This window comes from Pontibacter sp. GD7 (assembly GCF_058216375.1).
On record NZ_JBYZMP010000005.1, the window covers coordinates 1 to 57,671 of the forward strand.

Below are 57,671 nucleotides of genomic sequence, written 5' to 3' on the forward strand. Positions count from 1 at the left end.
CTCTCCACCCTTGCAGCTTGCTAATCGGCTTCGCCAACTTGCCAATAAGGGACTTGCACCCTCTGGATAATCTGAGTATATTTCTAGAGAAATATGACTCGCGCCATGCTGGGCGCACACAAGGTTTATACCCTATGCTTCGGCTGATTGCCGTGCACAAGGTATACACGAGCACGTTGGCCGTGATTGGGATTATTTTCAAATTTTAAAGTGGCGTGTCTTTCAGGCTTTTAGGGGCTGGGCGGCATCAAAGGCCACTAAAGCCGGGCAACGATCAGCAAAAGAGCCAGAGGCATGAATGGCGTTTTTGCCCCTAAGCCTTTCCTAGCCGAAGCCTGCAGGTAACCAGCTTTTGATCGAGTGCACAGAGATTATACTTTGAGTGCGAGATGTTGCCGGTGGAAATTAAAGTATGATGCTTTTATCAACCTTCCACTAATAAGTGCTGCTGCAACTTAAAGTGCAAAACAGAGTTTAAATCTTTGTAGCTCAAAGCAGCAAAGATTATGAAAGCACTTATACTTTTAGGCACACTCAAAAAAGACAGGCTCTCTAACACAGAGGTATTATCGGAGTTTTTAAATTCCTTTTTGGTAAAGCAGGGGGTAGAGTGCCAGACAATCAAACTAGTAGAGCATAACATACTTCCGGGAACATACAGTGACATGGGTGAAGGCGATGCGTGGCCTGAAATACTCGAGCAACTCTTAACCGCCGATATACTTATATTCTCAACCCCAATCTGGTGGAACAACCAATCGTCGGAGATACAAAGGGTAATTGAGCGCCTGGATGAGCTGCACGATGAGATACTGGAAGGGAAGGAGTCGAGGCTGAACGGCAAGGTGGGTGGCATAGTGATAACCGGCGACTCGGATGGCGCACAGCATATAATTGCCAACATCAGTAATTTCTTTAATGCACTAGGAGTACTGATGCCTCCTTTTGCCACGTTATCGGTGCTGATAGCGGAGCATGAGAAAGGAAACGAAAATACCCGCGAAGAGCTTTTAGCAAAGTATAAAAAAGACTATACCAAAACGGCAGAGAAGATGGTAAAGCAACTTGTAAAGTATGTGAGCAACCACAGGTAAGCGCCAATAAGTAGTTAGTGCGGCAATTTTTAAAACTTTTCTGTAAAATTAAGCGTCTGATAGAGCTATACTTAGCTAGTAAGTATAAAAATCTTGCTACTATAGTTTGACAAACATACAACTGTGTGTATATTTGCACACTCAAACACACGGTAACGTGGCCGAGTGGCTAGGCTCAGCTCTGCAAAAGCTGCTACAGCGGTTCGAATCCGCTCGTTACCTCAAAGCCCCCGCATCCAATGCGGGGGCTTTTTCTTTTCCGTCCTTCTGCAAAAAAGTATAGGCGCAATGCCAGCCTTTGCACCAAAAAATTGTTTCCTGCCTAATCTTTTGAGCGGTTTTGCCGTAATCATCTGTACAAAAAAACTATTAGCACCTACATTCAAAATCAAATTTCTAAGAATCAGCATCCTACTAAGATTTATGAGATTTACTGCTCTTGTGCCAGGGAGATTGGACAAGTTGAAGTGGTTAACGCTGTAGGTGGCAAACCGCTGCCAGGCAAAATTCAAACCGCACATGAAGAGAACAAAGTAGTGCTTACGCAGATTTACTGACACATGAAAATTACTGATTTGCGCGTAATGCGCGGACCAAACTACTGGTCGGTTAAGCATCCCAAGATCATCGTCCTGAAACTGACCCTGGAAGACCTTAGCCAAACATTAACGAATCAAATTCCTCATTTCTATCAGCGCCTTACCAAAATGTTTCCGGGCATGGTGAGTCACCGTGCCAGTGAGGGAATAGAGGGCGGCTTTTTTAAAACTGTAGAAGAGGGGACCACTTTTGGGCACGTGGTGCAGCATATAGCCCTCGAACTGCAGACCCTTGCCGGAATGGACTCCGGTTACGGTCGCTGTTACCCTGGCAAGGAGCCGGGCCAGCAAGTGGTTGTATTCTCTTACCAGGAGGAACGCGCAGGAGAGTACGCAGCCTACGCTGCCGTCCGGATTACAAATGCCCTCGTAAAAGGCGAAAAGTATAAACTGGCAGATGATGTTATTCGCTTGCATGATATTCGTGAGGATGAATACTTTGGGCCCAGTACCTATTCCATCGTTTCGGAAGCAGTTAGCCGCGGTATCCCTTACATCAGGCTAAACCGCCATTCTTTGATACAGCTGGGCTATGGGGTTAACCAAAAACGCATACAGGCAACCATGACGGGGCAGACAGCCTGTTTTGCCGTTGAGATTGCCGGCGACAAAGACGCCACTAAATCCATACTTGAAGATGCCGGCATACCTGTGCCCAGAGGCACCACCGTCCAAACACTTGATGAACTTAAAAGCGCCATCAACTGGCTGGGCTATCCGCTTGTTATTAAACCACTGGACGGTAACCATGGCAAAGGAGCCACGATCAATATTGCCAACATAAAAGATGCGCACCGCGGTTTTACAGAGGCACAAGCTTTCTCCGAAAGTGTAATCGTGGAACAGTATATCGATGGTTTCGATTTCAGGCTTCTGGTCATAAACGGCAAGTTTGTGGCGGCAGCCAAACGCACACCGGCTATGGTTACCGGCGATGGCACCTCTACTATAAAGCAACTGATAGAGCGGGAGAACAAAGACCCGAGAAGGGGCATTGGCCACGAAAAAGTGCTTACCAAGATCAAAGTGGACAAGCACACAAAAAATATCCTGAAAGCCAAGAACCTGACCCTTCAGTCTGTGCTGGCAGCCGGGGAGGAGCTATACCTGAAAACAACGGCCAACATCAGCACCGGTGGCACAGCCACAGACGTAACCGATCTTGTGGACTCTTACAATATACTGATGGCGGAGCGTATCGCCGGCTTGATCGGGCTGGACATTTGCGGCATTGATGTGATGACCACAGACATTGCCATACCTTTGAACGAGGCGCGTGGTGCTGTGCTGGAGGTTAATGCCGCCCCGGGCTTTAGGATGCACATCTCGCCAACTTACGGCCTGCCACGCAACGTAGCAGAGCCTGTAGTGGATATGTTGTTCCCGAGGGGTACGCCGGGCCGCATACCGATAATTGCGGTAACGGGAACCAATGGCAAAACCACCACTACCCGCTTAATTGCGCACATGGTAAAAGGCAAAGGCTACCAGGTAGGGTATACCACCACCGATGGCATTTATATACAGGACAAACTGCTGGAGAAAGGCGACACCACCGGCTCTTACAGCGCTGAGTTCGTGCTAAAAGACCCAACCGTTAATTTTGCCGTATTGGAGTGTGCCCGTGGCGGTTTGTTGCGTTCCGGTCTGGGTTTTAACCAATGCGACATCGGCATCGTTACCAATGTCAGCTCCGATCACCTGGGCCTCGGCGACATAGACACACTGGAGGAGCTTGCCAAACTGAAGTCGGTGATCCCGAAAAGTGTAAGCAAAGACGGTTATGCCATACTTAACGCCGATGATGACCTGGTGTATGGTATGGCAGAAGAGGTGGAGTGCAAGGTGGCCTTCTTTAGTATGGATGAAAGTAACCCACGCATTCTGAAGCATATTGCCAAAGGAGGTCTGGCGGCTGTGTTTGAAAACGGCTACATTTCTATTTTTAAGAACAGTTACAAAATACGCATTGACCGTGTGGCAGACGTGCCGCTTACCTTCGGGGGGAAGGCCAAATTCAACATTGAGAATATTTTAGCTGCAACATTAGCAGGATATATTTCACATTTCGATGTTCAGGATATTAAAACCTCACTTCGTACGTTCATACCATCACCGAGCAAGACACCAGGCCGCATGAACCTGTTTAAGTTTCCGCAGTTTGAGGTGCTCGTGGATTATGCCCACAACGCAGGTGGCTTAAAGGCCATAGGCGAGTTTGTGAATGCCCTGGATGTAACAAAGAAGGTAGGCGTTGTAGCCGGCGTTGGAGATCGACGCACAGAGGATTTTTACGAGATCGGGCGCGTGGCAGGGCAGGTGTTTGATGAGATAATTGTAAGGCTGGATGCTGACCTACGTGGCAAGACTGCAGAAGAAATATCCGGACCGATCATACAAGGCATTGAGGATGTGGCCCCTGAAAAAACCATCCGGTTGATACCGGAAGAGATGCGGGCCATTGCTTATGCCCTGGAGCACGGAGAACCAGGTTCTTTTATTGCCATTTTTACAGAAGACGTGCACGAATCGGTTAAGATGGTGGAAAGTTTTAAAGTAATACAAGACCGAAAGATTCTTGTTGATTAATTCTAGCGCAAGCGTTAGAGCTGTTTTTTACATGTGAACGATGGACTAAAGCCTCACCCATAGGAGTGGGGCTTTTTTTATGGAAATGGCCATAAGTTGCAGGATTATTATTCTGAAAATGGCTTTGACTACTCCTTCCATGAGGCAGGGCTGTTATGTTCTATAATTTGTTAGTTTATGGCGTGAGCGTCCTCGTCCCGAATCAAGTCTGGGATCTTTGACTCTTGTTTTACCATGGCTGGCCCTCCGGCCCGGTTGGATTGCAAATCCAACGATATATTAAGTCACGGATCACAGATCCGCGCCAGCAAAAAATGAGTAAAACGGCCCTGCTCTCAAGGGGACAATTTTCACTAGAACTTAACAGCCCTGCTCCTTGGAAGGTCTTCCGATTAGAATATAAGTATACGATGTTCCATCTACCACGAGTTGAAAACTCGCGGCAGGAATAATGGTGAATAATTTGTGTCCTAATCGTAGCCTGGACAGGCACAAAAAAAGCCCCTGCCATTGGCAGGGGCCTTCCCTAACTAAGGTTTAAAGCTGTTACTTCAATACAAAGTTAGTTTTACCTATCAGGAAGCCATCAGCATAGAGCTCAATCGTATGCTGGCCCTTTTTATATTCAGCGTTCTTGTCGTACAGGAAGCTTAACTGCTGCTGTGTGTTATCGAAAACGAAGTCACGCTTGGCAGTATAGAACTTGTCTTCACCATCGAATTCGAACGTGCCGCCACCCGTCGAAAGGTTGTAAAGAGCAGCACCGTCAGGCTCGATTAAACGCATGTAAACGGTTTTAGGTTCTTTGGGTGCCACGTCGTTTTTAGCAAGCTTAAACGTAACACGGATCTTGTCTACGCGCTTGGCACGGTACTCGGCATCATCGTCTTCTTTTTCTTTGCCTCGCTGGTTAATAATGTTTACAGCAATGTTCTGCGCATCCAGCCTCGAGGCTACCTTTACCTTTTCAGAAAGGTCCCTGTTGGTGGTCTTCATGGTGGTAAGGCTGTCAGACAGGCGGTTTTGCGTTACTTTAAGCCCTGTGTTCTCAGTGTAAAGCACAGCATTGTCTTCTTTCAGTTTTGCGATTTCGGCATCCTTTTCTTTCAGCTGCTTTTCAAAAGCATTGGCTCTGTCGCGGAAACGGCGCTGGTCGGCCAGGCTGTAGCTGCTTTTACGGAAACCGCGCAGTTCGTTAAGGTCTGCATTAATGGCTGAGATCCGGGCTTCCAGGGAGTCATTCTCAAGGCCCATTGCCTGTAGTTCCTGGCTCTGGCGCTCAAAGTCGGCTTTCAGGGCCTCGTATACTTTGATCTGGTTCTCCAGCTCGCTGTTCTTTACCCGGATGATCTCTTCCTGCTCTTCGGTCTTCTCTTTTTTCTGGTAATTCATGTAAATGAGAATACCGTTTATACTTAGCAGGACAACGAGAAGGCCCCCGATTAACAGTTTGCGGTTGCTTCTATTTTCAGGAGTGTTAGCTGACATATATAAGGGTTTAGTTTAAATTGATTTCTTTAGAAAAAACAGTATTTTAACCAATACTACAGTAGATAACAGTCAAATATAAAACTTTTGTGTAATAAACAGATGAGTATGCGTCAAGAATTTGATGCCGGTTACTGGCAACAACGCTATGCAGCGCACAATACCGGATGGGACACCGGAAGCATAACGCCGCCCTTGCAAAAATATTTTGATCAACTGACTAACAAAGCTTTACGCATACTAATTCCGGGGTGCGGTAATGCCTACGAGGCAGAATATTTATACAGAAAAGGCTTCGAAAATGTTTTTTTAGTAGATGTGGCTCCTGCACCGCTTCAGAACTTTACCAAGCGGGTTCCCGATTTCCCGAAAGACCACCTGCTTCACCAGGATTTTTTTGAGCTGGAAGGAACGTATGACCTGATCGTGGAGCAAACCTTTTTCTGTGCCTTAGACCCTGCACTACGCCCTGCCTACGCTCAAAAAATGGCCTCTTTACTGGCTCCGGGGGGTAAGCTCATGGGTTTGCTGTTCGATACAACCTTTACAAAACCTGGCCCGCCCTTTGGCGGTACCCGCGAAGAGTATAAATCATACTTTGCCCCATACTTTAATTTCCTGCATTTCGAAACCGCCTACAACTCCATCCCGCCAAGGCAGGGGAGTGAACTGTTTATTAAGCTGGTTAAGAGTTAAGAGTTAAGAGTTAAGAGTTTAAAGTTAGACTAATCAGTCTGTGTGTTTTCTATACATCGTGAGTTTATCTGTAGAGCCTTTGTAGAGTTTATTAAGTCACTGGCTATTGTACTTGCTGCGTGATTTCACCAGCAAGTACAATAGCCAGTGACTTAAATTGTTGGTGAAAAACACCAACAATGGCGGTTTTATACTTTTTACCTTCTTACATTTCTACCTCCCAAATTCTTTAACTCCCAAACTCCTTACCTCTCTAACTCTAATTGGTTATCTTTGCAGGGCCAGATGGCATTAACCAAGTATAAGATCATGTTTGAGATACCAAAATTAAAACATACCAATAGCGGCAATTTCTTTTTGATGGCCGGGCCTTGTGCCATAGAAGGCGAGGAGATGGCTTTACAGATTGCCGAACATCTTGTGTCCTTAACTGATAGGCTGCAGATTCCTTTGATCTTTAAAGGCTCATACCGAAAAGCCAACCGTTCCAGGGTAGACTCTTTTACCGGCATCGGCGATGAGAAGGCGCTGCGCATCCTGCAGAAAGTAGGACAGGAGTTCGACATCCCGACAGTAACCGATATCCACGAGAGTGACGAGGCGGCCATAGCTGCCGAATATGTGGATGTGCTGCAGATCCCGGCCTTCCTTTGCCGCCAGACCGACTTGTTGATCGCGGCAGCTAAAACAGGCAAGGTAGTGAACGTTAAAAAAGGTCAGTTTTTGTCGGGTGAGGCCATGCGTTTTGCCGTAGATAAGATTAGACAGTCTGGTAACGAGAAGGTTATACTTACTGACAGAGGCAACAGCTTTGGCTACTCTGACCTGGTAGTGGATTTCAGGAACTTGCCGGAAATGCAGGCCAATAAGGTGCCGGTGGTAATGGACGTAACACACTCATTGCAGCAGCCTAACCAAAGCTCTGGCGTAACGGGTGGCAAACCCGCTTTGATCGAGACAATTGCCAAAGCTGCTATTGCCGTGGGTGCCGACGGATTGTTCATTGAGACACACCCAGAACCAAGTATAGCCAAATCGGATGGCGCCAACATGCTGCCACTTGGCCAGCTGGAAGACCTGCTGACGAAGCTGATCAGGATTAGGGAAGCCATCCGTTAGTAGAGCCAAAGTATAGTTTAGATTATGAACAGCGATTACCAAACCGATTGGGATGTATACTTCTGCTACCTGGACGATGCCCCGGCCTTTATTAGTGTAGATCTTGGTTTTCATGACTTTGCGCCTTTGCCTGATAAGCCCAACCTGATTGAGATCGTGGTAGGTTTACAGAGCACCAACGAAGACGGTTTTCCGGACAACGGGGAATGGACAAAGCTGGAAGAAATAGAAGACATGCTGGTGAACAGCTTTGAGGAAAAGTTGGAGGCTGTTTTTGTTGGCAAAACCCTAAATAACGGCCGCCGTGGTTTATACTTTTACAGCGGCGAGACCTTATTGGTAGAGCAAATGGCCGAGGAACTGAAAGCACAGTTTCCGGACTATGCCATTGCGCATCAGATTACCGAAGACCCCGACTGGGAAGTATACTTTGAGTACCTGTACCCGGACGAGGAAAGCCTGTTGCGTATCCAGAACAATAAAATACTGAAGTTATTGGAAGAGCAGGGCGACCAGGCCTTTGTGCCCCGAAGGATCACTTATACCTTATACTTCAGGGATTTGAAGGACAGGGAGGCTGCGAAACAGGAAATTGCAGGTCCTGATTTTGAGGTGGAGGCAGAAGACAGCTCCGACGCCCGTGAACTGCCACACAGGCTGGTATTGGCCAAACAAAGCAAAGCCGACGAAGAGACCATTTACCTGACAACCGAAATGCTGATGCAGCTAGCCATTAAGCACGACGGGGAGTTCGACGGCTGGGAAACCCAGATCGTGCAGGAAAACGATTAAAAGTATAACGTAAAGTTTTCTTTGGGTTGCTTTGTCCTGAAAAACACTAGCCCTACGTAGAACAGATCAACAGTTTGGAGCACCTTCGGGTGCTTCTTTATTTCCTGCCAGGCTCGTTTCATCTCCGCAGACCAGTACAGGTCATCTACCACAAAAACACTGTACTCATGGTGCTTTTCGAGGCACTGCTCAAAATACCGCATGGTGGGTTCGTAACGGTGGTTCCCGTCAAAAAACACAAAGTCCAGTTGTGCGGCATTTCTTACTTGCTCTGCTAGTGTATTATCCAGGTTGCCAAGTATAAGTTTTGTGTTATCTATGCCTAGCTGCTTAAAGTTCTGTTGTGCCTGCTGTGCAATGCCGGGGCATCCCTCAAAAGTATAAACAGTTGCGTTTTTGCGTGCAAGGGCCATGTAGCTGGTGGTTATGCCCAGCGAGGTGCCCAGATCAAATATGGTATCAGGCTGAAAATGGTTGACAAGCCTGAACAGCAACTGGCCATACTTGGCAGGTTTTGCCGAGGACTTGGCTATCTCGTTAATGCGTCGCTTCTTCTTTTTCCCGGCTTTGGGGCCTGCTCCGAAATCAGTGACCTCCAGCAGTGTGTCGTTGTGTAGTAAATCATGGCGCAGGTCCTCTACCTGCTCATAAGCAGCAAAATGCCCGTCATGAAGTATGACTTGGTTATACAGATCAAAAATAAAAGGAGAGTGTACGCCGTGTAGTTTAAAGGCTTTGGCTCTGTAGATCGGGTAATTGGCGGCGAGGTGGAAGGGGAGCACTTTTTTGTTAAATGGTTAGATTGCTTAATGGTTTAATTGTTGGATGGTTGATTGTTATAATTTGTTGGTCAAATTTTAAGTTAGTTAATTTAATTGGTATGCTTTTGCACATCCTAAAACCATTGATTCTGATCTCAATTTTAAAGTACAGCGAGAAACTACTAGTTAACAGTTTAACCATTCAACAATTAAACCTTTCAACAATTTAATTCAACTTATACGGCACAATTAGGTTGAATTCGGGTATGGTGACGTCAAACTTCTTGCCATCAACCAGGCGTTCCATCAGGTAGGTGCCACGCATTTTTCCCATACCGGTTTTCAGGTTGCATCCCGATACATACTCATGCGACTCGCCAGGCTCCAACACAGGTTGCTGCCCAACCACACCTTCTCCTTCTACTTCGCGCACCACACCCGTAGCATCATGAATGTACCAATGGCGCCTGAGCAGTTTAACGGTAAACTCAGAATTATTTTCTATACTTATCTTGTAGGCAAATACATAATGCTGCTGCACAGGACTGGAATAGTCGGGAAGGTAATTGGTGGTAACGGTAACTTTTACACCTTCTGTTGTTTTTGTATCCATGTTACAGAGTTTTTTGTATACTTAGAAACCTTAAAGGGAGGCAAAGGTTGCTAATTTAGATTATAACCAAACCCACTACCCAAACACTCATGAATGTAAAGATAGAACAAAGCTGGCAAAATGTGTTGCAAGATGAATTTGAAAAACCGTATTTCAAAAGCCTTGTCTCTTTTGTTAAAGACGAATACAATTCTCAAAAAGTTTACCCACCCGGAAACCAGATCTTCAAGGCCTTTGAGATGTGCCCCTTTGATCAGGTGAAAGTGGTGATACTTGGTCAGGATCCCTACCATGGTCCAAATCAGGCCAACGGCCTCGCTTTTTCTGTCAGCGATGGTGTACGCACCCCTCCATCGCTCTTAAATATATTTAAGGAAATCAAAAGCGACCTGGGAAAAGACCTGCCCACATCGGGCAATCTGGAGCGTTGGGCCGCGCAGGGGGTGTTGCTGTTAAACGCCACACTTACGGTTAGGGCAGCTAATGCCGGCTCGCATCAGCGGAAAGGCTGGGAGGAGTTTACTGATGCCGTGGTGCAGAAAGTAAACGACCAGAAAGAGCATGTGGTGTTTATGCTATGGGGAGCCTACGCACAGAAAAAAGGAGCCTTTATTGATGAACGCAAGCACCTGGTACTGAAATCAGCGCATCCATCGCCGTTTGCCGCCGACAGGGGCTTTTTTGGCAACCGGCATTTCAGTAAGGCAAACGATTACCTGGTAGCACACGGCAAAGAAGCCATAGACTGGTAGTATAAGCAGGTATAAAGCAAAGATTCCTCTGCTATTTAAGTATGGCAGAGGAATCCTTTTAATAAGTATAAGTATTGGTAGTTTTGGTTACCACTTAGCTGTCTGGAACTGTGCCGGGTCGTACCATCTTTTATCCATTGCCTTCGGGTAACGCATGTTGTAGTACTCCTCTCGCATAGTTGTAATGCCATTGGTCTTGAAGATAATCTCAGTGGCCACCCATTTGCCTTCCAGTTTTTGGTAATTGCCTATCTCCACATCTCTTGGGGTACCTTTAGGGTTTGTGAGCACACGCACTATATAGAGTCTTTCCTTGTCCACCCAGAACTGCGGCGTGGTGTTGTCGTTAGTATTGGTGGTTCCAACCACATAGGCATCGCGGCCATGCCACTTAGCCACTGTTACTTTCGTCAGGTCAAAGCCAAGCTTGTTCAGCTTGTCGGTGCTGGTTTCTGGTTTCAGGAAGTATACATCAAAGCACAGCAGTAGGAGCGGGTGTATATTCTGCTGTTTCGACTGTAATTGGTGGTCTTTAAAAGTATAGAGTGAATCCTCCCGGAAGATAACACCATTGCCGCTTTCAAACCCATTAAAGCGGATGGCCAGGTTGCCCGGCTGGCTGTAAACTTCCTGCCAGATCTCTTCTTTGGTAACTTTTTCTCCTTCGTAGTAAATGGCGCGCTGGTCAAAAGCAAAGTTAGGGTACCATTTTCCTTTCCAGCGTTTGTGCATGGCACTTACAAGGTCGGCGCCATTGGAAATGTTTTTGTTTTTAGAAGCCGGGGTAAATCCCCAAAAACTGATGCAAGCCAGGCCCACGCACATAGCAGCGGCCCAGCCACGAATTGTTTTTCTCATAGTGATCGTGTTTAAACCTGCAAGATAGTAAAAGAACATAGCCTGAAACGGTACTTTCTTGCTAAGCCTGTATCATTTCCATAACTTGAACACTAAACCGCATAACTATGATAAAGATTTACCATAACCCAAGGTGCAGTAAAAGCCGCCAAACACTGGAGAAACTGCAGGAGGCAGGGCAGCAGCCTGAGGTAATAGAGTACCTTAAAACGCCACCCACTGCCAGCGAACTGCGTGAACTGCTGCAAAAACTTAACCTGAAGCCCGTGCAACTGCTCAGGAAAGGGGAGCAACTTTACAAAGACAAGTATAAAAATCAGCAACTGTCGGATGAGGAGCTGATTGCCGTGATGGCCGAAAACCCCGTGCTGATCGAAAGGCCGATCGTGGTGAAAGATAACAAGGCAGTGCTGGGCCGTCCGCCGGAAAATGTGCTGGAACTGCTTTAGCTATACCTGAGCCTGTTTAGGGCTTATTAAAATTTACATTGCCTGCCCTTGCTCCGTGTTCTCACCAGCAAGTATAATAGCCAATGCTTTTAAATTGTTGGTGAAAAACACCTAACAATGGCGGTAAAACAGTAAAGGCCGGCATACGAAGTATACCGGCCTTTACTGTTAGTAGTATCCTACAATTAGTAAGTACCCTGGTAGGAGCCCTGGTATCTGTATTTGTGGTCTTTGCTCTTTCGGAACACCTTTAAAACAAGGCTGTTGGGCTGCTTGGAAATAGAGTCGCCTACCTGCAGCATTTCGTTTTTCGTATCCAGGTTAAAAGAGGAGGCCCAGAAGTATGAGTTGTTATACTTGTACTGGTTCCCGCCTCTGTAGTAATGGTCAACGTCTGTGATCACAGTGTTGATCTTGTTCTCCAGCAACCTTTTATTATACAAATAGTTCTCCACATACTGACCGGCAACAAAAAATGCGATCAGCATAACAATCAGGGCCATCATCGATCTGGAAAGCCTTTTCATCTTCACTTCAAACGTTTGATCTTGTTGTACACAAACGAGACTACCTGTATGTATAAAATTGTTCAAATTTATTGGAATAGTTCTAAAAATACAGCAATCCTAAGCATTTAGCCCTGTCTGCTATATTTCCTAGCTAATATAGCAGGATGAATGCATGTTCAGCAAGTGTTAGTTCAAATTTTTATGTGATTTTTTTAAGTGTTAAAACATTGGTTATAACTATATTAAGTTTTGCAGCAAATGCTTCAACGGCAAAGTTTGCTGCAAAAGTAGCGTTTGTGTAATAATTACGTTGCAGAATAATGCAATCCAGGATATTGCACTGTTGAAGAAAGAATGTTTAGTTGCGTGGCTCCAGGTGTTCAGATTTGTCTGGTAGCTTTTCCTGTTGCCACGGAAATTTACCTTCCAGCTCTACCTGCAGCGAAAGGCTTAGGAAAGTTCTGATAAGTACGATGAGGCCAAGTATGATTACTTTCTCCATGGTTGGTTCGGTTACCACCGTTGCAATGATGTCAGCGGCTACCAAAATCTCCAGACCCAAAAGTATAGCCTTGCCCAGGTCCTGGCGTAGTTGCTTATAAGATTTTGTTTTGGAGTTCCAGATAGGCAGGAAAAAGCGTAGAAATGCCGCAAACGCACCAAGCGAGATGATGATAACCCCAATGGCCTCTATGATCTGGGCCGTAAACTCGATGTAGTGACGTAAGTGCTCCATGTATGGCTAAGCTTATCCACAGAAACGGTTAAAACACATACTGGTTTTAAATACTATACCTTCAAGCAGACTTCTCTAAGGTTTACTGCACTTAAAAATTATCTCCCTCTGCCCGTCGCCGAGCCGGTTTCGCTCTGCTACTGGCACATGCTGGCGGTAATCGATTTTTTCCACCACAAAACCTTGTCTGGCAAGTCTGTCGCCAAAGTCCTGGCCATGCAGCCTGCACAGGTCAGCCTCCCCGTAATGTTTCAGCCGTTCCTCAGCCGTCAGTAGGCCGGGTTTCTCTAAAGTATGAGGCAGCGTGGGATGGAGCAGGGTAAGTATAAGGGCAGTGCCCTGCGGAGTAAGTACACGCTTTAATTCCTGAATTGCCTTTGCCTCGTCGGGCACATGGCCAAGCACATGCGAGCAGATGATCAGGTTGAAATAATTATCCGGGTAGGGGATGTCTGTAATGTCAACGGTATAATGCGCCAGGGCTGGGTTAATGTCAGCATCAATGTAAGTGATATCCAGTTGACTGAGTTTGTGATAAAGACAGGGCTCCGGTGCAAAGTGCAATACCTTCAGGTGCTTCTGGAACACCTGTGTCTCGTTTTGCAAGTATAAATCCAGCAGGCGGGTCCTTTCTAAAGAGCCGCAGTAGGGGCAGGCAGCGTTCAGTCGTTTTACATTGCCTTTTGGCAAAAACTTCCGGAAGCTTTTGCCACAGCAGTTGCAATGAAACCGGTTACCGAAATAGAACGGTGACACCACCTTGCGCAGGTGCTGCCGGATCTCAACCCTTGTTTTTTCGGTAAGTATGCGCTTGTATAAGCTTTTGATCATATGCGGGCAATGTGGTTTTTCTGAAGTGGAGCCTTTAACAAGTAATATAGGTACTCTGATTTGATAAGCTGTGCAATTGGTTTTGTGCTGCCCTCGACGGGCATACGGTGCAGATGAAAGGGACTCACATCATCTTTTAAGCCGGATATGCCAAACGACAGCTTACATGCCGCTTCGGAATGCAGCCACTGTATAAACTTCATACTTACACCGTCATCACTGAACGGAAAAGAGAAGTACCTTTCCCGGATGCCCAGCTTTTCCTCTAAGTATGCAAAACTCTGGTGTACCTGCTTTTTCTGTTCTTCCGGCGGTATTGTTTTAAACAAGGGGTGATCTATACTATGGGAGCCAAACGTAATGCCCCGATGCTGCAGATCTTTTATATGAGCAGTGGTCAGGTATGGTTGCTCCTGTTTCAGGTAATCTTCAAAATCGAGGTCCAGGATGTTGCCGATCTGTTCGATCAGGGGTTGATCGTGGTAGCCTAAAGCAAGCAACTGACGTTGTAGCTGTGCATTTGGCAGGTTAGGGTTACCAAAACAAGTAGCTATATTTTCCAGTGTTGCTCTGTCCTGTGTGGCTTTTAACCTTTCGAGTATAAGGCTGACTTTATAGCGGAAAAAGAGTCCTGTATTATCCACGAAACCGGAGTTAAGAAAAACCGTGGCAGGTATACCTTTTTGCTCTAAAATTGGGGCTACCAAAGTATAAATTTCCTTGAGCCCATCATCAAATGTCAGGTGAAACACCGGTTTCGCGGACGATCTTTGGCCTGAAACGATCTGGTACAACTCTTCTGCGGATACAGGCTGGTAATGCCTGCAGAAAAACTCCAGGTCCTGGGTAAAAAGCCTAGTATTGCGCAGGGTGTACAGATTTGCAATGTGCGGCAGCCTTTTGTCGCTTACCGTGTGGTAAAAAGGCAACAACACTGCACGGTTCGTTATGCTGATAAGACTGCGCATAGGAGCCCACCAGTGAAATTGGCCAAGAAAACTACGGATGTGCTGCTGCATAAGTCTTTTCCTGCAAAGTATACCTGAGCTACAGATTAGCTGCCATAACAGATGTTGGTTCGACTTTAAAAGTACAAATTTCTTTTTTCATGCTGGTACAGGCAGGCTAAAAACAACAAAGCCAGACGCTGCATAGGTCTGGCTCTGTTACTTATGATAAAGTATAAACTTAGTCGATGATGTCGAAAAGGCGGTTCCAGCGTATCTTGCTCAGGAAGCTGCCATTCGGGTCTGTAGACATCCAGATCATCACGGCCTTACCCACAATGTGATCTGCAGGCACAAAGCCCCAGTAACGCGAGTCAAGGGAGTTATGGCGGTTATCACCCATCATAAAGTAGTAATCCTGCTTAAAAGTATACTGGCTTACTTCTTTTCCATCGATGTAGAGTTTACCGTCGCGTACTTCGGCGTTGTCGTTGTGCTCATACTTTAGAATGGCACGCTCGTAAAGTGGCAGCGTTTTCTCGTTTATAGCCACTGTGGCACCCTCTTTAGGAATATACAGCGGACCAAAGTTGTCCTTGTTCCAGTCATACTTGCTTGGCACGTGCGGGAATACCTCCGGGTCGGCTTTGCCGGGGATGTCTTTCAGCAACATGGTTTCCTTCACGAAATCCAGCGACTCCAGCGCTTTTGCTTTTTCAGGGGATGTATCGATCACGTAGCCTCCCTGCCAGCGTGTAACATCTGTAATATCACGGTCCAGGAAGAACTTCTCGTTCAGGATGTTGTCCGTTGAAAGGAAGTATTTATACTGCATCTGCCCTGGGTTTTCGACTGCCTTGCCATTAATGTACACCTGCATGTCGCGGATGGCGATGGTGTCGCCGGCAATACCGATGGCGCGTTTAATGTAGTTGGTGCGCAGGTCGGCAGGGTGCATGTCCTCTGGCGGGTAATTGAATACTACCACATCGCCACGCTCAACATCAGAAAAACCCGGCAAGCGGTATGAGTTCAGCTGTATGGCATCGGAGTATGAAGGGATGTTGGTGCCCCAGATAGTCTGGTGCGTCAGCGGAACCTGCAGCGGCGTCATGGGTGTGCGCGGACCGTAGTGCAGCTTGCTCACAAACAGAAAGTCGCCTACCAACAGGGATTTCTCCATGGAAGGGGTAGGGATGGTATAGGCCTCAAACGTTGCCCAACGGATAAGGCTGGCCGCGATAACGGCAAAAAGTATGGCATCACCCCACTCGCGGGCAAAGCTTTTCTTCTTTTTAGGTTCTTTGGCTACAGGTTTTTTCTCCCAGAATTTTACGTTCATCAGTAAGTTCTATGGTTACAGGTTAAGCATGTCTTTCATGCCGTAAACGCCCTGGCGGCCAGCAAGCCACTCAGCGGCCATAACGGCACCTTCGGCAAAGCCAGCGCGGCTATGGGCAATGTGCCCCAGCTCGATCTGGTCAACCTCAGAGCTATAGGTAACAATGTGTGTGCCCACTACATCCGGCTCACGCTCCGAAGCAATGTTTAATTTACCTTTTTCCTCCGGATTATCAGCAACCCAGCCGCTTAAATCTTTAAAGCTGGCAAGTATACCCTCAGCTGCCGTAATACCGGTGCCGCTTGGCTTGTCAACTTTCTGCAGGTGGTGTATCTCCCGGATGGCCACTTCATACTCTTTGTACTCCTGCATTTTGCTGGCAATGTACTCATTGAAGTGGAAGAACAGGTTTACACCTACGCTATAGTTTGATGCATAAAAGAAAGCGCCTTTGTTCTGCTCGCAAAGCTGCTTTGCCTCGTCAAATTTCTCGAGCCAGCCTGTAGAACCCGAAACTACCGGAATACCGTTGCTAAGGCAGTAGGAGATATTGCCAAAGGCAGCCTCCGGGTGTGTAAACTCGATGGCTGCATCAGTGTTGCTACTGTTGTAGTTTTTTAGCTCCTCAGCGTTGTGGTGGTCTATTTTGCCAACAATCTCATGGCCTTTGGCCAGGGCCATCTGCTCAATGGTTTTGCCCATTTTGCCATAGCCGATCAAAAGTATTTTCATCGTTTGTTAGAATATAAAACAAGCGTTAAGCCAGGAGCCATACTGTACGAATTCCCTCGCACTGGTAAAAGGTCCGGCTGAACGCGCAGCGAAAGGTCTTCGCTTATATCAAAGTCTTTAAGATGTGCGTGTACGTAAGCTTCTGCAATGTTTAACCCATAAGCCACCACAGACAGCATAATGGTCAGGTCGCGGTTACGGCGGTAGAAGTCACGGCTAAAGCGCAGGTTCTCTGTTCCGCGCGGGTTGTTCAGGCCATAAATCCTGTCGTCCACGTATTTATCGGTTTCTTTGCGGCTTCTCTGGTTCAGGGCCTGCCTGAAATCCTGGTACTTCTCGTTATTGACTATCAAGAAATAGCCGAGCACAGCTCCTGTGGCGTAAATGATCGGTACTTTCCAGTATGCCTTGTTGTAAACCTGACCTGCACCGGGTATCACGGCTGAAAACAATGCTGCCCGTGCCGGCCTGTCCCAGGTATCCAGAAAAAAAGTTTTCTGAACAGCTGAGTCCGGAAGCGGAACCTGTATTTGCGTGGTGTCCGGGCCTGCCGTAACACGCTGCGCCGACGCAGGTGCAGGGGCAAAGTATAAAAGTATACCTAACAGAATTGCCGCAAGACCAAGGTTTTGCTTCATCGAGCTTAGTAGTTTAGGATCTCTAAAATACGGTTCAGCTCATCAACAGAAACAAAAGGGATCTTGATCTCACCTTTGCCATCGTTGTTTGCCTTTACCTGAATTTTAGTGCCGAACTGTGATGTCAGTTTAGACTCTACCGTTTTCAGTTCATCCTCATACTTGTTAAACTGAAGCTTTTGCTGCGCATCCGGTTTCTTCTTGGCATTCTGCAGGTTACGCACCAGTTCCTCTACCTTGCGCACCGATAGCTCCTTGGTCACAACCTCTTTAAACACATCCAACTGCTGCTCAATAGTGTCGATGTTGATCAGGGCGCGGGCATGGCCCATGCTGATCACGTTGTCACGCAAAGCGATCTGGATATCAGGTGGCAATTTAAGCAGGCGCAGGTAGTTGGTTACCGTTGTGCGCTTCTTGCCCACACGGTCGCCTAGTTCCTCCTGTTTCAGGCTGCACTCGGTTAGCAAGCGCTGGTAGGAGAGGGCAATCTCGATGGCATTCAGGTTCTCGCGCTGGATGTTCTCGATCAGTGCCATTTCCAGCATCTGCTGGTCGTCGGCTTTACGGATGTAAGCCGGTATGGTGGTTAGGCCAGCAATTTTGGCTGCCTGGTAACGGCGCTCACCGGAGATCAGCTGGAAGCTGTTCTGGTCCAGCTGGCGAACGGTAATGGGCTGAATGATGCCCTGTATCTTAATAGACTCTGCCAACTCCTCCAAAGCCGCCTGGTCGAAATGCGTGCGGGGCTGGTAGGGGTTGGTCTGGATCTGGTTAATGGCTATATCTGCGATAGTATTAACTTCGTTAGCGGTGGTTGATGACTCAGTTTTTCCAGTATACTTGTTGCCCTCCAGTAGAGAGCCCAGGCCTCTGCCGAGGCCGCCTTTGCGTTTAGCTGCTGAATTCTTGTTGTCTGACATGTAATCGTAATGTGTTATTTCGCCAGCACGACGCTGTTCTTCTCTGCAATCTCGCGTGCCAGGTTCAGGTAACTCAGGGCGCCTTTGCTTTCTGCATCGTGCAGCAGGGCCGGTATACCAAAGCTAGGCGATTCGCTCAACTTCACGTTTCTAGGTATTATCGTGTCGAAAACCATTTGCTGGAAGTGCGTTTTCACCTCTTCCACCACCTGGTTGCTCAGGCGCAGGCGCACGTCATACATCGTTAACAGAATGCCCTCAATGGCCAGTTCCGTGTTCAGACGCGATTGTATGATCTTGATCGTGTTCAGGAGCTTACCCAAACCCTCCAAGGCAAAATACTCGCACTGCACCGGTATCACCACAGAATCGGCGGCTGTAAGCGAGTTTACCGTGATAAGACCAAGCGACGGAGAGCAGTCGATGATGATGTAATCATACTTGTCTTTCAATGGCTTAAGTGCCTCACGCATTTTCTCCTCACGGTTGGGCACATCGATCATCTCTACCTCGGCACCTACCAGGTCGATGTGCGACGGGATAAGGTCCAGGTACTCGATGTTTGGCGACTGTAGGATGATGTCTTCTACCTTTACATCCTCTACCATGCACTCGTAAATGCTGGTGGTGATGGTGGCAGGGTCGAAGCCAAGGCCCGACGTGGCATTAGCCTGCGGGTCTGCGTCTACTAGAAGTGTTTTATACTCTAAAGCTGCTAAACTGGCGGCAAGGTTAATGGCCGTTGTGGTCTTGCCCACGCCACCTTTCTGGTTTGCAACTGCAATAATTTTTCCCATTCTAAAACTATAGGTTAATTGTCTGACCTATTTCCATCAAAATAAGTTCTTTATCGGCCATCTTGGCTACTTCCTGCACTTCCTCGTGGTCTATCTGGATGTAAGGGAAGGTATCGTAATGCATGCCGATCACTTTATCCACCTGCACAAAATCGGCGGCGATCATGGCATCGTGTATGTCCATGGTAAAGTTATCGCCGATTGGCAGCAGGGCAAAATCTACGTCAAACTGCTCTGGTATAAGCTTCATGTCGTAGGTAAGGGCGGTGTCGCCGGCGTAGTAGAACGTCTTGCCCTCGGTTTCTACCACAAAGCCTGCCGCAGGTCCGCCATTTGCTCCATCCGGCAAAGTGCTGGAGTGCACGGCAGTCACCATCTTTACCGTACCGAACGGCAGGGTAACTTTGCCTCCGACATTCATCGGGTGCACCTTCTCGATGCCCTTTTCGCCATACCAGCTCGTGATTTCGAAAGCGGCTACAATGGTACTGTTATTGTTCCTGGCTATCTGCTCTGCGTCATGCACGTGGTCCTGGTGGCCATGCGACAGCAGGATGTAATCAGCCTTTATATCGTCTACGTTTATACTTGAGGCCAGCTCGTTAGGGGAGATGAACGGGTCGAATAAAACGCGGTTTTCTCCGATTTCGAATAAGAAGCAAGATTGTCCGTAGTACGTTATTTTCATAATCTGATTAATTTAGTGCTTATTTACTAACGCAAGATACCTTAAACTTGCACAAAGATACATTTTTTTAGCCATAAAGATTGATGCAAATCAGAACTCTCAGCCTTTTTTTATCCACCGTTTTACTAACATTTTTCTCGTGCTCCGAGGCCGAAAAAGATGCGTCCGGCAAGAAGGTTTTCCACTATAACCAACCCGAGGCACTTACCTCCCTGGACCCTGCCTTTGCCCGAAACCAGGCCAACATCTGGGCCACCACCCAGCTGTATAACGGCCTTGTGGAGCTGGATCAGGAACTTAAAACCGGGCCTGCCATAGCCAAAAGCTGGGTGGTGTCGGAGGATGGCCGTGCTTATACTTTCCATTTAAGAGATGATGTATACTTTCATGATAACGAGGTTTTTAAAGGCGGTAAAGGGCGCAAGGTAACTGCTAAGGATTTTGAGTATAGCTTTGAGCGCATTGTAGACCCGGCAACGGCCAGCACTGGTGCCTGGGTGTTCAACGACAAGGTTTTAACGGATGCTTCGGGAGCCATTTCCGACACGGCATTCCTGGCTGTAAATGACTCCACTTTCAAAGTATACCTCAACGAACCATTCATTGCCTTCCTGGAAATACTAACGATGCCTTATGCCTTTGTAGTACCCCGCGAGGCGGTAGAGAAGTATGGCAAAGACTTCAGGGCAAACCCAGTGGGTACGGGACCTTTCCAGTTTAAGCTTTGGGATGAGGGCAACGCCATTGTGATGCACAAGAACCCACGCTACTGGAAAAAAGACGAGCAGGGCAAACAGCTTCCTTACCTGGATGCGGTGCAGGTTTCGTTTATCACTGACAAGAAATCGGAGTTCCTGACCTTTATGCAGGGTAAACTGGATTTCCTGTCAGGTATAAAAGAAGGCTCCCGGGATATGATTCTGAATAATGACGGAACGATACAGGAAGAGTTTAAAGATAAGTTTACGGTACAGAAGGTACCCTACCTGAACACCGAGTACATTGGCTTCCAACTGGACCCGGCCAATCTGAAAGAGCCAAATCCTGCATCAGACAAACGTGTGCGCCAGGCCCTGAACTATGCCATAAATAAAAAGGAGATGATCGCATATTTCCGCAATAACCTGGGGATACCGGGGCATTCGGGCATGGTGCCGCCATCGCTGCCATCGTTTAGCGAAGAGGCTGTGCCGGGCTATAGCTATGACCCACAGAAGGCCCGTGACCTGCTGCAGGCAGTCGGTTATACTGCGCAAAAGCCGCTGCAAATGCGCCTGAGTACGGTGGCAGAACACAAAGAACTGGCCGAGTACATGCAGAAGAAGTGGGCAGAGATAGGGGCCAGGGTACAGATCGACATTAACCAGGCACCTGCGCACCAGGAGATGGTGGATAACGGACGCGCTGCTTTCTTTATGAAGTCGTGGCTGGGCGATTACCCGGATGCAGAGAACTACCTGTCGCTGTTTTACAGTAAGAACTTCTCACCGGCAGGCCCTAACAAAACCCATTTCAAAAGCGCCGAGTTTGACCGCCTGTACGAAAGAGCCAAACTGGAGCGTGATGTGCAGAAACGCTGGGACCTGTACCACCAGATGGACAGAATTGTGGTGGAAGAAAGCCCTGTGATCGTGCTGTTTTACGATGAAGTTATCCGACTGACACAGAACAATATCAAAGGCCTTAAAGCCAACCCGATGAATACCCTGAATCTGGAAAGGGTGCAGAAGCTGTAAAGTATAAATGAATCACTTCTGTCATTTCGACCTTCGGGAGAAATCTGGATTATATCATAGCCCCGGAATATTTCATATTTCACACATGGTTGGGAATGAAAGTAAAGTATAAAGCAGCAGCGGCCGGAAGTATAAATTTACGGCCGCTGCTGCTTTATACTTTATCTGATACAAGTTGTGATGTATGATAAACCATGCAGGTGTAAACACACCCCTGCACCCCTCTCTTAGAAGAGGGCCCCTACCCCCAGAGGGGAATTTAACCTTCCCTTACTGCTGATTCGGACATCCTTGTCCAGATCTTTTTCTGCTGCGGACTTCCTAGTCCGTACATTACAGTAATTTGGGGATTAGGAAATCCCCGGCAGAAAGCTTCCGGACTAAGAAGTCCGAAAGAGCTTCCCCCTTAAATTGACGGCATTGGGTGTAAACACACCCCTGCACCACTCTCAAGAGGGGCTACGCTTAGGACACAAGTATAAAATTCCTATCTACCACGAGTTGAAAACTCGCGGCAGGAATAACAGCGAATAAGAACGTGTGTCCTAATCGTAGCTCAAGAGGGGATTTCGTGCACGAGCAACGTTCCCCGCTTCTGGCTTAGCTAAAATGAGCGTTTTGAGCTAGCAAGCGCAGGTTTATTTAGAGGTGGGTTAACCGCAACTAGAGTTATTTATTTTTCAATGTCCATTTCTGGTAGTCTTTAAAGTAGTTGGCATCCCAGTAGTTATACCTTGGGATCACTGTGGTCTCCAGCCTGCGCTTAAAGTCTTCGAAGTTCTTTTGTTTGGGGTTGGTCCAAAGCGCCTCACTCAGGGCCGTCATTCTCGGGAAGATCATGTATTCCACCTGCTCAACTGTCGGGATGTACTCTGTCCAGACATTGCCCTGGGCGCCCAGGATATACTTTGCTTCCGGTTTCCCTTGTAATACAGCAGGTATAGGGTTGTAGTTGTACACAGCATCAAGCGGGTTGTAGCCGGGTATCTGCAAACTGTCCGCCTTCGATTTGGACTGGTACAGGTTAAAGTATAGCGGGTTCATGGGCGTCATGATCACAGGGTGGTGCAGCATGGCGGCTTCAACACCTTTTTTATCATCGGCCCAGTTCATGATAATAGCCGTTGTATCCAGTTTGCCTTCCAGTATCTCGTGCCAGCCAACAATATTCTTGTTCTTTTGGGCCAGGTAATCCGCCACCTGCTTTACAAAGTATGTCTGCAAGCCTTTTTCATCCTTCAGGTTGTGCTGTTTTATAAAGGTCTGCGCCTGCGGACTTGCTTTCCACCATTTCTTACTTGTTTCGTCGCCGCCGATGTGGATGTAGGGTGACGGGAACAGATTGGCTACTTCTTCAAACACCGTTTTCAGAAACTTGAAAGTCTCAGGTCGTGGAGCCAGTACGTTGTTTTGACGATTGTACATGCCCCAGGTATAAGCCACGTTCCAGGTGGTGTCGGGGTGGGTGCTAAATTCAGGGTAAGCGGCTATGGTGGCGCGGCTGTGCCCCGGAATATCGATTTCTGGAATGATGGTGATACCGCGCACCTGTGCATACTTTATCACTTCCTTTACCTCTTCCTGTGTAAAGAAACCGCCGTAGCGTTCGGGGTTATACTTTACGGGTTTGTCAAAGAAGTGCCCGATCAGGGTGGAGTCGCGCCATGAGCCGATGGAGTTTAGCTTTGGGTAGCTTTTGATCTCGATGCGCCAGCCCTGGTCGTCGGTCAGGTGCCAGTGGAAGGTGTTGAACTTATGAAAAGCCAGGTAATCGATATACTTTTTAATGAACTCCAGCGGGAAAGTATGGCGCACTACATCCAGGTGCATGCCCCGGTACGAAAACTGCGGATAATCCACAATTTTAACTGGCTCAATATGAAAATCCTTTTCTTTTTCGAGCGGCACCAACTGCATGAATGTCTGTATGGCATAAACGATCCCGTTTATATCCTGCGCTTTCAGTGTAACAGTGCCGTTACCGGCCTCTAAAACATACATTTCCTTTCGGTTGGCGGCTACAGGGTCGTGCTGGAGAATAATGGCGCTTTTGGTTCTCTGACTTTTGTCTAATGGTGCTATACTTAAGTTTTGCCCAGTCTGTGTTAGCAGCAATTCCTTCAGGTACACTGCCTGCGCAGCAAAGGCCTTGTCGTACAGGATCACGGTTTTATGGTCTATCTCGGTACGCTTCTGGTTTAGTACAACAACCTGCTGCGGTTTGGGCACGAGGTTCAGGGCGGCCTGTGCAATGCAAGTATGGTAAACGGTGAGCATGGCAACAGCCAGCATCAGCCGGAGAGAGGTCTTTTTCATAGTTTAAATTATTTCCTTCAAAATTAAAGTAATTAACCCATACAATTGAATCTGGTTGTCTTTTAAGAATTTAGAAAAAAAATATTTTTCCAGGGCAACGCTTTTACCACCCTGCCTGTCTTGCTATCAAACAGGGACTTGCAGCTTGTGTTGCGGCACTGTTACATGCTAGCTAAACCTAATTATTACCAAAATAAAACCTATGAAAAAGAAGTATCTTTTCGTAACAGCGGCCCTGGGCCTGACTGTTATGCTGTCTTCCTGTGAAAAAGAAGACATCCTGCCTGGCTCTGAAATAACGCAGCCAGGGCAAAGCACCACACCGGGCAGCACACCTGCTACGCCAGGAACCACGCCACCGGCCAGTACTCCACAGAACGGCACTGGTACGCAGATTACCAGAATTGGCGCACGTACCTTTTCTTATGATGCACAGCAGCGTTTGATAGAGGTAGGGTACACCTACACCGAAAATGACGGATATACTGTAGTTTATGAAGGAAACAAGCCGGTGCGCCTGAACTACAAAGGCGGCAATAACTACATGCTTTATACTTATGCAGGTGATAAAGTGGTAGAAGCCAAATCATACTATGGTGAGAACAAAGTGAACTACCATTATACATTTGAGTATAACGGTGACCTGTTGGTAAAGCAAACGCAGTTAAGTTACGCTACCAGTGATCAGGGGCGTTTGAATGTGGTAAATTATGAGTACAGCCCAGCCGGAAACCTGGTAAAGCTTACCACTGCATGGTCTGCCAGCAATAGGGTAGAGGACCTGGGCCAGCCTTCTGTGATCACGTTTGGCAATTTCGACAACCGCCAGCACCCGGAGGCATTTATCGCCAACAGCATGTTCTTCCTGCCAGGTGTGCAGTTGTTCCAGAATAATCCTGGCTACCGGGACCCGGGCACTGGCAAAGAGATGTATGCTTATACTTTCAACGATAAAGGATACCCGGTGCAGCGCCAGACCAAACTGGAAGTATACCCGCACGTGCAGCCACACCTGGATGGCTATGAATACAGGTAATACCGCAATCCAGGCAATGTGACGACTTAATATAAAAAGGGCAGCAAATATTTGCTGCCCTTTTCGCTTTACCTGGTATGTTTAGAACCGTTTGCCCGGCTCATTTGGCTGATTGCCCGGACCTGGTTTGTTCTTTGATGCGTTAGGATCAAGTTTGTTTATCTCAACGTCTGTTTTGCGCTCTGTGCCGCGTATGGTTTCTTCACGCTGCTCCACCTCTTTGCCTAACCTGACTTCCTCCACCACGCGGGCTTCCTTGTTCACGATTGGCTTTTCGGCATGCTCGGTCATGGTAATCTCGCCTTCTTTAAAGCTGGCAAGGTCTTTATCGCTGGCAGGTCTGTTTACCGGTCTTCTTTCAACGTGCACATGCTCTTCACGCAGGCGCAGCTTTTCCTCAACCGGACGCTCAATGATCCTGCTTTTCAGTTGCACACCGCCGGTTTCCACCTCACGCTTGCCTACCTGCATTTTTTCCTCTACCACAGGTATAGACTGGCCTGAATTGGTCCACTTACCTTTTTCGGAGCTTGATAAGCCACGGTACTGGGCAGCACGTTCATTCACGTCAATGGCTCCGCACTTATCCAGTAACTGGGCTGCTTTCTTGGCCTGATCCTGCGATTCGGTGTGCACTGTTACAATAGAGCCGTGCTTGGCCACCTCGTAGTATTTGCTCGATTCCTCCCTGCTGTCGAAAAGCGAATTAAAGAAATCATTGTCTCTTCGCTGGTCGGTGGTTACCTGGTTGGTAGGTCCGCCCATGTTCGGTTGCGATGGACTTGGCCTCTGTTGTGCTTGGGCGCTTGTTTTGTCTTTGGCGCCTCTTACCGCGATGTCTATATTTTTTCCAGGAATGCCGTTCTTTTCAAGCTCTTGTGCTGCCATCTGCGCATCAACGCCATAATCGAAAATTCCTATCACTGTCTGTTTCATAGTATTAGTTTGGTTAAATTGTCAAAAGTATAAAGCATGATTTTCATGCCTGTTGTATAATCTTTTTATCTGTTTTCGGATCTGTTGATCTTTATTTCCTCTTTTCTGAGGCTTACCTGCTGTGGCTGGTGCTTTTCGGTACTGCGCCTGGTAACATGGATCTCCTCTACCAGCACCAGTTTTTTCTGAACCACCAGTTCTTCCTTTAGCACAGGTATGATCATAGTGTCGCCCTCATGGCGAACTTCGGGAGGGGTTTCTACAGGGAGGTTCTTGCTTACGCGGCGCACTTCAATGTCCTCCTGCAACAACGGAACATCAACGGTTACGTCCTCTTCGTGCACTTGCTTGGTAATCTGAACCTTGCCGGTCTCAACTGTCCGGATATCAACATTTAGCTGTTCCTCTACAACGGGAACCGTACTGGTTTCTTCGTTATGCTGTAAGTCTGCTTCTGTGCTTTGCCGGTAGTTTTTGTTGTCTGAGTGTTCTTGTATTTTATCTTTATTATACTTTGAATTCATTATTGATTTGCATATAGTAATATACCTTTACCAAGGTTTTTTGATGAGGTATCTATTATTTTTTACGACCAGGCAGGCGTTGAGTTAAAACATTGTATAAGCTATACTTTGAATAATTCAATTAAAGAAAGTTGTTTTGGTGAGGATACGCTATGTTGCTGTGAACCCTGCAAACTTTTAAGCGAAACAAAATCAGGACAGTTGCAGGGAAAGAGTAAATGATATGAGTATTCTCAGCGTGCTTTGGAAAAGTATGCCTGTTGCCAGCTTAAGATCAGAAATAAATGTTTGGAAAGGATTTGCTGGTGCAACAGTAACAGGTTAATACTTGGGGCAAACTAGTGCCAATCCCAAAGTATAATGTCCCATTTCTCACCAGGCTCAGAGCCGAATTTCAGGATTGACTCAAAACCGACTTTGTAATGGGCATGTACGGAGCGCGTGTTGCGCTGTGCGACACCCGTAACCACATAATCGAAGTATGGCTGCATCTGCTCCCTTAGGTGCTGGTACAAACCGGCAAATACCTGTTGGCCCCTGTACTCTTTTGCCACACATATCTGGCCCATGATAAAGTAAGTGGCTGTATTTAGCGGAATCTCTTTGTAGCTAAGCTCTTCCACCACCTTTATAAGTGGGGTTAAAACAGGCAGCATTTCAGAGAATTCTTTTAGCATGACCAGTGCATAACCTATTACCTGCCCATCTTTTTTCGCGATCACATGCTTATACTTCTGGTTCATTTCTTCCAGCAAAGCCAGCGTGTGCTGTGCCGTCAGGAAGCCCTGGTCGGCCACCTCGTCAGGAGTAAGGCTAGTTTCGCAGTTGAGTGCCTGCAGGTCCAGAATCTGTTGCAGGTCCTGGGAGGTTTGGGCTAATGTGTAGGTTACCATCGTGTACAGCAAATCTCTGGTGCAATATACAAACCTCAAGTATAACCGGAATGGCTGTGTGGTTTAACTTTTTGTTCTCTTGCCGTATTTGCCATTTTAATTACTGGTTTGTGCCTTTTTCCGGCCAAACATTTTGGTTTTCTCCCACTTCTCAAATTTCACGTTTGTATTCTGTATGATAGGGTTTGCGGTTTTAACTGTGGCAGAGCCATCCAAGTATAAGTTTCGTTCTTTTTTGCCGCTAAACAGCTTTGCGAAGAATGCCCTGAACACCTCGCCTATACTTAAGCTGATCGGTACCTTAACTATACTTTGCCCAAGTGGAATGTCGTAGGTGCGGTTGATAGTGCCGCAGGCGTCCAGCAGATTTTCGGCACACAGGTTATAGGTTATATCGCTTACCTCTAAGCCTTTTGAGTTTGCGTTCTGCACCTGTACCAGCGCATTGAACACGATGCCTTTTCTAAAGCCAAAGCCGCGCAGTTTAAGCTTCCGGAGTTCTGTGACAGGCGCTTTAGGTGTCGGTAAATTTACCTGGTTAGAGAACGGCACCCGTTGCTGCCCCAAATCCCCGATGCTAAATGCCAGCATGAATTCCTCTTTAATGCTGATGCTGTCCTTTTCCTGATTAGCCTTTAACAAGCTGCGCCACAGGCCATAGTTTACTTTAATCTGTAACCATCCGGACTGTGTGCCTTCAGGTGGCAATATTTTGTTTACCTCATTCCTTCCAAGGGCTATCACACTATCGGAGTGCGATATTTTAATTGCAAGGCTGTCCACATGTATCTGCACGGGCAATGGGTTCTTTACCTGTACATTCAAATCAACCCAGGCGGTGTCATAGTGTATCGTAACATTGATCGAGTCTATTTTGGTGATGTGCGGCATAAGTTTCTTGCCACCCATGCCTTTGGCCATTTCCAGCACGCCGGTAAATTCCAGGTTAATTTTTGTAGAGCCTAAGATCTTATTGCTGCTCGTTATGTGTGCCGTGGCCTTCAGATCATACTTCCAATCAGTGCTTCCTTGTATGGCTTTGCGCACCAATTGCTTCACATCTTCCGCCGATAACCTGATCGGTACCTCAATTTCTTCTGACGCCCCGGTAATTTTGATAGGGTCTTTAGTTTGCCCTTGCAACAAAATGCCATCGCTTAGTTGCAGTCTGTAATCCAACTGGCGTATTTGCAGGTCGGGTAGGTTAGAGCTGTTTACTTTCAACTTAAGGCCCAGGTAAGCCCCTTTTTCAGGATCAAGCTCGCGCACCTCCAGGCCTGTAACCTGCATGCCGGCCTGTCCGGGCACCGGAACCTGCACTTGCCGCTTCAGCGATATACTTTGTGTTTTGCTAGTGTTGGGCAGGTTGTAGAGCAGGTTTAGTTCTATTTCCAATGGCACTTTTTCCTGGCCCTGCACCTGTTTCATAAAGTTCTGATAAGCGCTTTCATCTATCAGCAGTTCCAATGTCAGGGCCTGGTCGCCGTTTTTAGGAAGCACTTTCTCGAAGTTGCGTTTGCCACGGGCAATCACTTTATTCTTATACTTTACAAAGTATGAGGCGCTGTCTATGTAAAATGGAAAAGGAGAGGGGTTGTGCACCACCACATTTGCTTTTATCCGGGTCTTTTCCTCATTAGAGTCCACATCCAGGCGATTGACCCGCTTCAGTTTTGGTAAGTAATTCCCGCCGCCACCCATGCCGCCAATATCCAGTTCACCAGACTTCTCAACCTGTAAGCTGAAAGAGTCGAAAAGCGGGTGTTGGCTCTGGATCTGGGCCTCTATAGTAGCGTCGTATTTCCAGTTTTTGTCACCGGACAGTTTTTTCTGTATCAGTGAAATGGCATCTGAGGTTGAGAGCTCTAAAGGGATCTCGAGCAATCTGCTGCCTTTCCCGACTGTAAAAGCAGAGTCTACCTGTCCGGCAATATACAGGGTATCTCCCAGGGTGATGTTATACTTGAAGTCATGGATCTCGAGGCCGGGCAGGTCTTTGTTGGAGGCATCTATCCGTAGCAACAAAGAATAGCCGTCTTCTACACTAAAATCCCTCACCTTTATGTCACGAACCTGCATTTCAGGCGATTTAGTGACAGGTACGGTTAATTTTTTGTTGATGGTTATACTTTTTGGGCTGATCAGGGGCAGGTCAAAGAAAATATCCAAAGCCGCATCAATATCAAGACTGTCTTTGCCTTGCTGGTTTCTGATGTGCGCCCGGTATTTCTCAAAGTCCAGCAGCATCTTAAAGTCTACTACCTGGCTTCCCAGTATCGGGAGCGTGTGGTCGGTGGTCATTTGCCCCCAGCCAAGCGTGTCCTGCTTGTCCCTGAATACATAAAATATACTGTCGAGAGAAATAGGGAGCGGCAGCCTGTTTTTGATGTTGACCCCTGATTTGACCTGGGCAGTGTCTTTGGCCAGGTCCAGGTTGATGTACTCCACACCTTCTACTTTTGGGTAGTACTTCTTTGTAACAACATAATAAACCACTACACCAATAAGAGCCAGCAGGAGTATGCCAATAACTATCAAGCAACTTGATTTTTTCCCGGACATTGTTCTTTGCGTTTGTTTGATAAACGCAATTCACAGCTATGCTGTTTAAAATGGCCGCTTTTGGAGCGATGGCTTAATGTTTCTTTTGCTTGTCCTGCAGCAGCGCCATAATGGTGTCATGCAAGCTTTTCTGAAAGGCCTGCAGGGCTTCCGGACCACCTTGCTGGTGCTTTACCTTTTTCACGGCCTTTCCATTTTCATAGAAAGTCAGGTAGGTGCTGGGCCAGTCTGTCCATTGGGTAAGGTAGGCGTCCTGCAGCGAAGTATAATTTAAGGCTGCCAGATCCGATCTAAGTTGCTGCAATGTTTGTTCAGGCATGCAAAGCTGCACGGTGTCGTTCTCAGGCACAGATATATTTCCCCAGGAAACAAGTGTTATACTTCCGTTTTGCATGATGTTGGCCTCGTAAGCAGGGCAGGTGCCATAGCAGGGAGCTTTCTGGAACTGCAGCAAAGGAAGTGCCGGCTGACTACTGTTGCTTTGGCAAGCGGCACTTCCGGCACAGCTGGCCACAAGTATACTTACCCAAATAAGTATGACCGCACCCAGTTGCCTTGTTATGTTAAATAGAAGTATCCGTTTCACTTTTGCCAACTTACTTTGCCTGTACCTTCCTGAATTTGCCGTTCTCGAATACATAGGCTTCCGGGGCGCAGTAGGTACACTCCTGGTAGTTTACGGTAGAGTCGGGGGGATTAACGACAAACAAACGGCTTTCCGGGTTATACTTTGCGCCCAGGCTGCTCTGTACCATATCAAGCACTTTTCCGGTTTCACGGTCCACAACAAAGTGCTGCTGACAGGCGGTGCCACACCCTACGGTAACAACCGTATACTTTCCTGCGAAATTCACACCTTGTTTTAGTCCTTCGTTCAGTGCAGTTCTGAACCTGCCAGCCTCGGTGTGGCTTTTCTCATCGAGCGGGGCCAGTCTGCCTCTGTACATATTGCCCACATCATAATTGCCGCTTTTCTGGTACTTTTCCATAGTGATCTGGTAGCGCTGGTATAGCTCCGGGTTGCGGCCTTCTGTGATCGGCTCAGACACAGAACGGTTCTCCAGTTGTTTTTCCAGTTTAGGGTGTGTTTCGGCAAGGCTGCCTTCCTGGGCATTCTCGCGTTCCTGCTGGCATGCCATACATGCTAATGCCAAAGCCAGGAAGTATAGTTTGGTCGGTTTCATGGTTCTTGATTTTATACTTCCTCATACGGCTTTGCGGCAAGTATAGCCATAAAAAAAGCCCTTCCGGAGTCGGAAAGGCTTTTTTTATACTTTGCAGAAAGGCTTATTTCTTAGCCTTGCGTTTCTGCTGCTCTTTTTCAGCGGCCTGGCGCATGGCTTCCTGCATACGCTCTGTAAACGAAGGACCGCCAGATTTCTTTTTCTCTTTGATCCTGTCTTTGTTGGCCTCCAGTTTTGCTCTTACCTTGCCCTCATCCACAAACTTACGGATGATAGCCTGCTGACCGAACGTTACCATGTTAGAAACAAAGTAATAGAACGACAGACCGGCAGGGAAGGAGTTCAGTACGAACATGAAGATAACTGGCATCAGGTAGCTGTAGAACTTCATCGGGCCCTGCATCGAAGAGTTGATCTGGTTGTTAGACCAGGTATAAAGTATGGTAGAGGCTGTCATCAGCAATGTGAACATACTTACGTGGTCGCCATAGAACGGAATCGTGAATGGCAGTTTGGCAAACACATCGTAGGTTGAAAGGTCGTTAGCCCACAGGAATGCCTCCTGGCGCAGCTCAATGGAGTTCGGGAAGAAGTTGAACATCGCGAACAGGATCGGGATCTGCAACAGCATCGGGATACAGCCGCTCAGCGGGTTCACGCCCATTTCCTGGTACAGCTTCATCGTCTCCATCTGCGTTTTCTGCATGTCGCCGTCGTTACGCTCCTTAATGGCATCGATCTCAGGCTTCAGCACCTTCATCTTCGCCATCGATGTATACGACTTGTAAGTAAGCGGCAACAGGATGGTTTTGATGTATAATACCAGCAGGATAATGATGATACCGTAGTTGCCGATGTAGTTCTCCAGGAAGTCGAAGGCCGGAATGATCAGCCACTTGTTTACCCACGAGAAGATACCCCAACCCAGGTCAAGGTTCTTGTCGAAGTCGTAACCAATGTTCTTCAGGATCTTGTAATCGTTTGGTCCGAAGTAGTACATGAAGTCTGCATTGCCAGAAACCACATCCTCAGTCGGGATCAGCACTTCAGAAGAAAGCGCCTTTACCACTGTGGTATCAGCCTGGTCAACTTCAGAAGTAAGCTTGGCACCAGCAAACTGCTTGTCTGCAATGATACCTGCCGTAAAGAAGTTCTGCTTGTTGGCGATCCACTTTAAAGGTTCTTCTACAGTTACAGCTTCCTTATCGTCTGAAATAGACAGCTTGTCGTAACCATCCTCAACAGTAGCATAGTTGATGGTGGTCTTGGCGCGGTTTTGCTTCAGGTCGCGCTCCAGCTGCTTCACTTTATCGTTCCAGCTATACGTTACCGCATTGCCGGCAAGTTCATTCTCAAGACCTTTGAAATCAAGCTCGTAACGCATGTTAAAGCTTTCATCGAACAACGTATAAACCTGCTCAATGTACTGGCCATTGCCGATTTCAGCCCTGAACGAGATCGCCTTACCAGGAACCTCGCCGATGGTTACGTCACGCACTTCAGAAGGGGTGAAGTATAGATCAGTCAGCTTTACAGTTTTACCACTTTTAGTTGAGAAGGTAACATCCGTTTCGCTGCTTTCCTTATCGAACAAGTATAGCGGCTGACCATTGTAAGTCTTGTAGTTCTTTAGCAGGACCTCTTCTACCTGGCCACCTTTTGAAGAGAAAGAAACTACAATGTTCTGATTCTCCAGGGTAACAGTGCTCTCCTCACCGGTTGCGGCAGCGCCAAAAGCACCCAGAGCCGATGCTCTGCGAGCCTGAGCCAGTGAGTCGTCTTCGGCAACAGCTGCTATACTTTGCACCTGCTCTATCTTGGCTTTTTCCTGTACTGCCTGCTGCTCAGCCTGCTTGTCCGTTCCGGAAAAGAAGAAGGAGTAAGCCAGCAGCAGCACTGCAATCAATCCAAAGCCAATCGCTTGATTTCTATCCATTTACTGTAATTCTAAATTGTTGTGTTGTGTATTGTGCTTATTTAGTTTTAGCATAGTTATTGGCCGCTTTCACAAATTTTACAAAAAGCGGGTGCGGGTTCAGTACGGTACTTTTCAATTCCGGGTGATATTGCGCCGCCACGAACCACGGGTGGTTCTGCAACTCAATGATCTCTACCAGTCCGGTATCCGGATTAACGCCTGTCGCCATCATGCCGGCCTCCTCAAAAGCCTGTAAGTACTTGTTATTGAACTCGTAACGATGTCTGTGGCGCTCCGAAATCTTGGACTTCCCGTAAATAGAATAAGCTTTTGAGCCCTTTTTTAGTTCACAAGTATAGGCACCTAATCGCATAGTTCCACCCATTTGCGTGATTTGTTTTTGATCCTCCATCATATCGATGATCGGGTGTGGTGTTTCCGGCTCCATTTCCGTAGACGCAGCACCCTCTAAACCAAGCACATTGCGGGCAAATTCAACGGCGGCGCACTGCATGCCCAGGCAAATACCCATGAACGGAATGTTGTTCTCGCGTACAAAGCGAATGGCCTCGAGTTTGCCTTTAAAGCCACGCTCCCCAAAGCCAGGGGCTACCAGCACACCGTCCATGTCTTTCAACAGACCTGCTACGTTCTCGTCAGAGATATTCTCAGACTGGAACCACTTAATATTTACCTTGCACTCGTTGGCAGAGCCAGCGTGCACAAAAGCCTCTACAATAGATTTATAAGCATCCGGTAACTCCACATACTTACCCACCAGGGCAATATTTACCTCTGAGGTAGGATTTTTAAGTTTTCCCAGGAATTCTTTCCAGCTATCCAGGTTCGGCTCATTTTTCTGTGGCAGCTTCAGTTTGCTGATCACACGCTCATCCAGCTTTTCCTTGCGCATCAGTAGCGGCACATCGTAGATCGTCTCAGCGTCCAGCGACTCGATCACGGAGTTCTGCTTCACGTTACAGAACAGTGCGATTTTCTTGCGCAGGTCTGTCGAGATGTGGTGCTCTGAGCGGCAAACCAATATATCCGGCTGCACACCTGCCTCCGAAAGGTCGCGCACGGAGTGTTGCGTTGGCTTGGTTTTTAGCTCGCCGGCAGCCTTTAAGTATGGCACCAACGTTAAATGAATCACGCAGGTCTCGTTCACGCCCAGTTCCCATCGCAACTGACGCACTGCCTCAATAAACGGCAGCGACTCAATGTCACCCACACAGCCACCAATTTCCGTTATCACAATGTCGTACTCCCCGGACTCGCCTAAAAGCAGCATGCGGCGCTTGATCTCGTCTGTAATGTGCGGAATTACCTGCACCGTCTTACCCAAATAAGCACCCTCACGCTCCTGCATAATTACATGGTAATAAATGCGGCCAGTAGTTACGTTATTTGCCTGGGAGGTAGGCACGTTCAGGAAACGCTCATAATGCCCCAGATCCAGGTCTGTTTCAGCACCGTCTTCCGTCACATAGCATTCGCCGTGCTCATACGGGTTCAGCGTGCCTGGGTCGATGTTGATGTAAGGGTCGAATTTTTGGATGGTTACAGAGAAGCCTCTTGCCTGCAGCAACTTAGCAAGAGATGCGGAAATGATACCTTTTCCGAGGGAGGATGTTACACCACCGGTAACGAAAATATATTTAGTAGCCATAAGTTAGGTTTAACTATATGGGCTACAAAGGTAGGCTTTAATTTTTGAATTTCCTGAAAAACGATGCGAGTTATACTTCGGCCTTAGTATATCTTTCTTAAAATTCAAGCGGAATTTGGCTTAATATCGTTATTCGTTGTTGGTTATTTGTTGTTCGATTTTAGTTTTTAGTTGATTGTTGTTTGGATGTAGAGACGCAATATTTTGCGACTTTTTCATTATGCTGATGACTAAGACCTCGCAGCGTCCGGAGGTCCTGCGAGCGTCTGGGTTGGAAAAACTTTTGCTAAAGCGGGGGTGTTGCTTTGTAGCTGGCAGGTTAGACGCTCGCGGGTCATAAAGACACCGCGAGGTCTTTGTTTTTTATTTTTTACCTAAAGGCTTCCCTTTTTGATAATTCACAATTCACGCTATCGCTTAAGACTTGAGCAAGATATTTGCCATGTTGATTATACTAGAACTTTTGTTAAGCGATACTTTCTAACAAAGCCTGCCTGTAGGTAGGAGAGACGGGTATGGCTGCACCTCCAACGATTACCTGGTGCCTCTCTATCTTTTCAATTTTAGATATAGCAACTACATAAGATTTGTGCACACGTATAAAATCATCTGCCGGTAGTTCCAGAAGGGCTTCTTTCAGTGTCATACGGGCTACTGTTTTCTTCTCCGTTTCGTAGAAGACCACATAATTATCATCAGCCTGCGCGTACAGTAAATCTCTGAAGTTTACCCTAACCATACTGTAACCGTCTTTTACGAAGATGTGGTCGTTGGCGGTAGGTGTCAACTGAGTAGGGGAGCTAATAATTTGCTGCTGCACACGTGTGCATGCTTGCAGAAAGCGGGCATAACCGATAGGCTTTAGCAGGTAATCTGTGGCCGCAAGTTCAAATCCGTTAACAGCATATTCGGGATAGGCAGTTGTAAAAACAATTTTTATGCTGGAGTCTACCATTCCTGCAAGCTCAATCCCGTTAAAATCGGGCATGTTGATGTCCAGGAAAATTAGCTCTATTTTGTTCTGCTGTAAGTATGCCAGCGCCTCTGTTCCACTCTCAAATGTTGCCCGTAACTTTATAAAAGACACTTTTTCGGCATGTTTCCGGATAATGCTTAGTGCAAGCGGTTCATCATCGATAGCTATACAGTTGAGGCTAGAGTTCATGGTTTGAGTTTGTGTTTCAGAATGCCAGTGACAGGTTATACTTTGCCGCTATCCAACAGCAGCAAGCATCAAGATAACATGTACCTCAGGAAAAGCAAAGTATAAAGCTGCCATTAGCAAGTAATGAAGCTAATTTCATTTAGAGATTGGCTGGCCAAGCAAACTTTTAATATCTTTTACTGCAGCTATACCTTCACTCGGCTTTTTAGCATCATATGTTACAACTTTGCTATTTTGATCGAACAGCAGGTAGCGTGGATATCCTCCCGGACTTTTGCTTTTCTGATTTGCCAGAATCTTTTCCCTAAGCTGGCTTGCCATCGGTTTGCTCATGTAGAAGTGCCAGCCAGTTAGATTATACTTTCTGATAACGTTTTTCCACTTCTGTATGCTGTTCGGATGACTTGTTTCTCTGCCTAAGTAAAGGTACTCTACATTTTTGTCCTTTAATTGCTGCTTAAATTCTGCAGTATGTTCAAACTCTTCCATACAGGGGCTACAGGAGCTATACCACAGGTCAACATAAACTACTTTATTTCGGAACTGAGGTAGCCTCACGATTTCCTCAAGGCTAGTATACTTTTGCACCAGAAACTGTATCTCTGCATTGCCTTCATAACTGACATCCTTCTTATAGTTGGTGTAAAAGGCCAAACTTGCTACTACAACTGCTGCCGATGTATAGAGGGAGAGCTTCTTTAGGTAAGTATACTTTTTCATTATGAATAGGTGCCTGATGTAAGCATACAAAACAGATGCAGTCATTATGGAAAGCAGAAACGGAAGGTTTTGCTGAATGGAGGCAAAGTGTATTAGGTGTGAGGCTTGCAGCTTGTAGTCACCTGCGTCTGCCATCCAGGCCGAACTCAGAAGCGCCACTATAAAGTATGAGATCACCAGGAGGATCAGGTTCAGTAAAATGTACTTTATTTTTTCTTTTCGCTGTAAGAGAGGCATAAGGTAAAAGGCGTTACCAAAAAAGAATGCCCCGGCACTTAAAAACAAGAAAAATGTGTGTAGCATTACTATTTTAGATCGCGAATCTTCATTGATCGTGAGATAGCCAAACAAAGTATATAGTAACAGTAGTATTGTCAGTTCAACTTTTCTTTTCATGAGTTTTTGGGTTGAGGTTATACACTATTTTTATTTATATGGAGTGTATGGCCTTATCCGCAATAGCCTTTCTCCCTACCTCAAGTTGATTTTCAAATCAACTTTAAATTCATCGTTTTGAGCAATATGCAGTTGGTGCTTTTGAGGGTAGAGCAGTTGTAAACGTTTCTTGGTGTTTTCTATGCCCGTGCCCATACTTTGCGAATGGTGGTTATTCTTTAAAATTTTATTGCTTACAAGCAGATGTAGCTGATGGTCCTTAATATCAAGTTTAATTTGTACCCAGCAGTTTTGGTCTATGCTGATACCATACTTAAAGGCATTTTCGATGAACGGGATGAGCAGCATAGGAGCAATGGTGGCCGGCTTACTGTCATAGTTGATTTCATCTTTGATAATAATGTTTTTGCGGTCAGGTAGGCGCAGTTGCTGCAGGTGCAGGTAATCTTCTATAAACTTTATTTCATTGGTTACAACGGTGAAATCATGTTGCGCTTCATTCATGGTATAGCGCATGATATTCGAAAGCTCTTCAATGCTATCGGCAGTTCGTGGTGCATTTTCCTCTAGGGCTGTACCGTAGATGCTGTTAAGCGTGTTGAAAAAGAAGTGGGGGTTTACCTGTGCTTTTAATATGTTTAACTCTGCCTGCGACTGTTCAGAAACTTGTTCTGCATTGTAAACCCTTCTGTAGATATAGTCTCGGATAATGGCATAGATGAATGCATAAATAGAAGTAAAAATTACTATATACATTAAGCCCATCAGTCTGTTTATAACATCTCCGCCTTTTGTTGCTGTTTCATAAGCGTCCAAAGCGAAAAACAGGAAGCAACCCGCCGCAAGTATAATCCCAATTGTAATGTAGCGCTTGCTGAGCTTTCTAAACACTAAGTGGTAGGCTCCCTCAATAAAGTAGGCTGCTAACAAAACACCAAGCCAGAGCAGGTCTTCAAAAGTATGCATCAGAAAACGCTGCCAAACAGTAACAGGAGAACCATCTTCATAGAAAAGGAAATAGCCATCTCGCTGTATTGTTGCCCAGTAGGCGAACAGATCATAAGCAGTAAATATGAGCCACAGCACAAAGCCATGGATGAGCCACTGCTGCCAAAAGCTTAAGTTAAGGTTGTGCTTTGTCCTTAGACTGATTTGTTTATTCCCCATGATTCAAAGGAACCCAATCAAAGTCAAAGCAAAAAATAAATGGGGTGTAAGCGGGTAACGGTGTGGTGAAACGGAATTATAAAACAAAACCGCCCCAACCAAAGTATGGCTGAGGCGGTTTGAACTTTCTCAAAAGTTATTAGACTTACCAACCCCCTCCTGTTCTTAGGAGGGGGCCAGGGGGAGGTAAACTTAACCTTTCGGATTCAGAATATTCTCAATTCTTACAAGCGCATCCTGCAGGTGATACTTTGTCATGGTATCGGTTGCTTTCGGAAGCGAGGCTCTGATCTGACTTCTCAGGGCTAACAGTTCGCCACGCACCACAGGACGAATATCCGACTGGGCCACATCTACTTGTGTGCCACCTCTGCTTGTACGGTTGGCTGCATTAGATGCTTTCTCCTGATCAATCATCAGGTATTCCATACGTTCCAGGTAACCACGCTGCAGGTTTCTGCGGTAGGTGTCGATCGACTTACCGGCACTTAACTCAGACCAGATGCCACCGCGCAGGTCAGCCATCATCTCCGTTAAAGTATAGGTGTTGTTGCCTAATCTTGCCTGGGCTTCAATTAGTCGGGCCATTCTGCCAGCATCCAACACATTGTTCAGTACACCAGTCTGTGCAGCACGCACACGCTCTACTGTACCCGCCGACTCAATTTTGCGCAGGATATTTTCGTCCAGCATCCAGGTAGGAGTGGCAAAGCTTTGCTCATTCAGGAACTTAAGGGCACGTTTCTGCTTCTCTTTCGGTACATAAGAGTACACATCACCTTTTTGGTCGTAGGTCTTGTAGTTTTCGTACACGCCGCCAATATTGGCAGTAACGTGTCCCATATAACGGTTCCACTGGCCTAATACCTGTCCGTACATTTCCTGCAGGTCAGTATAGTTCTTGTTATCCTCTTTCGTCCACTCGATCAGGTTTGGCATCACGCGCTTCAGGTTTTTGATACCGTAGTGGCTGGCCAACATGGCGTCGTCGCCTAAGTCCTCTGTCTGCGAAGACGGGTCAATCACGCCGAATTGCTGACGGCCGAAGCGGTACATCGGGTCATTTTCGTGTGCGCGTACCCAACTGCTCAGCTTCTCTACGTTGTCATGGCCTTGCTTCTCTGGGAAGTAAGTATAGCCCCACTTCACGGAATGCTTGTCATAGATACCAATGCCTGGCATCAGCGCCACACCTTTATCCTCTGGCTGTGCCACGTAGTTGAAACGGGCATAGTCCATGATGGATGGAGCGGTTCCCATTTCCTTCGTGAATTTCGGATCGCGGAGCTTCTCTACCGGGTAGGCAGCACTAGAACCCATGTTGTGCGGTAAGCCCAAGGTATGGCCAACCTCGTGTGCCGACACAAAACGGATCAGTTCACCCATTACCTCATCCTTAAACTGCACACCACGGGCATCCGGATTAACGGCAGCCGTCTGGATGAAGTACCAGTTGCGCAGCAGGTTCATTACGTTGTGGTACCAGCCAATATGGCTCTCCAGGATCTCGCCTGAGCGTGGGTCGTGCACGTTAGGGCCGTATGCGTTCTGTGTTTCTGAAGAGAAATAACGGATAACTGAGTAACGTGCATCTTCAGTGCTGAACTCCGGGTCTTCCTCAAATGAAGGAGGGTCTTTGGCAATGATGGCATTCTTGAAGCCAGCCGCCTCAAAGGCTTTGTTCCAATCCTCCACGCCCTGCTTTAAGTATGGACGCCACTTCATCGGGGTGGCTGGGTCAATGTAATACATGATCGGTTTTTTAGGCTCCACCAGTTCGCCACGAGCATAGGCTGCCTCGTCTTTCGGCTCTAACCTCCAGCGCACAATGTAACGACGCTTAGCTGCACGCTGCTCATCGGTACCGTAGTCGGTCTGGCTGATAGTAAAGAAACCAACACGCTGGTCGAAGGCACGGGCAGGCATTGGTTTGGCTGGCAGCAACAGCATAGAGTGGTTCAACTCCAGCGTGATTGTACCCGTGCTTGAGTTAGATGGTGCATCCGTGGCCTCGTAGGTCATCAGCGAACGCGCCTCTACGTTTATCGGGAAACTCTTTACACTTTCGATAAATGAACGCTTGTCGTCCAGTTTGCGCACTTTATACTGCTCGCGTCTGCGTTTGTCAAGACCAAGTGCCGTGATATCCTTTGAGAAGAAATCCGTCACGTCGATTACCTGTGTGCCCTTTCCGAAAGCCTTGATGTCGAAAGCGTTGATAACAGGGGATAGGTTTGAGTTTTGTACAGAGTGGTATATTTCCAGCGAGTCGGCGGCCACGTTCTCGTAAGACACTACGCGCAGTAGTATGTTATTGCCTTTGCGTTCCCAGCGCAATACCTGCGTGTTCAGTTCCTCACCGCCATAGCCAATGTTGTGTGCCGTTTTGGCAATACGGGTCACCATCAGCATGTCGCGGTTCAGCAGCGAATCAGGAATCTCGTAAAGATACTTTTCATCAATTTTGTGCACCTTAAACAGGCCATCGTCGGTCAGGGCTTTTGCGGTAATAACCTCACTATAAGGCTTTGGCTTGCCATCGTCTCTCTTAGGTGCCTGGGTTGGGGCAGGGGCGGTTACTTCCTGCTTTGCGTTTTTCTTTTTCTTGCTCTTTTGGGCATAAGCCGATGGCGCAACAGCTGCACCAGCCAGCATTAAAGCCACAACCGGAGCAAAACGTAATTTTTTACTCATGCTAAGGTGATTGGTTAGATAAAGGTTTTTTAGAATTAGTTAGCGGTAATGTATGAAATAAAAGTTGCAACATTTAACCATGTAGCAGCTTTTGTTAAGACTAGTCTTATAAGAAATGGTTTAATCAGTATTTAAAGTAAGTAAGAAGACCTCGCAGCGTGCGCAGCTCCTGCGAGCGTCAGAAGAGTTGGAGAGTTTGGAAGTTAGAAAGTTTTGCAATACCGGGTCCAACCACCCCTAACCCCTCTCCCGAAACAAGTCGAAGATCCCGGACTTGTTTCGGGAGAGGGGTTAGGGGTGGTTGGACCCGGTACTGCTCAAAAAAAAATTCTGTAAATCCTGATCAGAATTCTAGTGTTAGCTGATACCCCTCCTGTAACCTATCGTGCTGGTAGAGCAGGCTGCTGACCGAAACGCCCAGTAACCGGACAGGGTAAAGGGGAAGTTGGGGAGTACGCAGCAGGTCGCGTGCAATAGTATAAATGGCATCTGCGCTGTTGAACTCACTCAGGAATGTTTTGCTGCGGGTGTTAATGGTAAAATCGAAGTATTTGATCTTGAGGGTTACGGTTTTAGCAGTTGCTTTTAAACGCTCCATGTCATCGGCAACTTCTTTGCACAGCCTGTCTATCTGCACCAGCATGTCATGCTCTTCTACCAGGTCAATATCAAACGTACGCTCTGAGCCAATGGACTTCCTGATACGGTGTGGCTGCACCTCACGGTTGTCCTGAGCGCGGGCAATGCGGTAGTAATAGCGGCCAACCTTGCCAAAGTTGCGCACGAGTTCATCTTCGCTGCGATCGCGCAGGTCGGCTCCTGTAAGTATGCCCATACTTTGCATTTTGGCAGCCGTTACCTTTCCAATGCCATGAAACTTCTCTATTGCCAGACCAGCCACCAGCTCTTCAGCTTTGTCGGGGGTAATAAGGGTAAATCCGTTGGGTTTGTTAATATCAGAAGCAGTCTTGGCCAGGAACTTGTTAAATGAGACACCCGCTGAGGCAGTAAGCCCGGTTTCTTCAAAGATCCTTTTCCTTATCTCCTGCGCGATAATAGTGGCAGAGGGCATATCAATTTTGTTTTCTGTAACATCCAGGTAGGCCTCGTCCAGGGAGAGCGGTTCTACCAGATCGGTATACTCATGGAAAATAGCGCGTATCTGCCTCGACACGGCACTGTATACTTCAAACCTGGCTTTCACAAAGATCAAATGCGGACAACGCTGGGCAGCGATTTTAGAGGCCAGCGCAGAGTGTACGCCATACTTGCGGGCCTCGTAACTAGCAGCAGCCACCACACCTCTTGCCCTGGAGCCACCCACGGCCACAGGTTTTCCGCGCAGCTCCGGGTTATCGCGCTGCTCCACCGACGCAAAAAAAGCGTCCATGTCGATGTGGATTATCTTGCGGAGAGGTGCTGACAAAGGAGATAAGAAAGATGAAAACGGCGCCAAACTCTTATTATCTGGCACCCCATACTAAAATACTTTCAATTAATACAAATATACTGAGTAATATAAGTATCACAAAAGCCCTAAGTGGGTTAATTAAGCAAAACCAGACAATATTTTAGAATACAAGGGGTCTTGGGGCGCTGGTTTTAAGGAACAATATCAACCTTGGCTACTAACTAACATGCGCCGATACGCCTTCCAGCATCCTGATCTCTGGTTCACCAACTACTCCAGCGCGTTCCATGGCTTTCTTCAGGTCCTCGGTTTCTATAAAGTCCTGTGCCCTGTGGTCGTTTTCGGTTTCAAAGAGAATCACCACTTCGTTATGGTTATACTTATTCTGAAACAGGTATAATTCACTTAGGCCTGCTTTATCACGAGCAGTTTTATGGTCGTCATAAACCATTTTCCATTTGTCAAAATCATTTACTTCGTGTCTGATCAAGAGGTATCCCATGGTGGTTTTATATTAGTTGAGATTTAATTTTAGTTATTTCGCTGCTACTCGCTGGCGGCAGGCTTTATATTCTGGTTTACCCTGAACAGGTTTTCCGGGTCATACTTGGATTTGATCTGCTCCAGTTTTTCATAATTGTCCCGGTAAGTTGCCCGGATGCGCTCATCACCCTCTTCCATCATAAAATTGACATATGCCCCTTCGAGGCAGAACGGGTGCAAGGCATCGTAATAATCGCGGGCCCAATCGGTTATGATTTGCTTATTTGCCGGGTCCGGGTCGACTCCAACAATTACTTCGGCCCAGTTAGCATCACGGTAGCTCCATGCAGTGGCGTCTTCCGAAACATCGTGTACAGCCCCGTTTATCGGGTATAGGTGCATGGATGAAGCCATAGAGGGAAGAGCTTTGGCGTGCTTTATATGCAGGTCAATGGCTTCGTCACTTATCTCTTCCACAAAATCAGCTTTCCAGTACCATTGCAAGCCAGGCGGGTAAAAAGCATCAAACATACTTTGCAGCGCTGGGTGAGGTATTGGGCCTGCCATATCGATGGCGGGTGTTGGTAGCTGCTTCTTAATTTCCTTGAACATTTCGGCAGCTTGTTCCATCGGTCCGGTATAGCACCATACTACTCCAGCCATTATTTTATTGTGATGCACAGCAGGGAAGGGCTCAACTGGCGGAATTTGTAAAAAAGCAAAGAAGCCGTTTATCTCTTTGGGGGCTGTAAGTATAAAATCGCGGTACCATTGCATGACATCTTTGGCTTTGTCCATTTCCCATAGCATTGGTCCGCCAAAATCGGTGCCTACGGAGTGTAGTTTGAAAAGGAAAGACGTAACCACGCCAAAATTTCCACCGCCACCGCGTATGGCCCAGAACAGGTCCGGGTTTTCCTCCTCGTTTACCTTAACGAAACTACCGTCTGCCAGCACCATGTCTGCTTCCAGCAAGTTATCTATTGTAAGGCCAAACCTGCGGCTCAGGTGCCCTATGCCTCCACCAAGGGTAAGACCGGCCACACCCGTGGAGGAAATAATGCCGCTCGGTACGGCCAGGTCAAATGCATGGGTGGCATGGTCTACTTTATGCCAGGTACAACCTCCCTCCACGCGTGCGGTCCTGCGCTCAGGGTCTACCCGCACGCTGTTCATCAGGGTAAGGTCTATCACGAGTCCACCGTCGCAGCTGCCCAGGCCGGCAGCATTATGGCCGCCGCCGCGTATGGCCACCAGCATATTATTTTCACGGGCATAGTTCACGCCAGCCACCACATCCGCTACATCCTCACACCTGGCAATCAGGCTCGGGTGCTTGTCTATCATGGCGTTGTATACTTTCCGTACCTCTTCGTAATCCTTGTCGTTGGGTTGAATGAGCCTGCCCAGCAGGTCTTCCTTTAGCTCTTTCACTGTGCTTTCTTCCATCGTAGTAGCCTCCTTTCGGATAAGGAACACCAGGTGTTGAGCAGGGTGGGGACTTCAATACAGCGAAATGCAGTAGGTCTGGTGCTATCTTACCTAGTTTAAAGTGTAATGCTTTATTTTAAGTATACGCACCCAATCCATATTAGGGAAAGACTCTTACGGAATAATGCCTGTGGTTTAGCTTGGTTATCAGAGCTGTACTTTACAGTGCAGGTGCGTTAACGGACAAAATAAGGCTTTGGATCATCTGCATCAGGCCGGAAGGGAATACCCCCACATACACCAGAAGTATGGCCAGCAGGGCAATGGCAAAACCACTGACCAGGTAAGCCGAGGGATGCAGTGCCTGTCGCTCACGACCGGTATTGGTCTGGTAAAACATAACCGCGATGACCCGGATGTAATAGTATAAGCCGATCACGCTGTTTAGCGCCAGCACTATCACAAGAAGCCATAGCTCGGTGCGCACGCCTGCAGCCAGAATATAAAATTTGCCTACAAAACCCGCCGTTAAGGGTATGCCAGCCAGGGAAAGCAGCATAGCCGTAAACGCCGCCGCCGTCCACGGACGACGCCAGAGCAAGCCTCTGTAATCTTCTATCCGCTCTGCGTCACGCTCTTCATCAGACAATAAGGTGATAATGCCGAAAGCCCCCAGACTGGTAATGAAATAGGCTACCAGGTAAAAAGTAACGGCCTCGACACCCAGCACATTGCCAGCCAGAAAAGCCACGAGTATATACCCCAGGTGCGCAATAGACGAGTAGGCAAGTATCCGTTTAACATTGTTTTGTAACAGTGCCAGTATATTGCCTACAAACATGGATGCAATGGCAATGATAGTAAAGATCAGGACAAGGGTAGGGTAATTGAATCCTTTTGTCTGGATAAAGAAACGAATAAGCAAGGCTACCATACCGCCCTTGGAGACAGTGGCGATAAATGCAGTAACCGGGGCCGGTGCGCCTTCATACACATCGGGTGTCCACATATGGAAGGGTACTACGCCCAGCTTAAAGCCCACTCCCACGATCATCATCCCGAAGCCTACGATCATGATTAGCGGCACCTGTTGTGAAACGGATAAGTATAACCCGATCTCGTAAAATCCCATCGATCCGGACATGGCATAGATCAAGGCCATCCCAAACAAGAGAAACGCTGAGGACATAGCTGCCATAATCAGGTACTTTATACCAGCCTCGTCGGAGCGTTCGCGGGCACGCAGGTAGGCCACCAATCCATACAGTGAAACGCTTAGAACCTCCAGGCCAAGAAACAGCCCGGCAAAATGCTTGCTGATGACCAAGACGCAGGCACCCAGCGTGGCTAGAATGTGCAAGATGTAATATTCCTCTTTCCGCTCTTCGCGCTGCTCAAAGTATGCATAAGCCAACATAGCCACAAACAGCGAGGAGAGAAGTATCATGCCGATGTAAAACAAAGCGAAACCATCCACTACAAACATTGGGCTTATGTGGTACGGCTCCGGGACGTCTATCTCAAACAAAGAGGTAAATGCAGCAATCAGCGACAGTAGCGTGATGATGTAAATGATCTTGTGATAGCGTTTTACCGCAATCACCAGCATGGTTATCAGAGATGCCATTACAAGTATGAGCAACGGCATCAGGTGTAGAAAATCATTTAAGACCATAAGTGCCTCCTTGGGTTTTTAATTGAGAAAGGGTATCTACAGGTTGTAATATCTGTGGGCGTTGCTCCAACGAAATGGTTTTATCCTCGGGTACATTAGTATAGGCCTGCAACTGTTCGTCGATGGATGGCTTGGCCGTGTCTATGATGGTTTGCGGGTACAGACCAAGCCACAGGAGCAATAGCACCATCGGTACCATGATCAGCATTTCACGGGCAGTAAGGTCATGGATGATATGGTCGGTGAGGTTAGGACCATAAAAAACTTTTTTGAGGATGCGCAGCGAATAGGCTGTGGCCAGCACAACCCCGAACGTCGCGAACACCGTCAGCCAGTTGTTTGCTTGCCAGCTGCCGATCAGGGTCAGAAACTCAGCTATGAAGTTGCCCAGCCCCGGAAGCCCCAGCGAGGCCATCACAAATATCAGGGCGATAACTCCCATTTTTGGTGCATTTGCCCAAAAGCCACCCATCTTCTCAATGTTGCGGGTATGGATGCGGTCGTAAAGTAAGCCTGCCAGTATGAAAAGTGCCCCGGTGCTTAGTCCGTGCGTAATCATCTGCATCACCACACCCTGCAAGGCCAGCTCGTTAAAGGCAAACACACCCAGAATTACAAAGCCCATATGGCTTACAGAAGTATAGGCCACCAGGCGTTTGAGGTCGGTTTGGGAGTAGGCAAGTATGGCGCCGTAGATGATTCCGATCACACCCAGCAGCATAGCCCAGTAAGAAAAAGCTTGCGCCGCCTCGGGAAACAAGGGCAACACAAAGCGCAACAGGCCATATGCTCCGGTTTTCAGGAGCAAGCCTGCAAGTATAACGCTACCCGCTGTCGGGGCCTGCGAGTGCGCATCGGGCAACCACGAATGGAAGGGCACCACCGGTAGCTTCACCAGAAAAGCAGCCAGGAAACCCAGCATCAGCCACATGCCCACAGCAGGGGAAAAGGTGGTACCCAGCAGCTCAAAATAGTTGAAAGTATAAATACCGCTTTGCGCGCCGTGTATAAAGTATAAACTAAGGATGGCCAGGAGCATGAGCAGCCCACTGGCCTGCGTAAAGATGAAGAACTTATAGGCAGCGTAGGTCCGGTTTTCGTGTCCCCAGATACCGATCAGGAAATACATCGGGATCAGCATTACTTCCCAGAAGAAGTAGAACAGGAACAGGTCCATGGTAAGGAACACGCCTGTGATACCGGCCAAAACCCAGAGCAGGTTAAAATGGAAAAAGCCCACTTTGGTGTAGATCTCGTTCCAGGAAACCAGCACTGCCAAAGCACCTAACAGGAAGGTAAGCAGCAGCATCAGCAGGCTCAGGCCATCCAGCGCCAGGTCAAAGCCAATGCCCCACTCAGGTATCCAGGGGATGCTGAGGTTGGCGATCCAGGCTCCTTTTGCCCTTAGAGCGGCGGAAGGCTCCTGCAGCCAGATCCATACTGCCAGGCTCAGGTTTACAAGTATAGCCAACAGTGAGATCCAGCGTGGCAGGGCATCGTTTACCCTACCGGCGATCCAGGCAAGCACACCGCCTGCCATCAGTAGCACGATCATCCAGAGTAGTATCATAGCAGCAGACTTAAGGTTACAATAAGCAGTGCGCCTACCAACATGCCCATCATGTAGGTGCGCAGCATTCCGGTTTGGGTTCGGCTAAAGATTCTGTTGAACCATTGGGCCGTATTGACAAAACCAGTGTACATAAAATCAATTGCATCGTTTCTGTTCAGCCTGGAAAAGAACACGTACGGCCGCACGAATAAGCCATTGTACAGGTCATCGAAGCCCCAGCCTGAATACCAGAAGCGGTGCAGCGCCATGGCAGTCTTATTCCGTTCGAGGCTTTGTGCCAGGTGCGGCTTTTCAAGGTAGAACAGGTAGGCGATGTATATGCCCGACAACGCTACCAGTGCCGCAATCAACTGGAACATCCATTCTACAGCAGCAAGGCTTTCGTTAATGCCTACAACCGGTAGGGCTGGTCTCAGGAAATCGGTGAAAAGCGTGAAGTGGGCGAAGTTGTGCGGAAGCTCGATAAAGCCACCCACCACAGAAAGTATGGCCAGCACCACCAGCGGCATATTCATCCAGAACCCCGGCATGTGACTGATGTGGGTTTTTTCTTCGCCATAAAAGGTGATGAACACCATCCGGAAAGTATAAATGGAGGTAACAAACGCACCCAGCAAAGCCGCTATATAGAATAAGATGTTGCCCTGGTCACTTGCCAAGCCCAGCCACAGGATCTGGTCTTTGCTGTAGAAGCCCGCACTGATAAGCGGCACCGCGGCCAGAGAGGCAGAACCTATCAGAAAGGTCCAAAATACAACAGGCATTTTATGGCGCAGGCCACCCATCTTAAACATGTCGTGCTCGTGGTGCAGGGCCATAATAACAGCGCCGGCACCAAGGAAGAGCAAGGCTTTGAAGAAGGCGTGAATCATAAAGTGAAACACCGCCGCCGACCAGGCACCTACGCCCAGGGCCAGGAACATGTACCCGATCTGGCTGATGGTGGAGTAAGCAAGTACACGTTTTAGATCGTTTTGGGTAAGAGCTGTGAAACCGGCAATTAGCAAGGTGGCAGCTCCAAGAGCACCAACCGTGAACTGCGCAACCGGGGCAAGTTCGAACAGCACAAAGGTGCGGGCTATCAGGTATACCCCGGCCGTAACCATGGTGGCCGCATGTATGAGCGCACTAACCGGAGAGGGTCCGGCCATAGCATCGGGTAGCCAGGTTTGCAAAGGCAACTGAGCCGATTTACCCACAGCACCACCAACCAAAAGCAGCGCCACCAATACGGCTGTCTGCGAACCCACTGACCAGGTTTGCGGTGCCTGGGTAAGAATCTCCTGGATGTTTAAAGTACCGAAATACTGGAACAGCAGGAATAAGCCAATGGCCATGGCCGTGTCGCCGATGCGCGTGATGATGAAGGCTTTTCGGGCAGCGTAGCCGTTGGCAGGCTCCCGGTACCAAAACCCGATCAGCAGGAAGCTGCATAGTCCCACGCCTTCCCAGCCCAAGTATAAAAGCACCAGGTTGTCGGCCATTACCAGCAGCAGCATAGCGCACACAAACAGGTTCATGCTGGCAAAAAATCGAGAGTAGTCATCATCATCAGCCATAAACTCTGCAGAGTATAAATGAATGAGAAAACCCACAAACGTGATGACGAAGATAAATACCATTGTAAGGGCATCTACATGGAAAGCGATACCGGGACTAAAGCCCCCGATGCTGAACCACTGCCATACTTGTTGCTGGTAAACTGTGGCTCCTTCAGAAAGAAACTGTATGCCTACAAGTATGGTGAGCAGTGCTGAGATGCCCACGCTGCCAGCCCCGATTACAGGTACCAGCGCACGCGGCATTTTAAGGCCGATAAGTATGAGCAGGAATGCGCCTAAAAAGGGCAGTGCGGGAATTAACCAGATCAGATTTTCCATAGTGTTATCCTCTCATCCTGCTGGCAGCGTCGCTGTCCAGGGTTTTTAACTGGTGATACAACTGAAGTATAAGCGCCAGGCCCACCGATACCTCTGCGGCTGCCATGGTAAGTATAAAAATGAACATGATCTGCCCATCGGGCTGTGCCCAGCGCATACCGGCAACTATGAAAGCCAGGCCGGCTGCGTTCAGCATGATCTCCACTGAAATGAGCATAAAGATGATGTTGCGCCGGATGAGCAGGCTTATCAGGCCAAGTATAAAAAGTATGGCCGCCAACATTAGTCCGGCCTCCAGGCTAATTCCGTTCATGATGCTGCCTCCTTTTCCAAAAAGCGGTGAATAACTTTTTTCTTCTGACGTCCCAGGTGATAGGCACCTACGATTCCGGCCATCAGCAACATGCCACACAACTCAACCCCCAGTACATAAGGCCCGAAAAGGGCAATGCCCACCTGCCGTGCATCCACCGGGATCGTGCGCGTTTCGGGTACCTCTACCCCCATGAAAATGTAGGCCAGTTCAGCCAGTAATATCAGTGAAAGTATAGATGGACCGATCCAGATGCGGGGTTTTAGCCATTCTTTCTCAGATTTTATCGAATCCTGGTTCAGGTTCAGCATCATGATCACGAAGATGATGAGCACCACGATGGCCCCGGCGTAAATGATAATCTCGAGTGCAGCCATAAACGGAGCCCCAAGCGTGAAGAAAACCACCGAAATGGCCAGAAAGGAAACCACCAGGTATAGCAAGGCATGGATCATGTTATACCTGGTAATGACCATGATGGTGGCAAGTATAGCCACTGCTGCCGCGATGTAAAATGTCAATTCCATAGTGTTAGGGTAATAGGCTTTTGATGTCTACTGGCGGAGCCTCGTTCTCGGCTTCGCCTTTGTCTTTTCCGCCGATGGCCATACCAGCCACTTTGTAATAGTTGTAGCCATGGTATTTGCCTTCGCCGTTTATGAGTAGATCCGGTTTTTCATATACCAGGTTCTGGCGGTTATATTCTCCCATCTCAAAATCGGGGATGAGCTGGATGGCGTAGGTTGGGCAGGCTTCCTCGCAGTAACCGCAGAAGATGCAGCGCGAAAAGTTTATCTGGAAAAACTCCGGGTAGCGCCTGCCGGTCGGGTCTTCGGTGGCCTGTAAGGCTATACAATCCACGGGACAGGCGGCGGCACACAGGTTACAGGCCACACAGCGCTCTCCGCCATCCGGGTCGCGGGTGAGCACGATACGGCCACGCCAACGGGGTGGAAGGTAGTTTTTCTCTTCGGGGTACTGCACGGTGTCACGCTTATGAAAAGCATGTAAAAACGTGAGCCACATGGTACGCAGTAAACTAAACATATTCCTGCTCCTTTCTTTTGTTTGTTATGAGACACTCACAGGTCTGCAAGACGTTGTGAGGTCGGTGTTAATCTTTATCTGTTCTTTCGCATTACCGGGTCCAACCACCCCAACCCCCTCAGAGCTGCGCTCGCAATCTTCGAACTCTCGTTCTCGATTGTCCAAGGCGGGGAGCTTTCTGTACACGATTGTCATCCCCCAGCCCCCTTCGAAGGGGGACTTTTAGTAGTTACTTTAATTAACCGGCATTTTCATAGCTTCTGCCGTTGTGCGGACATGTCGCGACCTGTCCCTACGAGGGTGTAAACCTACCCTTAACCTCTCCGAGGAGGGGAATTACACCTTCGAGTATTCCCCGCCTTAGACAAGGAGGAGTTAGGGGTGGTTATATATTCGTTTCCCATCACCCTGCTAACCGCAGATTTGCAATTCGCCTGCTTGTCGTTCGCTACTGCCTTTGCTATTGCGGATTACAAATCCGCGGTCACTATACTTTCGGATTGCAAATCCGAAAGAGCTGTTGGGCAGTGGCCATCCATTCACTCATTCACTCATTCAAAATTCAATCACCCACTCATTCAAAAATCATTGCTCCAGCCACAACAGTACGCCACCAGTAACCAGCAAATTCAGCAGGGTAAGCGGTAGTAGTATCTTCCAGCCGTACTCCATTAACTGGTCATAGCGGGGGCGTGGGAGTGAGGCACGCAGTAGTATAAATAGGCTGATGAAAGCGAATGTCTTGAGTATGAACCACACGATGGGGGGCAGAAAATCGGGGCCCAGCCAGCCGCCAAAGTATAAGGTTACCACCATGCAGGAGATAAGTGTGATGCCCAGGTACTCCCCGATAAAGAACACGCCGAACTTCATACCTGAATACTCCGAGTGGAAACCGGCGATCAGCTCACTTTCGGCCTCCGGAATATCGAAGGGCAAACGATGGGTTTCGGCGATGCCAGCTATGAAGAAAATGATAAAGCCGAGCAGTTGCGGCAGGAAAAACCACATGCCGCGCTGTGCCTCTACTATCTCACTCAGGTTAAAGGAGCCGGCCATCAGCACCACACCCATCAGCGACAGGCCCATGAACACTTCGTATGAGATCATCTGCGCAGCACCGCGCATGGCACCGAGCAAACTATACTTGTTATTAGAGGCCCATCCGCCCAGGATTATACTATAAGCTCCCATAGAGGAGGCAGCCAGGAAAAAAAGTAGACCAATGTTCAGGTCGGCTACCACAATGCCAGGTGCAAACGGAATCACCACAAAGGCCATCAATACCGAGGCCATTACAATAGCCGGTGCTATCACGAATACCGGCTTGTCGGCGAAAGGCGGGATCCAGTCTTCTTTGAAGAACAGCTTTAATGTATCTGCCAATACAATGAATAAACCAAACGGCCCCGCCCGGTTAGGACCATAGCGGTCCTGCCAGAGTGCCAGCATGCGCCTTTCGAGCCAGATCAGGCCCGCCGCCACGTTCAGCAGCACAAAGAGCACGCCCCCAATGATCAGGAGATAGGTTGATGTTGCTTCTTCCATGATATTTCTCTGTTTAAGATACCCCATGCCGGCAAGGCCGAGAATGGTATTCCGGGCAAGCCAACAGGCAAGCCTGCAGCGCCACGCGCTATAAATGACCCCGTTTTTACAGGGAGCTGGTATGTCTGATCCTCGATCTTAAATGCCAATAAGTCGCCTTCGGCCAGCTTCATCTCATGCGCGTCGTGGCTGTTCAGCATCACGTAAGGTTCTGGCGTACGCTCTAATATCCCCCTGGCGTGGGCACTTAGCTCTTCTGATCCGAAAGTATGGTAAAGCGGCACCAGGAACAGGTGTCCGTCCAGTGGCTGGAAATGCTCCGGGGCCTCGTGGTAATGCGTGCTTTGCGTGGATGGTTTTATCAGCCTGGCACCCGGGTCACCGCCTCGTAAAGGTCCACCAATCTCCAGTTGGTATTTGTTGATAGCTTGCACCGAATTCCATCCCGGCGACCAGTAAAACGGAATGATAGAAGATGGTGCCTGCCCCCTGTATCCCTCCATGGTAAAGCTTAGCGGCGAGTCGGGGTCTTCGGCGGGTTTAGGCTCGCTTACATTATGCACGGCGTTCATGGCGGTGCGGCCGCTGAAGCGGTGGGTGGCACGAGGAATTTTCTGACCGGCAATCCGGAATTCAGCAGGAGGGGTTATCCCTTCCACGCCTTTTAGGCAATCATGCGCCACCACCATTGCCGGTAGCAGGTCGTCAAAACTGTTCCAGCCACGCATGTGCTGGTGCTGCACCTTGTCGGCGAGTTGCATGAGCCAGCGCCAGCTTTCCTGCATGTCTTCGGTGGTAGGGTAAACCTGGTAAAAGCGCTGGGCGCGTCCTTCGTTGTTTACCAGCGTACCATCCGACTCAGCAAATGAACCTGAAGCGAGTAAAATATCCGCATGCTCTGTTGTTTTGTTATGGAGCGAGTCAAGTACCAGAACCTGTTTGCATGCTCCGAAAAACTTGTCTACCTGTGCGGCGCTAGCCCTGCGGTAAAGGTCATTTTCAAGTATGATCACGGTATCCGCATAGCCGTTTTCGATGGCATCAAAGGCAGACTCTAAGCGGTGCCCGCCCAACAAGGCAAGTCCCATGCTGTTGCATTCGGGGGCAGTTAGCATAATGCCCGCGTCCTTGCCTTTTGCCTTGAGGGCATTGGCAATATTGGCGGCGGCTTTGATGATACTTTCGCGGCCGCCGTGTGTGCCGGAGATAACAGCTGGTTTTTGGGCTGCTAACAAGGCCTGTGCAATTTGTCTGGCAAAGCGTTCAGTTTGATCGCTTACATCATGCACGCTTATCTCTTCACCGGCAATTATACTTGCCACCACAAAGCCAAGTCGGGCAATTTCGGCAGGTGTGGCATTATAGGTTTCAGTGGCGATCTCATCCAGTTTCGTAGGTTGGAAAGTAGCTATAAATAGTGGTCCTTTTTTGTCTTGAATCAGTTCCCGAACAGCTGCATCCTGCCACAATGGGATTTTTGCCTTTGGCGCCTCTTCCTGCATGGGCTGTTGTCTTACCGCCTGCCTTACGGCCAGGTCCAGCATGGGGGCAGTGTTGGTAAGGTCTTCGCCTAGTATAATCACAGCGTCGCAGTGCTCCACCTCACGCAAAGACAGCACATGCGCATCCGTTGTTTGCAGTACCTCCAGGTTAAATTCAACCAAATCATGCTCTGGTTCCGATACGCCCTGGTAAAAGTGGTCATCGCCAACCAGCGTTTTAAGTGTAAAATTAGACTCCAGTGATGCCCGTGGTGAGCCAATGCCTATCACTTTACCCGACTGCATTAGCTTTGCCGCTGCTTCCAGGGCTATCTCTTTGGTGGTAGATTCGGGTAATTTGCTTCTGACCAAAGGCTTCTGGATACGGCTGGCACTGTTTACGAACTCATAGCCAAAGCGGCCCCTGTCGCAGAGGAAGTAGCCGTTCACCTGGCCGTTGTAGCGTGTGGTAATGTTGCGCAGGGTGTCGTACCGTTCGCCGGCAATGGTGTTGCAGCCCAGGCTGCAATGCTGGCAAACAGATGGCGCCGTGGTGAGGTCCCATTTACGGGTATAATGTTCTTTTAAAGTCTTGTCGGTAAAAACTCCGGTTGGGCACACTTCGGCCAGGTTACCGCTGAACTCGCTCTCCAGCACGCCGTCCTCATGGCGGCCAAAGTATAAATGGTTGTGTGCGGCAAATACGTCCAGGTCCTTGCCGCCGGCATAGTCTTTATAGTAACGCACGCAGCGGTAACACTGTATGCAGCGGTTCATCTCATGGTTCAGAAAAGGCCCAAGGTACTGGTTGCGGTAGGTGCGCTTTTCGAAGGTATACTTGCGGTAGTTGTGGCCGGTCATTACAGTCATGTCCTGCAGGTGGCAAGAGCCGCCCTCGTCGCACACGGCGCAATCGTGTGGGTGGTTGGTCATGAGCCAGCCAATTACATGGTTGCGGAAGTCCTTGGCCTGCGGGTTCTGGATGGAGATGCGCATGCCTTCCCGCACCGGCTCCATACACGACATGGTTAGTTTTCCGATGGTGTCATCCTCGTCCTTGAAGACCTTTACAGCGCATTGCCTGCAGGCACCTACTGAGCCCATGGCCGGGTGCCAGCAGAAGTATGGCAGGTCTTCGCCGAGGCCCAGGCAGGCCTCCAGCAGGTTCTTGCCCGGCGTTACCTTAAAGGGGTGGCCGTCTATGTAGATCGTTACCTTTGGTGCTACTTCTTCCATGGACATTTTTTTTCGGTGATATGCCTTTCAAAATCTTCTCTAAAGTATTTTAAGGCGCTTTGCAGCGGTTCCATTGCGCCGGGGGCCAAAGCGCAGAAGGTATTGCCAGGGCCTAAATATTTTGTATGAAAATCGAGGATGTTCATGTGTTCGGGTTTGCCTTCGCCGCGCTCCATGGCCCTTAGTACTTTCTCAACCCACGGCAGGCCCTCGCGGCAAGGCGTGCAGAATCCGCAGGATTCCTGCGCAAAGAAATGCTGCAGGTTTAGCACAAATCCAACCGGGCAGGTTTTGTCGTCGAGTACGATCATGGTACCTGTTCCCATGCGGCTACCCACTTTGGCCACCGAGCCGTAATCCATTTTTACGTCCAGGTGATCTTCCACCAGGAAATCCGTGGAGGCGCCACCAGGCAGCAAACCCCTGAAACGAAGGCCGTCTTTCATACCACCGGCATACTCTTCCAGCAGTTCACGCACGGTAACGCCCATGGGCAATTCCCAGACGCCGGGCCGTTTAACCCTGCCGCTTACGCCGTACATCTTGGTGCCGGCATCTTCGCTTCTGCTCAGGCCTTTAAACCATTCCGCGCCTTTGTTCACGATGTGGGGCAGGCAGCAAAGCGTTTCCACGTTGTTCACAATAGTTGGCCTGCCATACAAACCGCTTACCTGTGGGAATGGCGGTTTTGCACGAGGGTTTGCCCGCTTGCCTTCCAGGGCGTTGAGCAAGGCGGTTTCTTCGCCGCACATGTAGCGGCCAACGCCGGTATGCAGGTGCATGTCCAGGTTAAAGCCGGTGCCAAGTATATTTTCGCCGAGGTAGCCAGCATCGTAGGCTTCCTGTATGGCTTTGGTGATTTCGTGGGCAGCCAGTTTATAGGCCCACCGCAGAAAAACGTATGAAATGTTTGCCTGAATAGCATAGGATGCCACGATCATTCCCTCGATCAACTGGTGCGGGTTTCCTTCCAGCAGCAGGCGGTCTTTAAAGGTGCCCGGCTCCATCTCGTCGGCGTTGGCAACCAGGTATTTCGGCCCTGGTACATCCATCGGCACAAAGCTCCATTTCATGCCTGTGCTAAAGCCAGCACCGCCACGACCCTTCAGGTCAGATGCTTTTACAAGCTCCGTTACTTCGGCGGGTGTCATCTGCTTCAGGGTTTTGCGCACCGACTCGTAGCCACCCACTTTCTCATACTCTTTTAAGCTGAGTGGCTGCCGGCCTGCTACTATATGTTGGGTCAGGGGTGTTTCCATGGTTGCCATGCTTTTGATTAGGCGTATTTGTTAAGTATCGCGTCAAGCTGTTCGGGCTGCAGGTCCTGGTACAGGTCGTTGTCTATCATCAGGGCAGGGGCCCGGTCGCAGCAGCCGAGGCAGACATTCGGCAACATGGTAAAGCGTCCGTCGGGGGTAGTTTGCCCATACTGTATGCCAAGTTTGGCAGTTAAGTACTCCCGCAGATTTTCGTAGCCTACTACCCAGCAACTGATGCTGTCACAGACAAGTATCATGTGCCTGCCCACCGGTTGCCGGAATATCAGGTTATAGAAGGTGGCCACACTGTCCAGTTCCGCCGGAGACATGTCCATCAGGTCTGCAACGGCTTTCAGTGTATCATCCGATACCCAGCCACGCTGCTGCTGCACCACTTTAAGCGCCTCGATGCAGGCTGCCTTTTTTACCGGCACCAGCGATATCTCGTGCTCGATCTTCTGTATTTCCTCTGCGGTTAGTGCTTCCATGGTTCAAATGTTAGATTTTTGGACACATGACGTTAGACTTAAGACACAAGACTGAAGTATGATTTTATAAATGAACATCGGCTTTTCATGTGTCTATTATCAAGTTTAACTTACTTGTGTTTGGTGGTACAAGCAGCGCCATACTTGATATAGCGCCACCATGTACCGTGTTATTCACTCATTCAAAATTCACTCAATCACTCAATCACTCATTGCTTACCTGTCAATATCTGCCAGCACATAGTCCATGGCCCCAAGTATAGATAGCATGTCGGCAACTGTGTAGCCTCTGCTGATATAAGGCAGCATTTGCATGTGCGGGAACGATGGAGTCCGGATGCGCACGCGGTAAGGCGATGTACTTCCGTCGCTTGTCAGGTAATAGCCATTTGCTCCCTTGGTGGCCTCGATGCAACTCATGGCCTCGCCGGGAGGTATAACCGGACCCCAACTAACACCCAAAAAGTGTGTGATCAGGGTTTCGATATCGTGCATGGTGTTTTTCTTGATAGGAGGGGTGGTAAGCGGATGGTCAGCCTTGTAAGGGCCTTCCGGCATGTTTTTGAGGCACTGCTCAATAATGCGAAGGCTCTGGCGCATTTCCTCTACCCGAACCACGGCACGGTCGTAACAGTCGCCGTTGGCAGCAATAGGAATGTCAAAATCGAACATCTCGTAGCCGGAGTATGGCCGCTTTTTACGGAAGTCCCACTCCATGCCGCAGGCTCTCAGTCCCGGGCCTGTTACGCCCCATTCAATAGCCTCTTCTAAGGTGAAAATGCCGATACCCACGGTGCGAGCCTTGAATAGGCTGTTCTTCATCACCATGCTGTCGTACTCGCGCAGGCGTTTCGGGAAGTAGTTGATGAAGTCCTGCACCAGTGTTTCCCAGCCTTTTGGTAGGTCTTGTGCCACACCGCCTATTCTAAACCAGTTGGGGTGCATGCGGCCGCCGCAAACAGCCTCTATAATATTGA

General features: G+C 48.3%; 50 protein-coding genes and 1 tRNA gene (1 of these 51 running past the window's edge). 10 read left to right on the plus strand and 41 right to left on the minus strand.

Going from position 1 to position 57,671, the window contains the following annotated elements; all coding sequences use genetic code 11:
- Positions 1 to 506: 506 nt before the first annotated feature.
- The 3 genes from AC4BAP_RS09105 (at position 507) to cphA (ending at position 4,282) form a co-directional block, all read left to right on the plus strand.
- Positions 507 to 1,094, plus strand: a complete 588-nt coding sequence (locus tag AC4BAP_RS09105; RefSeq protein ID WP_490582326.1) for a flavodoxin family protein — start codon at positions 507 to 509, stop codon at positions 1,092 to 1,094.
- Positions 1,095 to 1,245: 151 nt separating this feature from the next.
- Positions 1,246 to 1,316 (plus strand) — tRNA-Cys (locus tag AC4BAP_RS09110).
- Between the two features lie 338 nt (positions 1,317 to 1,654).
- Positions 1,655 to 4,282: a cyanophycin synthetase gene (gene cphA / locus AC4BAP_RS09115; protein WP_490582327.1), complete on the plus strand. Its 2,628-nt coding sequence runs from the start codon at positions 1,655 to 1,657 to the stop codon at positions 4,280 to 4,282.
- Between the two features lie 546 nt (positions 4,283 to 4,828).
- Here the strand turns inward: cphA and AC4BAP_RS09120 are convergent.
- Complete coding sequence (locus AC4BAP_RS09120; RefSeq protein WP_490582328.1) at positions 4,829 to 5,770, minus strand: DUF8428 domain-containing protein; 942 nt, start codon at positions 5,768 to 5,770, stop codon at positions 4,829 to 4,831.
- Between the two features lie 108 nt (positions 5,771 to 5,878).
- Between AC4BAP_RS09120 and AC4BAP_RS09125 the strand changes: the two genes are divergently transcribed.
- The 3 genes from AC4BAP_RS09125 (at position 5,879) to AC4BAP_RS09135 (ending at position 8,377) form a co-directional block, all read left to right on the plus strand.
- Positions 5,879 to 6,466 carry a methyltransferase domain-containing protein gene (locus AC4BAP_RS09125; protein ID WP_490582329.1) on the plus strand — a complete coding sequence of 196 codons (588 nt, stop codon included), beginning with the start codon at positions 5,879 to 5,881 and terminating at the stop codon, positions 6,464 to 6,466.
- A gap of 309 nt (positions 6,467 to 6,775) precedes the next feature.
- Positions 6,776 to 7,585 (plus strand): 3-deoxy-8-phosphooctulonate synthase, encoded by an 810-nt coding sequence (gene kdsA / locus AC4BAP_RS09130; RefSeq protein WP_490582650.1) that lies wholly within the window; start codon positions 6,776 to 6,778, stop codon positions 7,583 to 7,585.
- Between the two features lie 24 nt (positions 7,586 to 7,609).
- Positions 7,610 to 8,377, plus strand: coding sequence for a DUF695 domain-containing protein (locus tag AC4BAP_RS09135; protein WP_490582330.1), 768 nt, complete (start codon positions 7,610 to 7,612; stop codon positions 8,375 to 8,377).
- On the opposite strand, the gene AC4BAP_RS09140 is transcribed toward AC4BAP_RS09135, so the two are convergent.
- On the minus strand, positions 8,374 to 9,159 hold the full coding sequence (locus tag AC4BAP_RS09140; RefSeq protein ID WP_490582331.1) for an O-methyltransferase: 786 nt from the start codon (positions 9,157 to 9,159) through the stop codon (positions 8,374 to 8,376). The genes AC4BAP_RS09135 and AC4BAP_RS09140 overlap by 4 nt on opposite strands.
- Before the next feature lie 205 nt (positions 9,160 to 9,364).
- Positions 9,365 to 9,751, minus strand: a complete 387-nt coding sequence (apaG, locus tag AC4BAP_RS09145) for a Co2+/Mg2+ efflux protein ApaG (RefSeq protein WP_490582332.1) — start codon at positions 9,749 to 9,751, stop codon at positions 9,365 to 9,367.
- Between the two features lie 89 nt (positions 9,752 to 9,840).
- On the opposite strand from apaG, the gene ung reads away from it, so the two are divergent.
- Complete coding sequence (ung, locus tag AC4BAP_RS09150; protein WP_490582333.1) at positions 9,841 to 10,503, plus strand: uracil-DNA glycosylase; 663 nt, start codon at positions 9,841 to 9,843, stop codon at positions 10,501 to 10,503.
- Positions 10,504 to 10,590: 87 nt separating this feature from the next.
- On the opposite strand, the gene AC4BAP_RS09155 is transcribed toward ung, so the two are convergent.
- Positions 10,591 to 11,361 carry an outer membrane lipoprotein-sorting protein gene (locus AC4BAP_RS09155; protein WP_490582334.1) on the minus strand — a complete coding sequence of 257 codons (771 nt, stop codon included), beginning with the start codon at positions 11,359 to 11,361 and terminating at the stop codon, positions 10,591 to 10,593.
- Between the two features lie 107 nt (positions 11,362 to 11,468).
- Between AC4BAP_RS09155 and arsC the strand changes: the two genes are divergently transcribed.
- Positions 11,469 to 11,810, plus strand: a complete 342-nt coding sequence (gene arsC, locus AC4BAP_RS09160; RefSeq protein ID WP_490582335.1) for an arsenate reductase (glutaredoxin) — start codon at positions 11,469 to 11,471, stop codon at positions 11,808 to 11,810.
- A gap of 185 nt (positions 11,811 to 11,995) precedes the next feature.
- Here arsC and AC4BAP_RS09165 read toward each other — a convergent pair whose 3' ends face one another.
- The 10 genes from AC4BAP_RS09165 to AC4BAP_RS09210 form a co-directional block, all read right to left on the minus strand.
- A complete protein-coding gene (locus AC4BAP_RS09165; protein ID WP_490582336.1) occupies positions 11,996 to 12,337 on the minus strand; it encodes a hypothetical protein in 342 nt (113 codons plus the stop codon).
- Positions 12,338 to 12,677: 340 nt separating this feature from the next.
- A complete protein-coding gene (locus AC4BAP_RS09170; RefSeq protein ID WP_490582337.1) occupies positions 12,678 to 13,055 on the minus strand; it encodes a DUF1622 domain-containing protein in 378 nt (125 codons plus the stop codon).
- Positions 13,056 to 13,130: 75 nt separating this feature from the next.
- Positions 13,131 to 13,886, minus strand: a complete 756-nt coding sequence (locus AC4BAP_RS09175) for a class I SAM-dependent methyltransferase (RefSeq protein ID WP_490582338.1) — start codon at positions 13,884 to 13,886, stop codon at positions 13,131 to 13,133.
- Positions 13,883 to 14,854 (minus strand): polysaccharide deacetylase family protein, encoded by a 972-nt coding sequence (locus AC4BAP_RS09180; RefSeq protein ID WP_490582339.1) that lies wholly within the window; start codon positions 14,852 to 14,854, stop codon positions 13,883 to 13,885. The genes AC4BAP_RS09175 and AC4BAP_RS09180 overlap by 4 nt, the downstream gene beginning before the upstream one ends.
- Positions 14,855 to 15,074: 220 nt before the next feature.
- The gene (lepB, locus tag AC4BAP_RS09185; RefSeq protein ID WP_490582340.1) at positions 15,075 to 16,175 is read right to left on the minus strand and encodes a signal peptidase I; all 1,101 of its coding nucleotides are present in this window, start codon (positions 16,173 to 16,175) and stop codon (positions 15,075 to 15,077) included.
- Positions 16,176 to 16,190: 15 nt separating this feature from the next.
- The gene (dapB, locus tag AC4BAP_RS09190) at positions 16,191 to 16,907 is read right to left on the minus strand and encodes a 4-hydroxy-tetrahydrodipicolinate reductase (protein ID WP_490582341.1); all 717 of its coding nucleotides are present in this window, start codon (positions 16,905 to 16,907) and stop codon (positions 16,191 to 16,193) included.
- Positions 16,904 to 17,545, minus strand: coding sequence for a DUF5683 domain-containing protein (locus AC4BAP_RS09195; protein WP_490582342.1), 642 nt, complete (start codon positions 17,543 to 17,545; stop codon positions 16,904 to 16,906). Before AC4BAP_RS09195 ends, dapB begins: the two co-directional genes overlap by 4 nt.
- A gap of 5 nt (positions 17,546 to 17,550) precedes the next feature.
- Positions 17,551 to 18,468 (minus strand): ParB/RepB/Spo0J family partition protein, encoded by a 918-nt coding sequence (locus AC4BAP_RS09200; RefSeq protein WP_490582343.1) that lies wholly within the window; start codon positions 18,466 to 18,468, stop codon positions 17,551 to 17,553.
- Between the two features lie 14 nt (positions 18,469 to 18,482).
- Positions 18,483 to 19,265, minus strand: coding sequence for a ParA family protein (locus AC4BAP_RS09205; protein ID WP_490582344.1), 783 nt, complete (start codon positions 19,263 to 19,265; stop codon positions 18,483 to 18,485).
- Positions 19,266 to 19,272: 7 nt separating this feature from the next.
- The gene (locus AC4BAP_RS09210) at positions 19,273 to 19,953 is read right to left on the minus strand and encodes a metal-dependent hydrolase (RefSeq protein ID WP_490582345.1); all 681 of its coding nucleotides are present in this window, start codon (positions 19,951 to 19,953) and stop codon (positions 19,273 to 19,275) included.
- Positions 19,954 to 20,036: 83 nt separating this feature from the next.
- Here AC4BAP_RS09210 and AC4BAP_RS09215 point away from each other — a divergent pair, with 83 nt between their 5' ends.
- Positions 20,037 to 21,689 (plus strand): ABC transporter substrate-binding protein, encoded by a 1,653-nt coding sequence (locus AC4BAP_RS09215; protein WP_490582346.1) that lies wholly within the window; start codon positions 20,037 to 20,039, stop codon positions 21,687 to 21,689.
- 669 nt (positions 21,690 to 22,358) lie between these two features.
- On the opposite strand, the gene AC4BAP_RS09220 is transcribed toward AC4BAP_RS09215, so the two are convergent.
- Positions 22,359 to 24,005: a beta-N-acetylhexosaminidase gene (locus tag AC4BAP_RS09220; protein WP_490582347.1), complete on the minus strand. Its 1,647-nt coding sequence runs from the start codon at positions 24,003 to 24,005 to the stop codon at positions 22,359 to 22,361.
- A gap of 202 nt (positions 24,006 to 24,207) precedes the next feature.
- Between AC4BAP_RS09220 and AC4BAP_RS09225 the strand changes: the two genes are divergently transcribed.
- Complete coding sequence (locus tag AC4BAP_RS09225; RefSeq protein ID WP_490582348.1) at positions 24,208 to 25,041, plus strand: hypothetical protein; 834 nt, start codon at positions 24,208 to 24,210, stop codon at positions 25,039 to 25,041.
- Between the two features lie 81 nt (positions 25,042 to 25,122).
- Here the strand turns inward: AC4BAP_RS09225 and AC4BAP_RS09230 are convergent, their stop codons facing one another.
- The 26 genes from AC4BAP_RS09230 to nuoC form a co-directional block, all read right to left on the minus strand.
- Positions 25,123 to 25,977 carry a YsnF/AvaK domain-containing protein gene (locus AC4BAP_RS09230; RefSeq protein ID WP_490582349.1) on the minus strand — a complete coding sequence of 285 codons (855 nt, stop codon included), beginning with the start codon at positions 25,975 to 25,977 and terminating at the stop codon, positions 25,123 to 25,125.
- 65 nt (positions 25,978 to 26,042) lie between these two features.
- A complete protein-coding gene (locus tag AC4BAP_RS09235; RefSeq protein WP_490582350.1) occupies positions 26,043 to 26,501 on the minus strand; it encodes a YsnF/AvaK domain-containing protein in 459 nt (152 codons plus the stop codon).
- A gap of 338 nt (positions 26,502 to 26,839) precedes the next feature.
- Positions 26,840 to 27,394 carry a GNAT family N-acetyltransferase gene (locus AC4BAP_RS09240; RefSeq protein WP_490582351.1) on the minus strand — a complete coding sequence of 185 codons (555 nt, stop codon included), beginning with the start codon at positions 27,392 to 27,394 and terminating at the stop codon, positions 26,840 to 26,842.
- A gap of 96 nt (positions 27,395 to 27,490) precedes the next feature.
- Positions 27,491 to 29,932 (minus strand): LEA type 2 family protein, encoded by a 2,442-nt coding sequence (locus tag AC4BAP_RS09245; RefSeq protein WP_490582352.1) that lies wholly within the window; start codon positions 29,930 to 29,932, stop codon positions 27,491 to 27,493.
- A 97-nt stretch (positions 29,933 to 30,029) separates the two neighbouring features.
- Positions 30,030 to 30,542 carry a DUF6438 domain-containing protein gene (locus AC4BAP_RS09250; protein WP_490582353.1) on the minus strand — a complete coding sequence of 171 codons (513 nt, stop codon included), beginning with the start codon at positions 30,540 to 30,542 and terminating at the stop codon, positions 30,030 to 30,032.
- Positions 30,543 to 30,552: 10 nt separating this feature from the next.
- The gene (locus AC4BAP_RS09255; RefSeq protein ID WP_490582354.1) at positions 30,553 to 31,140 is read right to left on the minus strand and encodes a hypothetical protein; all 588 of its coding nucleotides are present in this window, start codon (positions 31,138 to 31,140) and stop codon (positions 30,553 to 30,555) included.
- A gap of 103 nt (positions 31,141 to 31,243) precedes the next feature.
- On the minus strand, positions 31,244 to 33,076 hold the full coding sequence (gene yidC, locus AC4BAP_RS09260) for a membrane protein insertase YidC (protein ID WP_490582355.1): 1,833 nt from the start codon (positions 33,074 to 33,076) through the stop codon (positions 31,244 to 31,246).
- A gap of 37 nt (positions 33,077 to 33,113) precedes the next feature.
- Positions 33,114 to 34,727, minus strand: coding sequence for a CTP synthase (gene pyrG / locus AC4BAP_RS09265; protein WP_490582356.1), 1,614 nt, complete (start codon positions 34,725 to 34,727; stop codon positions 33,114 to 33,116).
- Positions 34,728 to 35,193: 466 nt separating this feature from the next.
- The gene (locus AC4BAP_RS09270) at positions 35,194 to 35,892 is read right to left on the minus strand and encodes a LytR/AlgR family response regulator transcription factor (RefSeq protein WP_490582357.1); all 699 of its coding nucleotides are present in this window, start codon (positions 35,890 to 35,892) and stop codon (positions 35,194 to 35,196) included.
- A 135-nt stretch (positions 35,893 to 36,027) separates the two neighbouring features.
- The gene (locus AC4BAP_RS09275) at positions 36,028 to 37,008 is read right to left on the minus strand and encodes a redoxin family protein (protein ID WP_490582358.1); all 981 of its coding nucleotides are present in this window, start codon (positions 37,006 to 37,008) and stop codon (positions 36,028 to 36,030) included.
- Positions 37,009 to 37,083: 75 nt separating this feature from the next.
- A complete protein-coding gene (locus AC4BAP_RS09280; RefSeq protein ID WP_490582359.1) occupies positions 37,084 to 38,175 on the minus strand; it encodes a sensor histidine kinase in 1,092 nt (363 codons plus the stop codon).
- Between the two features lie 192 nt (positions 38,176 to 38,367).
- Positions 38,368 to 40,869, minus strand: a complete 2,502-nt coding sequence (locus tag AC4BAP_RS09285; protein WP_490582360.1) for a zinc-dependent metalloprotease — start codon at positions 40,867 to 40,869, stop codon at positions 38,368 to 38,370.
- 343 nt (positions 40,870 to 41,212) lie between these two features.
- Complete coding sequence (gene dinB / locus AC4BAP_RS09290; protein ID WP_490582651.1) at positions 41,213 to 42,259, minus strand: DNA polymerase IV; 1,047 nt, start codon at positions 42,257 to 42,259, stop codon at positions 41,213 to 41,215.
- A 238-nt stretch (positions 42,260 to 42,497) separates the two neighbouring features.
- The gene (locus tag AC4BAP_RS09295) at positions 42,498 to 42,782 is read right to left on the minus strand and encodes a hypothetical protein (protein ID WP_490582361.1); all 285 of its coding nucleotides are present in this window, start codon (positions 42,780 to 42,782) and stop codon (positions 42,498 to 42,500) included.
- Positions 42,783 to 42,826: 44 nt separating this feature from the next.
- Positions 42,827 to 44,212, minus strand: coding sequence for an FAD-binding oxidoreductase (locus tag AC4BAP_RS09300; protein WP_490582362.1), 1,386 nt, complete (start codon positions 44,210 to 44,212; stop codon positions 42,827 to 42,829).
- 202 nt (positions 44,213 to 44,414) lie between these two features.
- Entirely contained in the window at positions 44,415 to 45,869 is a 1,455-nt protein-coding gene (locus AC4BAP_RS09305) for an NADH-quinone oxidoreductase subunit N (RefSeq protein WP_490582363.1), read from the minus strand.
- The gene (nuoM, locus tag AC4BAP_RS09310) at positions 45,856 to 47,439 is read right to left on the minus strand and encodes an NADH-quinone oxidoreductase subunit M (RefSeq protein WP_490582364.1); all 1,584 of its coding nucleotides are present in this window, start codon (positions 47,437 to 47,439) and stop codon (positions 45,856 to 45,858) included. The genes AC4BAP_RS09305 and nuoM overlap by 14 nt, the downstream gene beginning before the upstream one ends.
- Positions 47,436 to 49,322 carry an NADH-quinone oxidoreductase subunit L gene (gene nuoL, locus AC4BAP_RS09315; protein ID WP_490582365.1) on the minus strand — a complete coding sequence of 629 codons (1,887 nt, stop codon included), beginning with the start codon at positions 49,320 to 49,322 and terminating at the stop codon, positions 47,436 to 47,438. The genes nuoM and nuoL overlap by 4 nt, the downstream gene beginning before the upstream one ends.
- A gap of 4 nt (positions 49,323 to 49,326) precedes the next feature.
- Positions 49,327 to 49,635, minus strand: coding sequence for an NADH-quinone oxidoreductase subunit NuoK (gene nuoK / locus AC4BAP_RS09320; RefSeq protein ID WP_490582366.1), 309 nt, complete (start codon positions 49,633 to 49,635; stop codon positions 49,327 to 49,329).
- Positions 49,632 to 50,162, minus strand: a complete 531-nt coding sequence (gene nuoJ / locus AC4BAP_RS09325) for an NADH-quinone oxidoreductase subunit J (RefSeq protein ID WP_490582367.1) — start codon at positions 50,160 to 50,162, stop codon at positions 49,632 to 49,634. Before nuoJ ends, nuoK begins: the two co-directional genes overlap by 4 nt.
- A gap of 4 nt (positions 50,163 to 50,166) precedes the next feature.
- Complete coding sequence (gene nuoI / locus AC4BAP_RS09330) at positions 50,167 to 50,682, minus strand: NADH-quinone oxidoreductase subunit NuoI (RefSeq protein WP_490582368.1); 516 nt, start codon at positions 50,680 to 50,682, stop codon at positions 50,167 to 50,169.
- A 585-nt stretch (positions 50,683 to 51,267) separates the two neighbouring features.
- On the minus strand, positions 51,268 to 52,230 hold the full coding sequence (gene nuoH / locus AC4BAP_RS09335; RefSeq protein WP_490582369.1) for an NADH-quinone oxidoreductase subunit NuoH: 963 nt from the start codon (positions 52,228 to 52,230) through the stop codon (positions 51,268 to 51,270).
- Entirely contained in the window at positions 52,200 to 54,947 is a 2,748-nt protein-coding gene (gene nuoG, locus AC4BAP_RS09340; protein ID WP_490582370.1) for an NADH-quinone oxidoreductase subunit NuoG, read from the minus strand. Before nuoG ends, nuoH begins: the two co-directional genes overlap by 31 nt.
- On the minus strand, positions 54,935 to 56,206 hold the full coding sequence (gene nuoF, locus AC4BAP_RS09345; RefSeq protein WP_490582371.1) for an NADH-quinone oxidoreductase subunit NuoF: 1,272 nt from the start codon (positions 56,204 to 56,206) through the stop codon (positions 54,935 to 54,937). The genes nuoG and nuoF overlap by 13 nt, the downstream gene beginning before the upstream one ends.
- Before the next feature lie 17 nt (positions 56,207 to 56,223).
- The gene (nuoE, locus tag AC4BAP_RS09350; protein ID WP_490582372.1) at positions 56,224 to 56,694 is read right to left on the minus strand and encodes an NADH-quinone oxidoreductase subunit NuoE; all 471 of its coding nucleotides are present in this window, start codon (positions 56,692 to 56,694) and stop codon (positions 56,224 to 56,226) included.
- A gap of 216 nt (positions 56,695 to 56,910) precedes the next feature.
- Positions 56,911 to 57,671 carry the 3' end of an NADH-quinone oxidoreductase subunit C/D gene (nuoC, locus tag AC4BAP_RS09355; protein WP_490582373.1) on the minus strand. Its footprint extends 988 nt past the window's final position, so 761 of the gene's 1,749 nt are visible here — the last part of the coding sequence; its start codon lies beyond the right edge, outside the window — the gene reads right to left on this strand; the stop codon is at positions 56,911 to 56,913.

Coding starts and splice junctions, on each gene's coding strand:
- nuoG (WP_490582370.1), bottom strand. CDS start 54,947: ATGGAAGAAGTAGCACCAAAGGTAACGATCTACATAGACGGCCACCCC.
- arsC (WP_490582335.1), top strand. CDS start 11,469: ATGATAAAGATTTACCATAACCCAAGGTGCAGTAAAAGCCGCCAAACA.
- AC4BAP_RS09125 (WP_490582329.1), top strand. CDS start 5,879: ATGCGTCAAGAATTTGATGCCGGTTACTGGCAACAACGCTATGCAGCG.
- nuoH (WP_490582369.1), bottom strand. CDS start 52,230: ATGGAAGAAGCAACATCAACCTATCTCCTGATCATTGGGGGCGTGCTC.
- lepB (WP_490582340.1), bottom strand. CDS start 16,175: ATGAACGTAAAATTCTGGGAGAAAAAACCTGTAGCCAAAGAACCTAAA.
- nuoI (WP_490582368.1), bottom strand. CDS start 50,682: ATGTTTAGTTTACTGCGTACCATGTGGCTCACGTTTTTACATGCTTTT.
- AC4BAP_RS09285 (WP_490582360.1), bottom strand. CDS start 40,869: ATGAGTAAAAAATTACGTTTTGCTCCGGTTGTGGCTTTAATGCTGGCT.
- AC4BAP_RS09195 (WP_490582342.1), bottom strand. CDS start 17,545: ATGAAGCAAAACCTTGGTCTTGCGGCAATTCTGTTAGGTATACTTTTA.
- AC4BAP_RS09215 (WP_490582346.1), top strand. CDS start 20,037: ATGCAAATCAGAACTCTCAGCCTTTTTTTATCCACCGTTTTACTAACA.
- AC4BAP_RS09165 (WP_490582336.1), bottom strand. CDS start 12,337: ATGAAAAGGCTTTCCAGATCGATGATGGCCCTGATTGTTATGCTGATC.
- dinB (WP_490582651.1), bottom strand. CDS start 42,259: ATGGACGCTTTTTTTGCGTCGGTGGAGCAGCGCGATAACCCGGAGCTG.
- AC4BAP_RS09120 (WP_490582328.1), bottom strand. CDS start 5,770: ATGTCAGCTAACACTCCTGAAAATAGAAGCAACCGCAAACTGTTAATC.
- apaG (WP_490582332.1), bottom strand. CDS start 9,751: ATGGATACAAAAACAACAGAAGGTGTAAAAGTTACCGTTACCACCAAT.
- AC4BAP_RS09240 (WP_490582351.1), bottom strand. CDS start 27,394: ATGGTAACCTACACATTAGCCCAAACCTCCCAGGACCTGCAACAGATT.
- nuoJ (WP_490582367.1), bottom strand. CDS start 50,162: ATGGAATTGACATTTTACATCGCGGCAGCAGTGGCTATACTTGCCACC.
- nuoF (WP_490582371.1), bottom strand. CDS start 56,206: ATGGAAACACCCCTGACCCAACATATAGTAGCAGGCCGGCAGCCACTC.
- yidC (WP_490582355.1), bottom strand. CDS start 33,076: ATGGATAGAAATCAAGCGATTGGCTTTGGATTGATTGCAGTGCTGCTG.
- nuoL (WP_490582365.1), bottom strand. CDS start 49,322: ATGGAAAATCTGATCTGGTTAATTCCCGCACTGCCCTTTTTAGGCGCA.
- pyrG (WP_490582356.1), bottom strand. CDS start 34,727: ATGGCTACTAAATATATTTTCGTTACCGGTGGTGTAACATCCTCCCTC.
- AC4BAP_RS09155 (WP_490582334.1), bottom strand. CDS start 11,361: ATGAGAAAAACAATTCGTGGCTGGGCCGCTGCTATGTGCGTGGGCCTG.
- AC4BAP_RS09255 (WP_490582354.1), bottom strand. CDS start 31,140: ATGAAACCGACCAAACTATACTTCCTGGCTTTGGCATTAGCATGTATG.
- nuoK (WP_490582366.1), bottom strand. CDS start 49,635: ATGAACGGAATTAGCCTGGAGGCCGGACTAATGTTGGCGGCCATACTT.
- AC4BAP_RS09175 (WP_490582338.1), bottom strand. CDS start 13,886: ATGATCAAAAGCTTATACAAGCGCATACTTACCGAAAAAACAAGGGTT.
- AC4BAP_RS09235 (WP_490582350.1), bottom strand. CDS start 26,501: ATGAATTCAAAGTATAATAAAGATAAAATACAAGAACACTCAGACAAC.
- AC4BAP_RS09230 (WP_490582349.1), bottom strand. CDS start 25,977: ATGAAACAGACAGTGATAGGAATTTTCGATTATGGCGTTGATGCGCAG.
- AC4BAP_RS09210 (WP_490582345.1), bottom strand. CDS start 19,953: ATGAAAATAACGTACTACGGACAATCTTGCTTCTTATTCGAAATCGGA.
- nuoM (WP_490582364.1), bottom strand. CDS start 47,439: ATGATACTACTCTGGATGATCGTGCTACTGATGGCAGGCGGTGTGCTT.
- AC4BAP_RS09225 (WP_490582348.1), top strand. CDS start 24,208: ATGAAAAAGAAGTATCTTTTCGTAACAGCGGCCCTGGGCCTGACTGTT.
- AC4BAP_RS09280 (WP_490582359.1), bottom strand. CDS start 38,175: ATGGGGAATAAACAAATCAGTCTAAGGACAAAGCACAACCTTAACTTA.
- AC4BAP_RS09275 (WP_490582358.1), bottom strand. CDS start 37,008: ATGAAAAGAAAAGTTGAACTGACAATACTACTGTTACTATATACTTTG.
- AC4BAP_RS09305 (WP_490582363.1), bottom strand. CDS start 45,869: ATGGTCTTAAATGATTTTCTACACCTGATGCCGTTGCTCATACTTGTA.
- cphA (WP_490582327.1), top strand. CDS start 1,655: ATGAAAATTACTGATTTGCGCGTAATGCGCGGACCAAACTACTGGTCG.
- dapB (WP_490582341.1), bottom strand. CDS start 16,907: ATGAAAATACTTTTGATCGGCTATGGCAAAATGGGCAAAACCATTGAG.
- nuoE (WP_490582372.1), bottom strand. CDS start 56,694: ATGGAAGCACTAACCGCAGAGGAAATACAGAAGATCGAGCACGAGATA.
- AC4BAP_RS09205 (WP_490582344.1), bottom strand. CDS start 19,265: ATGGGAAAAATTATTGCAGTTGCAAACCAGAAAGGTGGCGTGGGCAAG.
- AC4BAP_RS09180 (WP_490582339.1), bottom strand. CDS start 14,854: ATGCGCAGTCTTATCAGCATAACGAACCGTGCAGTGTTGTTGCCTTTT.
- kdsA (WP_490582650.1), top strand. CDS start 6,776: ATGTTTGAGATACCAAAATTAAAACATACCAATAGCGGCAATTTCTTT.
- AC4BAP_RS09200 (WP_490582343.1), bottom strand. CDS start 18,468: ATGTCAGACAACAAGAATTCAGCAGCTAAACGCAAAGGCGGCCTCGGC.
- AC4BAP_RS09220 (WP_490582347.1), bottom strand. CDS start 24,005: ATGAAAAAGACCTCTCTCCGGCTGATGCTGGCTGTTGCCATGCTCACC.
- AC4BAP_RS09270 (WP_490582357.1), bottom strand. CDS start 35,892: ATGAACTCTAGCCTCAACTGTATAGCTATCGATGATGAACCGCTTGCA.
- AC4BAP_RS09295 (WP_490582361.1), bottom strand. CDS start 42,782: ATGGGATACCTCTTGATCAGACACGAAGTAAATGATTTTGACAAATGG.
- AC4BAP_RS09170 (WP_490582337.1), bottom strand. CDS start 13,055: ATGGAGCACTTACGTCACTACATCGAGTTTACGGCCCAGATCATAGAG.
- AC4BAP_RS09105 (WP_490582326.1), top strand. CDS start 507: ATGAAAGCACTTATACTTTTAGGCACACTCAAAAAAGACAGGCTCTCT.
- AC4BAP_RS09135 (WP_490582330.1), top strand. CDS start 7,610: ATGAACAGCGATTACCAAACCGATTGGGATGTATACTTCTGCTACCTG.
- ung (WP_490582333.1), top strand. CDS start 9,841: ATGAATGTAAAGATAGAACAAAGCTGGCAAAATGTGTTGCAAGATGAA.
- AC4BAP_RS09300 (WP_490582362.1), bottom strand. CDS start 44,212: ATGGAAGAAAGCACAGTGAAAGAGCTAAAGGAAGACCTGCTGGGCAGG.